At 68.0% G+C, this 52497-nt stretch carries 65 protein-coding genes, 1 tRNA gene and 2 pseudogenes (2 of these 68 only partly in view); 37 read left to right on the top strand and 31 right to left on the bottom strand.

What is annotated here, in order from left to right; all coding sequences use genetic code 11:
• Both ABD727_RS06655 and ABD727_RS06650 read right to left on the bottom strand, forming a co-directional pair.
• Positions 1-45, bottom strand: the 5' portion of a protein-coding gene (locus tag ABD727_RS06655) for an HlyD family secretion protein (protein ID WP_344706607.1). The gene continues 999 nt to the left of window position 1, outside the view; 45 of the gene's 1044 nt are visible here — the first part of the coding sequence; it begins with the start codon at positions 43-45; its stop codon lies off the left edge, out of view.
• Positions 42-482 (bottom strand): MarR family winged helix-turn-helix transcriptional regulator, encoded by a 441-nt coding sequence (locus tag ABD727_RS06650; protein ID WP_344706606.1) that lies wholly within the window; start codon positions 480-482, stop codon positions 42-44. Before ABD727_RS06650 ends, ABD727_RS06655 begins: the two co-directional genes overlap by 4 nt.
• A gap of 112 nt (positions 483-594) precedes the next feature.
• Here ABD727_RS06650 and ABD727_RS06645 point away from each other — a divergent pair, with 112 nt between their 5' ends.
• Together ABD727_RS06645 and ABD727_RS06640 are read left to right on the top strand one after the other, a co-directional pair.
• Positions 595-960, top strand: a complete 366-nt coding sequence (locus ABD727_RS06645; protein ID WP_344706605.1) for a DUF4440 domain-containing protein — start codon at positions 595-597, stop codon at positions 958-960.
• A gap of 116 nt (positions 961-1076) precedes the next feature.
• Positions 1077-1253 (top strand): hypothetical protein, encoded by a 177-nt coding sequence (locus tag ABD727_RS06640; protein WP_344706604.1) that lies wholly within the window; start codon positions 1077-1079, stop codon positions 1251-1253.
• Here ABD727_RS06640 and ABD727_RS06635 read toward each other — a convergent pair.
• Both ABD727_RS06635 and ABD727_RS06630 read right to left on the bottom strand, forming a co-directional pair.
• Positions 1224-1964: a hypothetical protein gene (locus ABD727_RS06635; RefSeq protein WP_344706603.1), complete on the bottom strand. Its 741-nt coding sequence runs from the start codon at positions 1962-1964 to the stop codon at positions 1224-1226. The two genes, ABD727_RS06640 and ABD727_RS06635, sit on opposite strands and share 30 nt — an antisense overlap.
• Positions 1964-2722, bottom strand: coding sequence for a competence/damage-inducible protein A (locus ABD727_RS06630; protein WP_344706602.1), 759 nt, complete (start codon positions 2720-2722; stop codon positions 1964-1966). Before ABD727_RS06630 ends, ABD727_RS06635 begins: the two co-directional genes overlap by 1 nt.
• A gap of 144 nt (positions 2723-2866) precedes the next feature.
• On the opposite strand from ABD727_RS06630, the gene ABD727_RS06625 reads away from it, so the two are divergent.
• A complete protein-coding gene (locus ABD727_RS06625) occupies positions 2867-3943 on the top strand; it encodes a DUF5694 domain-containing protein (RefSeq protein WP_344706601.1) in 1077 nt (358 codons plus the stop codon).
• Between the two features lie 35 nt (positions 3944-3978).
• Positions 3979-4806, top strand: a complete 828-nt coding sequence (map, locus tag ABD727_RS06620) for a type I methionyl aminopeptidase (protein ID WP_344706600.1) — start codon at positions 3979-3981, stop codon at positions 4804-4806.
• Between the two features lie 31 nt (positions 4807-4837).
• Here map and ABD727_RS06615 read toward each other — a convergent pair whose 3' ends face one another.
• Positions 4838-5578 carry a phosphocholine cytidylyltransferase family protein gene (locus ABD727_RS06615; protein ID WP_344706599.1) on the bottom strand — a complete coding sequence of 247 codons (741 nt, stop codon included), beginning with the start codon at positions 5576-5578 and terminating at the stop codon, positions 4838-4840.
• A gap of 78 nt (positions 5579-5656) precedes the next feature.
• Here ABD727_RS06615 and ABD727_RS06610 point away from each other — a divergent pair, with 78 nt between their 5' ends.
• Both ABD727_RS06610 and ABD727_RS06605 read left to right on the top strand, forming a co-directional pair.
• Positions 5657-5995 carry a P-II family nitrogen regulator gene (locus ABD727_RS06610; RefSeq protein WP_344706598.1) on the top strand — a complete coding sequence of 113 codons (339 nt, stop codon included), beginning with the start codon at positions 5657-5659 and terminating at the stop codon, positions 5993-5995.
• A gap of 4 nt (positions 5996-5999) precedes the next feature.
• On the top strand, positions 6000-6212 hold the full coding sequence (locus tag ABD727_RS06605) for a helix-turn-helix domain-containing protein (protein ID WP_344706596.1): 213 nt from the start codon (positions 6000-6002) through the stop codon (positions 6210-6212).
• On the opposite strand, the gene ABD727_RS06600 is transcribed toward ABD727_RS06605, so the two are convergent.
• The gene (locus ABD727_RS06600; RefSeq protein ID WP_344706595.1) at positions 6209-6637 is read right to left on the bottom strand and encodes a nuclear transport factor 2 family protein; all 429 of its coding nucleotides are present in this window, start codon (positions 6635-6637) and stop codon (positions 6209-6211) included. The genes ABD727_RS06605 and ABD727_RS06600 overlap by 4 nt on opposite strands.
• 118 nt (positions 6638-6755) lie before the next feature.
• Here ABD727_RS06600 and ABD727_RS06595 point away from each other — a divergent pair, with 118 nt between their 5' ends.
• The 3 genes from ABD727_RS06595 (at position 6756) to ABD727_RS06585 (ending at position 9872) form a co-directional block, all read left to right on the top strand.
• Positions 6756-7241, top strand: a complete 486-nt coding sequence (locus tag ABD727_RS06595) for a VTT domain-containing protein (RefSeq protein ID WP_344706594.1) — start codon at positions 6756-6758, stop codon at positions 7239-7241.
• A 140-nt stretch (positions 7242-7381) separates the two neighbouring features.
• Entirely contained in the window at positions 7382-8800 is a 1419-nt protein-coding gene (gene glnA, locus ABD727_RS06590; RefSeq protein ID WP_344706593.1) for a type I glutamate--ammonia ligase, read from the top strand.
• Positions 8801-8909: 109 nt separating this feature from the next.
• Positions 8910-9872, top strand: coding sequence for a PilZ domain-containing protein (locus ABD727_RS06585; protein WP_344706592.1), 963 nt, complete (start codon positions 8910-8912; stop codon positions 9870-9872).
• 92 nt (positions 9873-9964) lie between these two features.
• On the opposite strand, the gene ABD727_RS06580 is transcribed toward ABD727_RS06585, so the two are convergent.
• From ABD727_RS06580 to ABD727_RS06570, 3 genes are all read right to left on the bottom strand, one after another.
• The gene (locus ABD727_RS06580) at positions 9965-11332 is read right to left on the bottom strand and encodes an amino acid permease (protein WP_344708034.1); all 1368 of its coding nucleotides are present in this window, start codon (positions 11330-11332) and stop codon (positions 9965-9967) included.
• A gap of 90 nt (positions 11333-11422) precedes the next feature.
• Positions 11423-11983, bottom strand: a complete 561-nt coding sequence (locus tag ABD727_RS06575) for a hypothetical protein (RefSeq protein WP_344706591.1) — start codon at positions 11981-11983, stop codon at positions 11423-11425.
• 43 nt (positions 11984-12026) lie between these two features.
• The gene (locus tag ABD727_RS06570) at positions 12027-12236 is read right to left on the bottom strand and encodes a hypothetical protein (protein WP_344706590.1); all 210 of its coding nucleotides are present in this window, start codon (positions 12234-12236) and stop codon (positions 12027-12029) included.
• 106 nt (positions 12237-12342) lie between these two features.
• Here ABD727_RS06570 and ABD727_RS06565 point away from each other — a divergent pair, with 106 nt between their 5' ends.
• Entirely contained in the window at positions 12343-12522 is a 180-nt protein-coding gene (locus tag ABD727_RS06565) for a hypothetical protein (protein ID WP_344706589.1), read from the top strand.
• On the opposite strand, the gene ABD727_RS06560 is transcribed toward ABD727_RS06565, so the two are convergent.
• Positions 12519-13181, bottom strand: coding sequence for a S24 family peptidase (locus ABD727_RS06560; protein ID WP_344706588.1), 663 nt, complete (start codon positions 13179-13181; stop codon positions 12519-12521). The two genes, ABD727_RS06565 and ABD727_RS06560, sit on opposite strands and share 4 nt — an antisense overlap.
• Before the next feature lie 262 nt (positions 13182-13443).
• Between ABD727_RS06560 and ABD727_RS06555 the strand changes: the two genes are divergently transcribed.
• Positions 13444-13761 carry a hypothetical protein gene (locus ABD727_RS06555; protein ID WP_344706587.1) on the top strand — a complete coding sequence of 106 codons (318 nt, stop codon included), beginning with the start codon at positions 13444-13446 and terminating at the stop codon, positions 13759-13761.
• On the opposite strand, the gene ABD727_RS06550 is transcribed toward ABD727_RS06555, so the two are convergent.
• Both ABD727_RS06550 and ABD727_RS06545 read right to left on the bottom strand, forming a co-directional pair.
• Positions 13758-14264 carry a hypothetical protein gene (locus ABD727_RS06550; RefSeq protein WP_344706586.1) on the bottom strand — a complete coding sequence of 169 codons (507 nt, stop codon included), beginning with the start codon at positions 14262-14264 and terminating at the stop codon, positions 13758-13760. The two genes, ABD727_RS06555 and ABD727_RS06550, sit on opposite strands and share 4 nt — an antisense overlap.
• A gap of 36 nt (positions 14265-14300) precedes the next feature.
• Positions 14301-14825, bottom strand: a complete 525-nt coding sequence (locus ABD727_RS06545; RefSeq protein WP_344706585.1) for a DJ-1/PfpI/YhbO family deglycase/protease — start codon at positions 14823-14825, stop codon at positions 14301-14303.
• Positions 14826-14860: 35 nt separating this feature from the next.
• Between ABD727_RS06545 and ABD727_RS06540 the strand changes: the two genes are divergently transcribed.
• The 3 genes from ABD727_RS06540 to ABD727_RS06530 all read left to right on the top strand — a co-directional run bounded on the left by ABD727_RS06540 (position 14861) and on the right by ABD727_RS06530 (position 18369).
• Complete coding sequence (locus tag ABD727_RS06540; RefSeq protein ID WP_344706584.1) at positions 14861-15955, top strand: DNA topoisomerase IB; 1095 nt, start codon at positions 14861-14863, stop codon at positions 15953-15955.
• An 84-nt stretch (positions 15956-16039) separates the two neighbouring features.
• Positions 16040-17131, top strand: coding sequence for a mechanosensitive ion channel family protein (locus ABD727_RS06535; protein WP_344706583.1), 1092 nt, complete (start codon positions 16040-16042; stop codon positions 17129-17131).
• Between the two features lie 119 nt (positions 17132-17250).
• Entirely contained in the window at positions 17251-18369 is a 1119-nt protein-coding gene (locus ABD727_RS06530) for an AI-2E family transporter (RefSeq protein WP_344706582.1), read from the top strand.
• On the opposite strand, the pseudogene ABD727_RS06525 reads toward ABD727_RS06530, so the two are convergent.
• Positions 18285-18608: pseudogene (locus ABD727_RS06525) on the bottom strand (endonuclease domain-containing protein); the annotation flags it as partial. The gene ABD727_RS06530 and the pseudogene ABD727_RS06525 sit on opposite strands and share 85 nt — an antisense overlap.
• A gap of 529 nt (positions 18609-19137) precedes the next feature.
• Here ABD727_RS06525 and ABD727_RS06520 point away from each other — a divergent pair.
• Genes ABD727_RS06520 through ABD727_RS06495 form a run of 6 tightly spaced genes read left to right on the top strand, consistent with a single transcriptional unit; the run spans position 19138 to position 23673 of the window.
• The gene (locus ABD727_RS06520) at positions 19138-19593 is read left to right on the top strand and encodes a MaoC family dehydratase (protein WP_344706581.1); all 456 of its coding nucleotides are present in this window, start codon (positions 19138-19140) and stop codon (positions 19591-19593) included.
• Positions 19594-19643: 50 nt separating this feature from the next.
• The gene (locus ABD727_RS06515) at positions 19644-20831 is read left to right on the top strand and encodes an acetyl-CoA C-acyltransferase (RefSeq protein WP_344706580.1); all 1188 of its coding nucleotides are present in this window, start codon (positions 19644-19646) and stop codon (positions 20829-20831) included.
• The gene (locus ABD727_RS06510; RefSeq protein ID WP_344706578.1) at positions 20831-21361 is read left to right on the top strand and encodes a hypothetical protein; all 531 of its coding nucleotides are present in this window, start codon (positions 20831-20833) and stop codon (positions 21359-21361) included. The genes ABD727_RS06515 and ABD727_RS06510 overlap by 1 nt, the downstream gene beginning before the upstream one ends.
• Positions 21358-21948 (top strand): DUF4126 domain-containing protein, encoded by a 591-nt coding sequence (locus ABD727_RS06505; RefSeq protein ID WP_344706576.1) that lies wholly within the window; start codon positions 21358-21360, stop codon positions 21946-21948. Before ABD727_RS06510 ends, ABD727_RS06505 begins: the two co-directional genes overlap by 4 nt.
• A gap of 35 nt (positions 21949-21983) precedes the next feature.
• Positions 21984-22250, top strand: a complete 267-nt coding sequence (locus ABD727_RS06500; RefSeq protein WP_344706575.1) for a hypothetical protein — start codon at positions 21984-21986, stop codon at positions 22248-22250.
• Positions 22231-23673: an MFS transporter gene (locus ABD727_RS06495; RefSeq protein WP_344706574.1), complete on the top strand. Its 1443-nt coding sequence runs from the start codon at positions 22231-22233 to the stop codon at positions 23671-23673. The genes ABD727_RS06500 and ABD727_RS06495 overlap by 20 nt, the downstream gene beginning before the upstream one ends.
• A gap of 118 nt (positions 23674-23791) precedes the next feature.
• Here ABD727_RS06495 and ABD727_RS06490 read toward each other — a convergent pair whose 3' ends face one another.
• A complete protein-coding gene (locus tag ABD727_RS06490; protein ID WP_344706573.1) occupies positions 23792-25012 on the bottom strand; it encodes a polyhydroxyalkanoate depolymerase in 1221 nt (406 codons plus the stop codon).
• A 119-nt stretch (positions 25013-25131) separates the two neighbouring features.
• Here ABD727_RS06490 and ABD727_RS06485 point away from each other — a divergent pair, with 119 nt between their 5' ends.
• From ABD727_RS06485 to paaG, 3 genes are all read left to right on the top strand, one after another.
• Positions 25132-26916: an ABC transporter transmembrane domain-containing protein gene (locus ABD727_RS06485; RefSeq protein ID WP_344706572.1), complete on the top strand. Its 1785-nt coding sequence runs from the start codon at positions 25132-25134 to the stop codon at positions 26914-26916.
• Positions 26917-27045: 129 nt separating this feature from the next.
• Positions 27046-27312 carry a PqqD family protein gene (locus ABD727_RS06480; protein WP_344706571.1) on the top strand — a complete coding sequence of 89 codons (267 nt, stop codon included), beginning with the start codon at positions 27046-27048 and terminating at the stop codon, positions 27310-27312.
• Entirely contained in the window at positions 27312-28094 is a 783-nt protein-coding gene (paaG, locus tag ABD727_RS06475; RefSeq protein WP_344706570.1) for a 2-(1,2-epoxy-1,2-dihydrophenyl)acetyl-CoA isomerase PaaG, read from the top strand. Before ABD727_RS06480 ends, paaG begins: the two co-directional genes overlap by 1 nt.
• Here the strand turns inward: paaG and ABD727_RS06470 are convergent.
• Positions 28091-28597 carry a CAP domain-containing protein gene (locus ABD727_RS06470; RefSeq protein ID WP_344706569.1) on the bottom strand — a complete coding sequence of 169 codons (507 nt, stop codon included), beginning with the start codon at positions 28595-28597 and terminating at the stop codon, positions 28091-28093. The two genes, paaG and ABD727_RS06470, sit on opposite strands and share 4 nt — an antisense overlap.
• A 102-nt stretch (positions 28598-28699) precedes the next feature.
• On the opposite strand from ABD727_RS06470, the gene paaZ reads away from it, so the two are divergent.
• Both paaZ and ABD727_RS06460 read left to right on the top strand, forming a co-directional pair.
• Entirely contained in the window at positions 28700-30724 is a 2025-nt protein-coding gene (gene paaZ / locus ABD727_RS06465) for a phenylacetic acid degradation bifunctional protein PaaZ (RefSeq protein WP_344706568.1), read from the top strand.
• Positions 30724-31143, top strand: a complete 420-nt coding sequence (locus ABD727_RS06460; protein ID WP_344706567.1) for a VOC family protein — start codon at positions 30724-30726, stop codon at positions 31141-31143. Before paaZ ends, ABD727_RS06460 begins: the two co-directional genes overlap by 1 nt.
• A 66-nt stretch (positions 31144-31209) precedes the next feature.
• On the opposite strand, the gene ABD727_RS06455 is transcribed toward ABD727_RS06460, so the two are convergent.
• The 6 genes from ABD727_RS06455 to ABD727_RS06430 form a co-directional block, all read right to left on the bottom strand.
• Complete coding sequence (locus ABD727_RS06455; protein ID WP_344706566.1) at positions 31210-31554, bottom strand: hypothetical protein; 345 nt, start codon at positions 31552-31554, stop codon at positions 31210-31212.
• A gap of 182 nt (positions 31555-31736) precedes the next feature.
• On the bottom strand, positions 31737-32285 hold the full coding sequence (locus tag ABD727_RS06450; protein ID WP_344706565.1) for a F0F1 ATP synthase subunit B: 549 nt from the start codon (positions 32283-32285) through the stop codon (positions 31737-31739).
• On the bottom strand, positions 32278-32772 hold the full coding sequence (locus ABD727_RS06445; RefSeq protein WP_344706563.1) for a F0F1 ATP synthase subunit B family protein: 495 nt from the start codon (positions 32770-32772) through the stop codon (positions 32278-32280). Before ABD727_RS06445 ends, ABD727_RS06450 begins: the two co-directional genes overlap by 8 nt.
• Positions 32773-32808: 36 nt before the next feature.
• Complete coding sequence (locus ABD727_RS06440) at positions 32809-33036, bottom strand: F0F1 ATP synthase subunit C (RefSeq protein ID WP_129383163.1); 228 nt, start codon at positions 33034-33036, stop codon at positions 32809-32811.
• A 33-nt stretch (positions 33037-33069) separates the two neighbouring features.
• A complete protein-coding gene (locus ABD727_RS06435) occupies positions 33070-33861 on the bottom strand; it encodes a F0F1 ATP synthase subunit A (RefSeq protein WP_344706562.1) in 792 nt (263 codons plus the stop codon).
• Positions 33861-34187, bottom strand: coding sequence for an AtpZ/AtpI family protein (locus tag ABD727_RS06430; RefSeq protein WP_344706561.1), 327 nt, complete (start codon positions 34185-34187; stop codon positions 33861-33863). Before ABD727_RS06430 ends, ABD727_RS06435 begins: the two co-directional genes overlap by 1 nt.
• A 180-nt stretch (positions 34188-34367) precedes the next feature.
• Between ABD727_RS06430 and ABD727_RS06425 the strand changes: the two genes are divergently transcribed.
• A complete protein-coding gene (locus ABD727_RS06425; protein WP_344706559.1) occupies positions 34368-35081 on the top strand; it encodes a hypothetical protein in 714 nt (237 codons plus the stop codon).
• Here ABD727_RS06425 and ABD727_RS06420 read toward each other — a convergent pair.
• The 3 genes from ABD727_RS06420 to ABD727_RS06410 are packed head-to-tail and all read right to left on the bottom strand — an operon-like array spanning position 35063 to position 38820.
• A complete protein-coding gene (locus ABD727_RS06420) occupies positions 35063-35431 on the bottom strand; it encodes a YdbL family probable chaperone protein (protein WP_344706558.1) in 369 nt (122 codons plus the stop codon). The genes ABD727_RS06425 and ABD727_RS06420 overlap by 19 nt on opposite strands.
• A complete protein-coding gene (locus tag ABD727_RS06415; protein ID WP_344706557.1) occupies positions 35428-35649 on the bottom strand; it encodes a YnbE family lipoprotein in 222 nt (73 codons plus the stop codon). The genes ABD727_RS06420 and ABD727_RS06415 overlap by 4 nt, the downstream gene beginning before the upstream one ends.
• A gap of 6 nt (positions 35650-35655) precedes the next feature.
• On the bottom strand, positions 35656-38820 hold the full coding sequence (locus tag ABD727_RS06410) for an intermembrane phospholipid transport protein YdbH family protein (protein ID WP_344706556.1): 3165 nt from the start codon (positions 38818-38820) through the stop codon (positions 35656-35658).
• 156 nt (positions 38821-38976) lie between these two features.
• Here ABD727_RS06410 and radC point away from each other — a divergent pair, with 156 nt between their 5' ends.
• The 6 genes and pseudogenes from radC to purB all read left to right on the top strand — a co-directional run bounded on the left by radC (position 38977) and on the right by purB (position 45096).
• Positions 38977-39657, top strand: a complete 681-nt coding sequence (gene radC / locus ABD727_RS06405) for a RadC family protein (RefSeq protein WP_344706555.1) — start codon at positions 38977-38979, stop codon at positions 39655-39657.
• Positions 39658-39684: 27 nt separating this feature from the next.
• Positions 39685-40215, top strand: coding sequence for a P-loop NTPase family protein (locus ABD727_RS06400; protein ID WP_344706554.1), 531 nt, complete (start codon positions 39685-39687; stop codon positions 40213-40215).
• Positions 40216-40225: 10 nt separating this feature from the next.
• Complete coding sequence (locus ABD727_RS06395; protein ID WP_344706553.1) at positions 40226-42073, top strand: ABC-F family ATP-binding cassette domain-containing protein; 1848 nt, start codon at positions 40226-40228, stop codon at positions 42071-42073.
• A 49-nt stretch (positions 42074-42122) separates the two neighbouring features.
• A pseudogene (locus tag ABD727_RS06390) lies at positions 42123-42536 on the top strand (cation:proton antiporter domain-containing protein); the annotation flags it as partial.
• Positions 42505-43722: a cation:proton antiporter gene (locus tag ABD727_RS06385; RefSeq protein ID WP_344706552.1), complete on the top strand. Its 1218-nt coding sequence runs from the start codon at positions 42505-42507 to the stop codon at positions 43720-43722. The pseudogene ABD727_RS06390 and the gene ABD727_RS06385, both read left to right, overlap by 32 nt.
• A gap of 51 nt (positions 43723-43773) precedes the next feature.
• Positions 43774-45096 carry an adenylosuccinate lyase gene (purB, locus tag ABD727_RS06380; protein WP_344706551.1) on the top strand — a complete coding sequence of 441 codons (1323 nt, stop codon included), beginning with the start codon at positions 43774-43776 and terminating at the stop codon, positions 45094-45096.
• 274 nt (positions 45097-45370) lie between these two features.
• Here the strand turns inward: purB and ABD727_RS06375 are convergent, their stop codons facing one another.
• The 5 genes from ABD727_RS06375 to phaR form a co-directional block, all read right to left on the bottom strand.
• The gene (locus ABD727_RS06375) at positions 45371-45736 is read right to left on the bottom strand and encodes a DUF7668 domain-containing protein (protein WP_344706550.1); all 366 of its coding nucleotides are present in this window, start codon (positions 45734-45736) and stop codon (positions 45371-45373) included.
• An 80-nt stretch (positions 45737-45816) separates the two neighbouring features.
• Positions 45817-47166: a bifunctional UDP-N-acetylglucosamine diphosphorylase/glucosamine-1-phosphate N-acetyltransferase GlmU gene (glmU, locus tag ABD727_RS06370; RefSeq protein ID WP_344706549.1), complete on the bottom strand. Its 1350-nt coding sequence runs from the start codon at positions 47164-47166 to the stop codon at positions 45817-45819.
• Positions 47167-47260: 94 nt separating this feature from the next.
• Complete coding sequence (locus tag ABD727_RS06365; RefSeq protein ID WP_344706548.1) at positions 47261-48019, bottom strand: hypothetical protein; 759 nt, start codon at positions 48017-48019, stop codon at positions 47261-47263.
• A gap of 319 nt (positions 48020-48338) precedes the next feature.
• The gene (locus ABD727_RS06360) at positions 48339-48761 is read right to left on the bottom strand and encodes a hypothetical protein (protein WP_344706547.1); all 423 of its coding nucleotides are present in this window, start codon (positions 48759-48761) and stop codon (positions 48339-48341) included.
• Between the two features lie 2 nt (positions 48762-48763).
• On the bottom strand, positions 48764-49294 hold the full coding sequence (gene phaR / locus ABD727_RS06355; protein ID WP_344706546.1) for a polyhydroxyalkanoate synthesis repressor PhaR: 531 nt from the start codon (positions 49292-49294) through the stop codon (positions 48764-48766).
• 17 nt (positions 49295-49311) lie between these two features.
• Between phaR and ABD727_RS06350 the strand changes: the two genes are divergently transcribed.
• The 5 genes from ABD727_RS06350 (at position 49312) to ABD727_RS06330 (ending at position 51729) form a co-directional block, all read left to right on the top strand.
• Positions 49312-50358 (top strand): alpha/beta hydrolase, encoded by a 1047-nt coding sequence (locus ABD727_RS06350; protein ID WP_344706545.1) that lies wholly within the window; start codon positions 49312-49314, stop codon positions 50356-50358.
• 12 nt (positions 50359-50370) lie between these two features.
• A tRNA-Arg gene (locus tag ABD727_RS06345) sits at positions 50371-50447 on the top strand.
• 91 nt (positions 50448-50538) lie between these two features.
• Positions 50539-51027 carry a hypothetical protein gene (locus tag ABD727_RS06340; RefSeq protein WP_344706544.1) on the top strand — a complete coding sequence of 163 codons (489 nt, stop codon included), beginning with the start codon at positions 50539-50541 and terminating at the stop codon, positions 51025-51027.
• Positions 51024-51212, top strand: a complete 189-nt coding sequence (locus ABD727_RS06335) for a hypothetical protein (protein ID WP_344706543.1) — start codon at positions 51024-51026, stop codon at positions 51210-51212. The genes ABD727_RS06340 and ABD727_RS06335 overlap by 4 nt, the downstream gene beginning before the upstream one ends.
• A 337-nt stretch (positions 51213-51549) precedes the next feature.
• A complete protein-coding gene (locus ABD727_RS06330) occupies positions 51550-51729 on the top strand; it encodes a hypothetical protein (protein WP_344706542.1) in 180 nt (59 codons plus the stop codon).
• Positions 51730-51860: 131 nt separating this feature from the next.
• Here ABD727_RS06330 and ABD727_RS06325 read toward each other — a convergent pair whose 3' ends face one another.
• Both ABD727_RS06325 and ABD727_RS06320 read right to left on the bottom strand, forming a co-directional pair.
• On the bottom strand, positions 51861-52184 hold the full coding sequence (locus ABD727_RS06325; protein ID WP_344706541.1) for a hypothetical protein: 324 nt from the start codon (positions 52182-52184) through the stop codon (positions 51861-51863).
• Positions 52181-52497, bottom strand: partial view of a hypothetical protein gene (locus tag ABD727_RS06320; RefSeq protein ID WP_344706540.1) — the 3' portion only. The gene runs 7 nt beyond the window's last position; the window shows 317 of its 324 coding nt (coding positions 8-324); its start codon lies beyond the right edge, outside the window; it ends in the stop codon at positions 52181-52183. The genes ABD727_RS06325 and ABD727_RS06320 overlap by 4 nt, the downstream gene beginning before the upstream one ends.

Genomic DNA, 52497 nt, shown 5'->3' with positions numbered 1-52497 from the left:
CTCCTCGACGAGGGGGGTGCCGGTGAGCTTGGTTTCCTGGTTCATGCGGAGGCCTTGGTCCGGGGCGCGAGGCCCGAAAGGTTGTGACGGATCGCTGCGAGCAGGTCCTTGCCCTGCTGAACTGCGGCGGGATCGAGGTTGCCGAACACGTCGGCGGAGAATTCGTCGGCAAGCGCGTGCAGCTTGGTCAGCAGCGGCGCGGCCGATTCACAAAGATAGAGGCGCCAGGCCCGCCGGTCGTCGGGATCGCGGCGGCGCTCCACGAGCCCCGCTTCCTCGAGCTTGTCGACGATCCGGCACAGCGTGATCGGCTCGACGTCCATCCGGTCGGCAAGCTCGACCTGCTTGCGCCCCGGCTGATGGTCGAGATGGGCGAGCACGCGCCATTGCGCACGCGTGATCCCGAGCATCGCCGCCTTGCGGTCGAACGCACGACGAATCGCGAGCGATGTCTCGCCAATATCCCAGGCCAGCTGTTCCATGTCCGCGCATATAGTAAGGTTGCTTATTAAATCAACGATGCGGTCTTTCGTTCCCCTGTTGAACCCTCCTGCGCCTTGCCCGTTGGCCGGACGAGACACAGGAGAAGATACGATGGAAGACGAGCGGATCTGGGCAATGGAAGAGAAGCTCTGGCACGGCGGCGACGAGGTCTACGAGACGCTGGTCGACGAGAATGTGGTAATGGCGCTCCCCGCCGAACCCTTCATCTTCTCACGCGACCAGGCCAAGGAAGCGGTCAAGAATACCCCGCGCTGGGACGAGGTCCGCTTCTCCGACCAGAAGGTCAACCGACCCGAGGAAGGGCTGATCGTGATCGGCTACCAGGTCGAGGCCAAGCGCGGCGACGAAACCTACCGCTGCTATGCGAGCTCGACCATGATGCGCCGCGGGCACGAGGACTGGACCGTCGTCAGCCACAGCCAGGTGGTCCCGCCCAAGGCGATGGTGGACGCCTGACGACCGACTACCCCCACACGCCCGACGGACGCTACTTCGTCGTCCGCGGGCGCCTGTGGCGGCTCAGCAATCCCGCGCTCTCCACGGAAGAGCGCGAGCCGCTGGTCCGCGAACTGATGGACGCTCGCCGCAAGCGCGACCGCGCCCGGGTCGACGCCGCCAAGCGCGCGCTCGGCGAACGCGGGCCGCCATGGTGGACCGACGGCGCGCCCGACTGGAACCGGCATCTGGCGAAGAACACCCCCTACGCCGACTGGTACGCCTCAGTGATAAATGACGGTGCTGCGGCGTAGCTCGACCGCGACCACCCGCCCCGCCTCCATCCTGAGGCTGACGAAGGTCGTTCGCGCGTCACCCATCCCGGGCGAGAAGGGGATGACCGCCACCACCGGCTCGCCAGCCTGCGGCGGGAGCGCGGTCCTGATGTTGGGCGCATCCTGCCGATAGGCCTGCGGCTCGATCCTCGGCGTTCCCATCCGCCCCGGCGCCAGCATCGCCAGCGTTTCGCGCGGCCGATCGCAGATCGAGGGCTTCGCTACCTCGTCCTGGCAGGCGATGGCGAAGGGCAATTTGTCGCCTCCCGCCGCCAGCCGTCGCACTTCGGCGAAAGCCTGCATCGCCGACAGGCTCACCGCGATCTGACCGGGAAGCGGGCTCGCCCACCCGGCCGTATCGGTGCATTCGCCCTCGCCGGCGAGCGCGAACTGAACCCGATTGGGCTGATCCTCCACCGCGTAGCTCCGCGGCTTCTCCTCATTCCCCCCATTGAGCTGGCGGCCGAACAATTGCCGCTCGCAAAAGGCCCCGCTCAGCCGCGGCTTCGTCCACCAGCTGACCTGATAGACCTTCCCGGGAAGGAATTGCTGCCGCATCGCTCCGCCGACCACCTGCAACCGTTCGGTCTCGGACAGCAGAGTCGTCAGCCCCATCGCGCTTCCGCGTTCGACCGCGCCCGCATCCATCGTCTGCGGCTGAGCCAACACCAACGCAAGCGCGAGAAACATCAGATCCCTCCAGGCACCACCACGTAACCGGCGCTTTCGATGCTCGCCTGCAAGAGGTCGGCGACTGCCTGGGCCTGCGCCATCTCCTCCGAGCGAACGACGAAATTGGCGCCGACCCGGCCTTCGCGGAAGAAGGGATAGGAGCCGATCGCGATGCCCTCGTGCGCGCGCTCGGTCTCGCGAAGGAGATCGGCGACCTCGCTTTCGGGAACCATCCCGCCGATCGTCACGCTGACCACCGGCCGCCCGCCCTCGAGCGTCCCGGTCAGCGCGTCGAGCATTCCCGCGGTGATGTGCGGCACACCGGCAAGGATGAAGATGTTGCCGTGGCGGATGCCGGGCGCACCCGACACCTTGTTGACGATGAGCTCCGCCCCGTCAGGCACCCGCGCCATCCGAAGCCGGGCGTCGGTCAGCCCGCCGCGGCTCTCGTAATAGCGCTCGAGCGTCGCCCGCGCCTGCGGGTGGACCACCACTCCGACCCCGAGCGCCGCCGCGATCGCGTCAACCGTGATGTCGTCATGGGTCGGCCCGATCCCGCCGGTGGTGAACAGATAGTCGTTCTCGGCCCGGAGCGCGTTGACCGCCGCGACGATCTTCTCCTCGACGTCGGGGACCACCCGGACCTCGGCAAGGCGGATGCCCTGCACGTTGAGCCAGGTCGCGATCTGCGCGACATTCTTGTCCTGAGTCCGGCCGGACAGGATCTCGTCCCCGATGACGAGGAGGGCGGCGGTCCATGTTCGCGCGTTCGGCATGGCCCGGAGCTAGGCTCCTCCCCAACCTATCGCAAGCTTACCCTCGGACGAGGTCGAGCGCGGCGGTGCCTTGGCATTTGCCCTGTTGTGCAGCCGGACGAGCTGTATTAGCGGACTAGGTCACCAACGACTTCGGGAAGAGACATGCGCCTGCATACGACCGCTGCCATCTGCGTTCTGCTCATTGCCGCTCCGGCGGCCGCAGCGCCGTCGCACCAGCCCCCGCTCGGGTTCAATCCGCCGGTTGCCGGGACCCGGACCGCGGTTCTCAACGTCGGCAGCGCCCATCTTTCCGAACTGCCCTCGATCAAGGCCGAGCAGCTCGAGCCGCTGATCGCCAACCTCGCGCGGTTCCGGCCGACCATCATCACCGTCGAGAACGTCTCGGGCGAGCAATGCGACATGATGCGGCGCTCGCCCCGGCACAAGGACGCCTGGGAGAGCTACTGCGCCGACCCTTCGGCCGCCCAGAAGGCGGTTGGCCTGACCCAGCAGGAAGCCGAAGCGCAAAGCGAGGCGACCTTCGACCGCTTCGCAGCGCCCGGCGCGAAGCCGACCCCCGCCGATCGCCGCAGGCTGGCCCTGCTTCTCCTTGCCGCCAACGAGCGCGCCTCGGCCTGGGTGCAGTGGCTCCGCCTCCCACCGGCCGAGCGGATCGCCGCCGACGGCCTCGATGCCGAGATGGTCAGGGCGCTGGGCCGCGAGGGGCGCAAGCTCAACGAGAGCTACAATGTCGCGGCGCAGCTCGCCGCCCGGCTCGGGCTCGAGCGCATTGCCATGGTCGACGATCACAGCAGCGACGCCGCGCTCGGTCATGCCGGCAAGGCCTATGAAGCCGCGATGGGCGCGCGTTTCGCGGGCTTTCGCGACGATCCCTTGTTCAAGGATTATGAGGCGCAGTCGCGAAGCGTGGTCGACGGAAGGAGCCTGCTCGCTTTCTACCGCTATCTCAACGACCCCGCACGGCTGAGCCGCCAGGTCCGGGCCGACTTCGGCGGCGCGGCGGCGGACCGGAAGGCCTACCCCTACGGACGCATGTATGCGGCCTGGTGGGACGTCCGCAATCTTCGAATGGCGGCCAACATCCGCGTCGCCATGGCCGAGCAACCCGGCGCCCGCGTCCTCAACATCGTCGGCGCCTCGCACAAGCCGTGGTACGATGCGTGGATGCGGCAGATGTCCGACGTCGAGGTCGTCGGCCCCGATCCCTATCTGCGCTGATTGTGAATCGGGGTGCGCGCGACTAGATCGGCGGCATGACCCAATATGTGACCGTCGCCGCCGAGGACCGCAGCGAAGCGCGCAGCGGCGTGATCAAGCTGCACGGCCCCGACGGCTTCGCCGGGATGCGCGCCGCGGGCCGGCTCGCGGCCGAGATCCTCGACGCGCTTGTGCCGATGGTCGCGCCGGGCGTCACCACCGCCGAGATCGACGACTTCGTCTTCCGCCGGATGCGCGAGGCCGGGGCGGTTCCGGCGACCCTCGGCTACCGGGGCTACACCCACAGCTGCTGCACCTCGATCAACCATGTCGTCTGCCACGGCATCCCCGCCGACAAGGGGCTGAAGGAAGGCGACATCGTCAACATCGACGTCACCCCGATCCTCGATGGCTGGCACGGCGATTCGAGCCGGATGTATCTCGTCGGCGACGTTGGGGTGAAGGCTCGGCGGCTGGTCGACATCACCTACGAATGCCTGATGCTCGGGCTCGAGCAGGCAAGGCCCGGCAATCATCTCGGCGACATCAGCGCCGCGATCCAGCAGCACGCCGAGAAGAACCGCTATTCGGTGGTCCGCGACTTCTGCGGCCACGGCCTCGGCCGGCTGTTCCACGACAGTCCCGAGGTCGTCCACGCCGGACGCCGCGGGACCGGCCCCGAGCTCAGGCCCGGCATGTTCTTCACCGTCGAGCCGATGATCAACATCGGCCGCGCCGACTGCAAGATGCTCGACGACGGCTGGACCGCGGTCACCCGCGACCGCTCGCTCTCGGCGCAGTTCGAACATTCGATCGGCATCACCGAGGACGGCTGCGAAATCTTCACGACCAGCCCCAGGGGCCTCGACAAGCCGCCTTACTAAGTCGCTCCCCGGAGGGTGCGCGACGTGGCTGTCACCAGCCCTTCACCAGCTCCTCGGCCGCCGCCACGTCTTCGGGGAAGTCGACCTCGCCCCACTGCTCGCCCTCGATCGACAGCGTGACGACTTCGCTTTCCTGAGCGAGGTGGTGGATCACCCTGAGGTACCAGATCTGCGTGCCCTCGGGGCTCCGCATCGCCTGCTCGATCGCCGAGCGGAAGCGCTCGGCGCCATCGCCGCGAAAGGCGAGCAGGCCAATGCTCTCGGCATTGACGCCGTCGCTGTCGGCCAGCCGCTTGCCGATCGCGCGCAGCCGCCCGTCCTCCTCGACCACCTTCATGTCGTCGGCATCATAGCCCTCGGCCTTGCGGTCGATGGTGACGCAGATCCCCGGCCGGTCGTTCGCCACGACCCTCGCCATTAGGGCCGGGCTGACCATCGTGTCCCCGTTCCAAACCAGTGTGTCGCCCGACAGCGCCTCGCGCGCCATGAACAAGGAGCCGGTGTTGTCCGCGACCTTGTAGAAGGGGTTGAAGATCGTCCGGGTTGCCGGTCCCTCCCCCGCCTGCCGCCGCCGCTCGAGCGCCGCCTCGATCTGGTCGTCGCGAAAACCGGTGACGACGATCGCCTCGGTGATCCCGTTGGCGGCGAGCACGTCGAGCTGCCGGTCGAGCAGGGTCCGCCCGCCGAACTCGATCAGGCATTTCGGCCGATCGGTGGTGAGATGGCCGAGCCGCGAGCCCTGGCCGGCGGAAAGAATGATTGCCTGGCGCATGGCCGGGGCGATTGCCGAGCAATTGCGGCAAAGCCAAGACGGCGACTAAGGTGCCTTCAGCAGCGGGAGTGAAGTGACGTGAAGAAGGTCGAGGCGATCATCAAGCCATTCAAGCTCGACGACGTGAAGGATGCCCTCCACGACGTCGGGGTCAGCGGGATGACGGTCAGCGAGGTCAAGGGGTTCGGTCGCCAGAAGGGCCATACCGAGCTCTACCGCGGTGCCGAATATGTCATCGACTTCCTGCCCAAGGTGAAGATCGAGGTGGTGGTCGAGGACAGCCTCGTCGCCAACACCGTCGAGGCGATCGCCAACGCCGCGCGCACCGGTCGCATCGGCGACGGCAAGATCTTCGTCTCGGCGGTCGAGCAGGCGATCCGCATCCGCACCGGCGACGAGGGTCCGGACGCCATCTGAGGTCATGACCACCGACCCACGCCTCGCTTCCATGTCGCCGGACGAGCTGCGCACCCACATGCGCGCGCTCGGCTATCGCACGCAGAACGACCTTGCCGGCGCGATCGGGGTCAGCCGCTCGGCCGTCTCGCTGTGGCTCGAAGGCAAGGTCGGCGTGCCGCGCCCGGTGGCGATGCTGCTACGGATGCTCGTCGCCGCGCAGCGCCGGTCCTTCTAGCGCCAGAGCTGCAGTCCCTTGAGCGCCGCCGGGATGGCGTGCCCGCTCTCCGGGCGGGCGACCTGGCGGTCGACGAGCTGCCAGCGCCGGCGGATCTTCGACTTGGTCCACAGATCGGTCATCCACCACCGCCCCGACGCGTCGACCCCGTCGATCCTGGACTCGAGCTCGATCTCCGCGGCGAAGATCCCGACCCCGTCGGTCATTCGCGTGTAGACCGGGCCGAAGCGGAACGCGCCGATTGTCCAGCGGTCGCCGATCGCATCGACCATGCTCTTGCGGTCGAGCAGCACCGGGGTCGCGCTGCCCGCGACCAGCCGGAAGCGGCTCGACAGCATCTGCGCCACCGCCTTGCGCTCGCCGCCGAGCCAGGCCCGCATCAGCCGGTGCTCCAGCGCTTCGATCATCCCGTTTGAATCCGCCATGCGCCCTCTTAGCGGGCCCGCTCCCGGCCGCAACTTGTGGCGCGCGAGCGACAGCCCGCCGAGGATCGTCCCTGCCCTTGGAACGCGGCGCATCCTCGGTCATTGCAGACTTGCAAGCATGGAATGGATTGTCTCCCTTCAAGGCGAGATCGCGCCGCTGCTGCCGATGATCGGCGGCCTCGTCGGCGGCGCGCTCCTCATGTTCCTTCTCACCACCATGCTGACCGCCTGCTCGATTCCCGGCGTGCTGATCCCGATGAGCCTGACCGGTGGGATATTGCTCGGGCCGTGGCTGGCCGTCCTGACCGTCGCCGGCGGAGCACTGACCGGAAGCCTCTTCCTGTTCGCCCTTACCCGCCGCTTCGGTGCCGACCGGCTCCGCCGCCGCTTCGGGAGCCGCCTTGCACCGCTCGAGGAACGACTGACCCGCTTCGGCCCCTATGCCGTGGTCGCGCTTCGCGTCGCCGGTGCGCCCGGGCCGCTGATTACCGCCGGCGCCGCGCTGACGGCCATGCGGGTTCCCGCCTTCGCCCTTGCAACTCTCGCCGGGCTGCTTCCGAGCGTGGTCCTCGCCGCCGCCGGGGCCGGAGCCATCATCGGCTAGGGCGCGGCTGTGGCTTTCGCGCCAGTGCGCCTCGGCCACGCCTCGCCCGAGCGCGAAATCTTCACCCCGCCCTTGGCCTCGCGACGGGCGGCTGGAATCGGTGCGGGGCACATTTTCCCACGCAAGGATCTGATTCTGCCATGGCCGACAAGGTGACTGCTTCCGACATCATGAAGCGCCTCGAGAATGAGGAGATCGAGTGGGTCGATCTTCGATTTACCGACCCCAAGGGCAAGTGGCAGCACCTGACCATGGCCGCCGGCGCGATCGACGAGGACATGCTCGAGGACGGCTTCATGTTCGACGGCTCGTCGATCGCCGGCTGGAAGGCGATCAACGAGAGCGACATGATCCTCATGCCCGATCTTGGCGCGGTCTATGTCGATCCCTTCTCGGCGACGCCGATGATGATCCTCTTCTGCAACGTGGTCGAGCCGGCCACCGGCGAGCTCTACGCTCGCGATCCGCGCTCCTGCGCTACCCGCGCCGAGGCCTATCTCAAGCAGACCGGCCTCGCCGACACCGTCTACGTCGGGCCCGAGGCCGAGTTCTTCATGTTCGACGACGTCCGCTTCGGCGACGACTATAACGGCAGCTACTACCACCTCGACGACATCGAGCTTCCGACCAACACCGGCCGCACCTACGAGGGTGGCAACATGGCGCACCGCCCGCGCGCCAAGGGCGGCTACTTCCCCGTCGCTCCGGTCGACAGCGCGGTCGACATCCGTGGCGAGATGGTCTCGACCATGCTCGAGATGGGCCTGCCCTGCGACAAGCACCACCACGAAGTCGCCGCCGCCCAGCACGAGCTCGGCCTGACCTACGGCACGCTGGTCGAGACCGCCGACCGCATGCAGGTCTACAAGTATGTCGTCCACCAGGTCGCCCACGCCTACGGCAAGACCGCGACCTTCATGCCCAAGCCGATCGCGCAGGATAACGGCTCGGGCATGCACACCCACTTCTCGCTGTGGAGCGGCGGCAAGCCGCTGTTCGCGGGCAACGGCTATGCCGGCCTCAGCGAGACCGCGCTCTACTTCATAGGCGGAGTCATCAAGCACGCCCGCGCGTTGAACGCCTTCACCAACCCGACCACCAACAGCTACAAGCGGCTGGTCCCGGGCTTCGAGGCGCCGGTGCTGCTCGCTTACTCGAGCCGCAACCGCTCGGCCTCCTGCCGCATCCCCTACGGCACCGGCGAGAAGTCGAAGCGGGTCGAGTTCCGCTTCCCCGACGCGATGGCCAACCCGTATCTCGCCTACGCCGCGATCCTGATGGCCGGCCTCGACGGCGTCCAGAACCGGATCCACCCGGGCGAGGCGATGGACAAGAACCTCTACGACCTGCCGCCGGCCGAGCTGGTCGCGGTCCCGACCGTCTGCGGCTCGCTCCGCGAGGCCCTCACCAGCCTGACCGCCGACAAGGACTTCCTCCTCAAGGGCGACGTCTTCTCGTCCGACCAGATCGACGCCTACATCGAACTGAAGTGGGAAGAGGTCATGCGCTGGGAGACGACCCCCAGCCCGGTCGAGTTCGACATGTACTATTCGAACTGATTGGCTCCCCGTCCCGGCCTCGGCCGGGACGCTTGCCTCTTATCCCTTTGGTAACCTCGCGCGCCTAAGCTTCCACCCAAGTGCACGGTGCGCGGGGACCATTGGGATCATGAACGAATTTCGGGAAAAGATGTTCGGCGGCAAGCCGGCGCCCGGCCCCTTGCTCCGTTCCAAGGAGCCCAAGGCCGCGGTCAGCCGCAGCGCCGAGGACGAGAGCTTCTCCGACCTCTCCATCCCCCGCTCCTCCGGCCGAATCGCCAATCATCGCGACACCGACCGCCACCGCCTCGAGCAGGAGACCGCGCTGCTGGTCCGCAAGGGCGGCAACGTGCCGGTCACCCTCATCAACCTGTCGGGCGGCGGCGCGATGATCGAGGGCGGCGGCGACCTCAAGCTGTGGGACCGGATCGAGCTCGAACTCGGCGCATGCCGGGTCGAGGCCATCGTCCGCTGGATCCGCGGCGAGCGGGTCGGTCTCGAGTTCGCGCACGAGACCCGGATCGCCACCGACAGCAAGGACGTCGCCGAGACGCTGCGCGCGGTCATCCGCCGCTCCTTCCCCGACATCGCGCTCGAGGCCGAGATGGCGGTCCAGCACAGCGTGGACGAAGCGACCGAGGAGCTCGGCGACGAGGTCGGGGAACCTGCATTCGAAGAGCGCGCCGAGCGCGAGCTTCGCCACCCGCTCATCTGGTCGGGCCTCATCCACTTCAACCACGAGAGCACGCCCGTCCGGCTCCGCAACATCTCGAGCGGCGGTGCGCTGGTCGAGGGCGCCGGAGTCTTCCCGGTCGGAGCCGAGCTTCTGCTCGACCTCGGCGACGCCGGCGCGATCTTCTCGACGGTCAACTGGGCGCGCGGCGACCAGGCCGGCCTCGCCTTCCACGCGCCCTACGAGCTCAGCCGCCTTGCCGAGGCCCGGCCCGAGGTCGCAAGCGCGCGCTGGGTCGCCCCCGCCTACCTGCGCGACGACCGCACCGGAAGCAGTCCGTGGGCCGCGCAATGGGAGCGCCACGACCTCGCCAGCCTCCACCGCAAGCTCAGCGCGCCGAGCCCCATCCGCAAGCGCTGAGGCAGGCGACCGCCTTCCTGCGAAGTGCAGGAGGCCAGTGACCTTCCACCATTAAACGAAGACCGGTGGCTCCCGGCTTCCGCAGGGAGACGTCACGCCCGTGCGCGTGTCCGCGCCGCCCGGCCGTGCGCATATACGAGGTACACGACCAGCCCGAGCGCGTTCCAGATCAGGAAGTAGAGCTGTGTCTTCTGCGGCAGGCTCCAGAAGAGGTAGAGGCAGCCGAGGATCCCCGCCGGCCCGATCAGCATCGCCAGCGGCGCGCGGAACTTGCGCTCCGCGTCGGGCGAGCGCCGGCGCAGCACCAGCATCGCCGCGCACACCGCGACGAAGGCGGCGAGCGTGCCCGCATTGGCCAGCGCCGCAATCTCGTCGAGCGGGAACAGTCCCGCGATCACCGCCACCACCGCCGCGGTGAACAGGGTGATGCGGACCGGGCTTCCCCGGCTCGACACCTTGGCCAGCGGCTGCGGCAGGAGCCCGTCGCGGGCCATGGTGAAGAAGATCCGGCTCTGCCCGTAGAAGAAGGCGAGGATCACCGTCGGGAGCGCGATCACCGCGCTCGCGCCGAGCAGCCGCGCCGCCCAGCCCGACCCGATCTCGCGCAGGATCAGCGCAAGCGGTTCGGGGCTGTCGGCGAAGCGGGTGAAGGCCAGCGCGCCGATCGCCGCGGCGGCGACCGCCATGTAGATGGCGACGCACACCACCATCGACCCGACGATCCCGATCGACAGGTCGCGGCCCGGGTTCTTGGCTTCCTCGGCCGCGGTCGCGATCGCGTCAAAGCCGTAGAAGGCGAAGAAGATGATCGCCGCCGCGGCCATCACTCCGACCTCGCTTCCGCTGGGGCCCGAACGCGGGAAGCCGAACGGCATGAACGGCTCGAAATTGGCCTGGTCGAAGTGCGGCAGGGCGACCGCGATGAACAGCGCCAGCGCCGCCATCTTGACCAGCACCAGCACCGCGTTGAGCGTCGCGCTCTCGCGGGTGCCCGCGATCAGCATCGCCGCGACCAGCCCGATGATCACGATCGCCGGGAGGTTGAGCACCCCCCCGGCATGCGGTCCCGCGGTCCAGTCGAGCGGCAGTCCCCAGCCGAGGCTCGCGAGGAAGCCGGTGACATAGCCCGACCAGCCGACCGCAACCGCGCTCACCACCAGGCTGTATTCGAGGATCAGGCTCCAGCCGATGATCCAGGCGATCAGCTCGCCGAAGACGACATAGGAATAGGTGTAGGCCGAGCCCGAGGCCGGGATCATCGTCGCCACCTCGGCATAAGCGAGCGCCGCGCAGGCGCAGATCAGCCCGGCGATGGCGAAGGAGAGGATCACCGCCGGCCCGGCTTTGCCCGCGCCGACCCCGATCAGCGTGAGGATGCCGGTCCCGACGATCGCCCCGACGCCGAGCGCAACGAGGTGCGGCCACGACAGGGTCCGGGCGAGCCGGTGATGCTCGGGCATGTCGTCATGGGCGACGATGGTCTTGCGGACGTTCCAGTTCTTCAACGCGACTTCCCCCTCGTGCGCCGGCGATCGGCAAGGGGTCTAGCGTCAACCCAGTCCGCGCGACAACCACTGGATGGGACCGAGCGACAGCACGGCCAGCGTCACATAGTGCCAGCGCGGGGAGCGGACCCAGATGTTGCTGGCCATCAGCGCAAGCACGATCCCGTCGCCGATCGCGCGCTCCGCCATCGTCGAAAGCGATTCGCGATCGTGAAGCCGTTCGAGCGCGTTGCCGAGCAAGGCGAAACCGAGCGCGAAGACCAGCATCGCCCAGATGTAGCGTCGCTCCGAATCGTAGAAGCGCTCGAGGTCGCGGTCCTCGGCTCGTCCCTTGTCCGGCAGAGACGCGGCCGCCGCGAGGAACAGGAAGGTCAGGACCGCGAGGGTCGGAAGGAACTGGCCGATCGTCAGCCGCTCGGCCTTTCCGTCCGCCACTGCCCACCAGACCTGAACCTGGGTGAGGAAGATCAGGAGCGCGGTCCACAAGGCCCGGACCGACCAGCGCACAGCGGTCCGGTCCCGCAGCAAGCGATGCAGGCTCGACAGCTGGTCGGTCAGCGCGATGCCGACGATCAGCGATGCGAAGACGAGTGCCCCCTCGGTCATCGCGGCTCAGCCTAGCGATGCGTCGGGGACGCGCAAGCCGCGCCTAGTGGACGGTCCCGACCGGCTCGGCGCTGGCCAGGGTGACGATCACCCGCTCGATCTGCCGCCAGTGGCAGAAGCCCACGACATTGCCTCGGTCGCGTGCGCCCTCGGCGAGGCTCGCGGCCTCGAAGGCGGCATCGTCCCCGTGGACGTCGATCAGGCGGCAGGCGTCGGAAAGCGCGGTACGCGACGCGATGTACGGCAGGTCCATGCCCTGTGCGTTAGTCCCGCCACCGGTAAGGCCGCCCCAAGAAACAGCCTTTAGGCCTCGTTCACCATCTCTTTCCCGAGCGCCCGCGCTCTGCCATGGCGCGCCGATGCAGATCGATCCCAAGACCCCCGCCGGCGGCGGCTGCCTGATCTTCCTCGGCTTCCTCGCCGGGGCGACCATCGGCATCCTCAAGGACGAGCCGAGCCTCGGCGTGATCATCGGGGTCGCGGGCGGCGCGCTGGTGGCGCTCCTGCTCTACCTCGTCGGCCGTCTTCGTCGCGGCTAGGCGACCCGGCGCCCGGTCCAGATCACCCGTCCGACGAGGTTGATCTCCGCCAGCGACAGGTCGGGCCAGTCGGCATAGGAGGGGTTGTCCGACTGGACGGTGATCCGCCCACGAACCGGGTGCACCGTCACCCGCTTGACCATCAGCATGTCGTCGACCCTCAGCACGTAGAGCCCGTCGCGCAGCCGCTCGGCGAGATCGCTCCGGTCGACCAAGATGTCGTCGCCCGGAAGCAGCGTCGGGCTCATGCTGTCGCCCTCCACCTGGACCAGGCTCAGTTCCTCGGCTGCGGCCTGGGTCAGGCGGCGCAGCCAATGTTGGTCGAAGGCGATCCGCGCCTGCGGCCGCTCGTCCCCCGCCAGCGCGCCCTGTCCCGCCGAGACTCCCAGGTCGAGCAGCGCGACCGGGACCAGCCCGGCCAGCGCCGAGACCTGCTCCTCGCCGCCAAGCAGGCGCTCGGAGATGCCGAAATGGCGGGCGATCGTGCGCCGCTCCTGTTCGGGCAGCCGGCGCGGGGTGCCGCGGCGGATGAACTGCTGGATATAGGCCGGGTTGCGCCCGACCAGACGCGACAGGCTGGCGAAATCCTCGCCGCGCTCCCGGCAGAGCCGCTGCAGCACTTCGCGCGGTCCGGCGGCAGGCTGAAACTCATTGTTCATAGGAAAAACCCTAGACATGTAGGACGTCGGCTGGGACAAACGTCCTGCCGAGTCGTCATTGGTCGGGGGGCCAAGACGTGTATTTACTCCGAGACGTTGAAAGATTTCTTAACAGCTCCAACCTCAGCGCAGCCCGCTTCGGTCGCGATGTGATGGGAGATCCGAGGTTCGTGTTTGACTTGAGGCGGGGACGTGAACCGCGCCAGCAGACCGAGCGGCGGGTTCGGGCTTATCTGGAGCGGGTGCAGTGAACCGGCCGCGGATGACGGCCTATGCCACGGCACTGCTGCGTCTTCTTCTGCAACGCGCGGGTGAGGACCGCAACAGGATTTTTCTTAGCCGTTGGTCAACCGTCGACTGGCAGTCGCTGACCCTCGAGGGCGAGCGTCACGTGGCCGAATTCACCATCACCGGGGACAAGGCCATGGCCTTCGCCCATCTCTGGCTGGCGGGCCTGTCGGACTCCGAGTTCGACATGCCGCGGGGCTTCGTCGCCGACATCACGGTGGCGGCCGGACCGACCCCGCGCGAAGACGGCGCGATCGAGGTCAGGATCGAAGCGCTGACCCTCGACGACTAGGCGAGGCTTCGGCGGAGTTCCCCGAGCGCCTGACGGAGCGCGGCGGCGGCATCGACCTCGAGGTCGAGCACGTTGTCCGCTCCGCCCGGTCGCCGGTCTTCCTGCAGATGCGCCTCGATCCTTGCGCGCAATTCGCCCGGGGTGGGCAGCGCGCGCGGCGCGAACAACTGCACCACGCGGCTGTCGCCCGGAAGATCGTCGAGCGGGTCGTCGAGCAGCAGCGCCTCCTCGGCGCCGACGGCGTCGCACAGTTCGAGGATGTCGGCCGGGACCTGCTCGACGACGATGTCGGGCTGGTCGAATGCCGGAAGCCGGAAGCGCCGCGGCTCGGGCTTGACCTGGCGCAGCAGCATCAGTGCCGCGACCCCGCTCGCCGCCGCCGCGATCACCGCGCCGCCAGACCCGCCGAGCAGCAGCAGGCAGGTGCCCACCGCCGCGCCAAGCAGCCCTGCGGCCACGCCGTCGGCCATCCAGCCGATCCAGTCATCCCCTGCCCCGTCCATGCCGCGCACCCTAGGGCCGCAATGGTTAGGCAATCCTTAGCTTCGCGCCGCCTCGAGCAGCGCGTCGGCGAAGTCGGCGCTGTCGCTCGGCCCCACCGCGGTCACCAGCCGCCCGTCGCGCACCACCGCTTTCTCCTCCACCAGTCCGCCGGCGTTGCGCAGGTCGGTGCGGATCGAGCGCCAGCCCGTCACCCGCTTGCCGCGCACCCCGTCGGCCTCGATCAGCAGCCACGGTCCGTGGCAGATGGCTCCCACCGCCTTGCCCGCGTCGAGGAACGCCCGCACCAGCGCCACCGCCTTGGCGTCCGTGCGCAAATGATCGGGATTGATCAGCCCGCCCGGAAGCAGCAGCGCGTCCCACTCCTCCGCCCGGGCCTCGCCGATGGCCAGGTCGGGCGTGATCCACTCGCCCGGATCGTCGAGCACCGTCGCCCGGATCGGCGCCGTCGTCGGCGCGGCGAGCTTCACCTCGCAACCGTTGGAACGAAGCCGCTTGAGCGGAACGAACAGCTCGTCCTGCTCGAACCCGTTCGACGCCATGATCAGGACTTTGGTCTGCATCCGGAACAACCCTTCCCTTCCCGCGCTTGCCCCGCATGGAACGCTTGCGACATTGCTGCGACGATCAGCCCGGAATTACCCGCCAGCAGGTCAAGGGCAAATGGGCCTATTTCCAGCCCGACGGAAGCCGGGTCACCGCCCGCGAGGAGATCGACCGGCTTAACGCCATCGCGCTTCCCCCCGCCTATACCGACGCCTGGTTCTGCCCCTTTCCCAACGGCCACATCCAGGCCACCGGACGCGACGCCAAGGGCCGCAAGCAGTATCGCTACCACGAGGCCTTCCGCAGCCGTGCCGACAAGAAGAAATATCTCGGCACGATCGAGTTCGGCGCCGCGCTCCCCAAGCTCCGCCGCAAGGTCGAGGCCGACCTCAAGGGCAAGCCGACCAGCCGCGAGGCGGTGCTGGCCGCCGTCGTCCGCCTCCTCGATACCGAGCATATCCGCATCGGCAACGAGCAATATGCGAAGGAGAACAAGAGCTTCGGCGCAACCACCCTGCGCAGCCGCCATGTCCGCAAGACCGGCAGCAAGCTGGTCGTCCGCTTCAAGGGCAAGCATGGCATCGCCCACGAGCTTCCGATCGGCGACCGCCAGCTCAAGCGCATCGTCAGCAAGGTTGCCGACCTCCCCGGCCAGAACCTCTTCCAATATCTCACCGAGGACGGCGAGGCCTGTCCGATCACCAGCGCCGACGTGAACGATTATATCCGCGAGGCGACCGGGGGCGACTTCACCGCCAAGAACTTCCGCACCTGGGGCGCGTCGGTGATCGCCTTCGACCAGATGCTCACCGCGCAGGAAGAGGAAGTCCGCAAGATCAGCCTCAAGACCGTACTCGAGCCCGTCGCCGAGGCGCTCGGCAACACCCCCGCGATCAGCCGCAAGAGCTACGTCCATCCCAAGCTGATCGAGGCCGCGCGCGAGGATCCCAAATTGCCGCTCGGCACCTTCAAGCGCCCCCGCACCCGCAAGTTTCTCTCGAGCGAGGAAGTGGGGCTGCTCGACTGGTTGATGAAGGGCAAGCGCAAGCGGGCCACCAGGGTCAGCGAGAAGAAGGTCGACAAGGCCATCGCCGCCGCCGAAATCTCGATGGCCAAGGTCGACGAGGTCGCCGAAGCCGCGGCCTGAAGCCCCCTCCATTGCGATTCCACGGGAAGGTCCCTGTCCTCGAACCTTGACCCCTCCCGCACCCCCCGTCATCCCTCGCCACCGATGACCGACCACCTCTCTCCCACCCTCGACTGGCTCCTCCGCAACCGCGAGGCGCTCGGCCTCGGCACCCTCGTCGCCCTCGGCCTCGTCGCACTGATGCTCGTGGCCCGTGCCATCGGTCACCGGATCGTCGCCGCCGACCCCGCTTCGACCAGCTGGAAGGGGGTCGTCGGCCGGGTCCTGTCGCGCACCGGCGTCCTGTTCATGGTCGCCGCCGCGCTCGAGATCGTGGTCGGCTACGCCCAGCCGAGCCCGCGCATCGCGCGTGCGGTCGAGGTCGCCTTCACCATCGCCCTCGCGCTCCAGGCCGCGGTGTGGGCGCGCGAACTCGTCCTCGGGGTGATCGGTGCCCGCGTCGGCGAGAAGCCGGGCGAGACCACGCTCGGCAACGCGATGGGCGTCATTCGCGTGCTGGTCAGCGTTGCCGCCTTCGCCATCGCGCTCGTCGTCATCCTCGACAATCTCGGGGTCAACGTCACCGCGCTGGTTGCCGGCCTCGGCATCGGCGGAATCGCCATCGGCCTCGCCGCGCAGGGCATCTTCTCCGACCTCTTCGCCGCGCTCGCCATCCTGTTCGACAAGCCCTTCCGCCGCGGCGACACCATCCGCTTCGACACCACCACCGGCACGGTCGAGAAGATCGGGCTCAAAACCACTCGCCTGACCAGCCTGACCGGCGAGCAGGTCATTATGGCCAACACCAAGCTGCTCGAGCGCGAGGTCCGCAACCTCGCCGCAGGGACAGAGCGGCAGGAGACGCTCCGCTTCGGCCTCACCTACCAGACCCCGCCCGAAAAGCTTGAGCGGGTGCCCACCATCGCCCGCGAGGTGGTCGAGGCGCAGGAAGGCTGCACCCTCCACCGCTGCGTGCTGGTCGCCCTGGGCCCCTCCAGCCTCGATCACGAGCTTCTCTTCCGCCACAGCGGTCTCGACGCCGACGTCCTCTTCGCCAAGCGCTCGGCGATCATCATCGCCCTCCTCCGCCGCTTCGCCGCCGAGGGGCTCGACTTCGCCTATCCGACCCAGACCACCTTCACTGCCGCCCCCGACGGCACGCTGGTCATGCCCTACGCCGTGCCGGCCCCGCACTGACGCATCGCTCCTCCCCTTGGAGGAGGTGGCAGCGCAGAGCGCCGGCGGAGGGGTCAGCCTTCCACCCTTGTCCAATTCCTCTATGACACTCGGACCACCCAGGGGGACACGCCAGCCTTATGCCAGTCGACCAGCCACCCCGCTCCGACGAGCGCAACGGCTTCATCCTCTTCCTCGTCCTCATCACGCTCGCGCTTGGCTATGTCGCCTGGCCCTTCGCCTCGGCGCTGCTGTGGGCGGTGCTGGCCGCGATCATGTTCCAGCCGCTCTACGGCTGGATGCTCGCGCGGCTCGGCGGCCCCAACCGCGCGGCCATCGCGACCCTCCTCGTCATCTTCCTTGCGGTGGTTCTTCCCGCGATCGCGATCGGCAATGTCATCGTCGGCCAGGCGCTCCAGATCTACGAGGCGGTCAAGGCCGGCCAGTTCAACCCCGCGGTCTATTTCGAGCAGGTGCAGGGTCGCCTCCCCGTCCGCCTGCGGCAGATCCTCGACGGCTCGGGCTATGGCGACTTCGCGGTGCTCCAGGAGCGGGTCACCGCGGTGGTGCGCGACAGCCTGACCCTGATCGCCAGCCGGGCGCTGCAGATCGGCGGCAATGCCTTCACCTCGCTGCTGGTGTTCGCGGTCGGGCTCTACGTGACCTATTTCCTACTCCGCGACGGACGCCGCATCGGCGAACTCGTCAAGGACACGATGCCGCTGAGCACGCACTCGGCCGACCGCCTCGCCACCAGCTTCGTCGCCGCCATCCGGGCGACGATCAAGGGCTCGGTCGTGGTCGGCTTCGTCCAGGGCCTGCTCGGAACCATCACCTTCTGGATCGTCGGCTTCCCCTCGGCCGTCCTGCTCGGCGTGCTGATGGCGATCGTCTCGCTCCTTCCCGCGGTCGGCCCGGCGCTCGTCTGGGTTCCGATCGCCGCCTATCTCCTGCTGACCGGAAGCCTGTGGCAGGGGATCGTGGTGATCGTCTCGGGCGCGCTGGTCATCGGCATGGCAGACAATCTCCTCCGCCCGCTGCTGGTCGGCCGCGACACCGGCATCCCCGACTGGCTGGTGCTCGTCACCACGCTCGGCGGAATCGCCGCCTTCGGCCTCGGCGGGGTGGTCGTCGGCCCCGTCATCGGCGGCCTCTTCCTCGCCGGCTGGACCATCTACCGCGAGGAGCGGCGGGAAGCGGAAGGCGACGACCCAGCCCGCTCCTCCCCCTCGGGGGAGGTGGCAGCGCGCAAGCGCTGACGGAGGGGTCTCCGACGCGCCGTATCGGTAATCAACGCCACTGCGCCTTGCAGATCATCGAGCACGTCACCCGCAGCAACTCGTAAGGTGCAGATGTCCCATCGCGCCAGATATCGATCGCGGGCGGCGTCATGCTCCGACGTGAAATCATGCGACATTCCGTCGACCTCCACGCACAGCCGTGCCTCGTCGCAGTAGAAATCAAGTACATACGGCCCGGCCGCATGCTGTCGGCGAAAGTGGAAGCCTGTCTTTCCGCCCCTGAGCGCCCACTACAACAGGCGTTCGGGTTTCGTCATCCCGCGGCGAAACCTGCGCGCGCGCTGAAAGGCTTGCTGGCTCCCGCTGACTTCCATCTCACCCCTCCGTCAGCGCTGCGCGCTGCCACCTCCCCCAAGGGGGGAGGAGCGATGATCCGGCCGATCCAGTCTGCGACGAGCATCGGGCAAGAAGCAAGTGGCGCCTCCCCTTGCACAATAGGATTCCACCTGCTCAACTAACCGGAGCGGTTCTCCGCTCGGCTCTTTCTCCCCGTCGACCGCACGCCATGTCGGCCCGCCGGCTGTGACTTCCCCGCATCCTATCCGGAAGCCCGCGACCCGCGCACGACCCCCGCACCCTGTGAACTTCGGAAACTTCGCCGCGCCGCGAGACCCCCGCACCCTGGGAACTTCGAGAACTTCGGGTCGGAATCAGGCCCAGACGCTTGATCCCGCGCCACAGCGCGTCTCTATTCGGCCACAGCCACGCCCAGCCTAAGGAACGCCCATGCCCGTCGCCACTCTCGAGACCATCCGCAGCAAGGTCGGCCAGTCGCTGGGCACGTCCGACTGGATCGAGGTGAGCCAGGACCGGATCAACGTCTTCGCCGACGCGACCGAGGACCACCAGTTCATCCACGTCGACGAGGCGCTCGCCACCCAGACCCCGTTCGGCGGCACCATCGCCCACGGCTTCCTCTCGCTGTCACTGCTCAGCCGGATGGCCGCCGACGTCATGCTGGTGCCCGAGACGACCAGGATGGGCGTCAACTACGGCTTCGACCGGGTCCGCTTCCTTGCCCCGGTCCGCGCCGGAAAGAGGGTGCGCGGCCACTTCACCCTCGTCAGCTTCGAGGAGAAGCGCCCCGGCCAGTATCAGTTCGCCCACGACGTCAGCGTCGAGATCGAGGGCGAGGACAAGCCCGCCCTCTCCGCCACCTGGATCGGGCAGGTCTTCGCCTGAGCCTCGACCATCGCTACAGCAGCACAGAATCAGACACGTAAGGAGCCTTCATGACCACCGCCGCCCGTGACGCCGTCATCGTCTCCACCGCCCGCACGCCGATCGGCCGGGCCTATCGCGGCGCCTTCAACGCCACGCCGTCGCCGACCCTGACCGCGCATGCGATCCGAGCCGCGGTCGAGCGGGCCGGGGTTGCGCCTGAAGAGATCGAGGATTGCGTCATCGGCGCCGCGCTCCAGCAGGGCGTCCAGACCACCATCGGCCGCACCGCCGCGCTTCGCGCCGGATTGGGTGTCGGGGTCGCCGGGATGTCGATCGACCGCCAGTGCGCCTCGGGCCTGATGGCGATCGCCACCGCCGCCAAGCAGGTCATCGTCGACCGCATGGACATGTGCGTCGCCGGCGGCGTCGAGAGCATCAGCCTCGTCCAGACCCCCGAGATGCGCCTCGGCTCGGACCCCGAGCTGCTGAGCATGCACAATGCGGTCTACATGCCGATGATCCAGACCGCCGAAGTGGTCGGCAACCGCTACGGCATCAGCCGCGAGCGCTGTGACGAATATGCGCTCCGCTCGCAGCAGCGCACCGCCGCGGCGCAGGCCAATGGCATCTTCGCCGACGAGATCGTCGCGGTGACCGCCAACATGGCGGTCAAGAACAAGGAGACGGGCGAGACCTCGATGCAGGAGGTCACCCTCGCCAAGGACGAGGGCAACCGCCCGCAAACCACGCTCGAGGACCTCGCCAAGCTGCAGCCGGTGATGGGGCCGGAGCGGATCATCACCGCCGGCAACGCCAGCCAGCTTTCGGATGGCGCCTCGGCCTGCGTGGTGATGGACTCGACCCTCGCCGAGAAGAAGGGCCTCCAGCCGCTCGGCCGCTACGTCGGCATGGCGGTCGCCGGCACCGAGCCCGACGAGATGGGCATCGGCCCCGTCTATGCCGTGCCCAAGCTGCTCAACCGCTTCGGCCTCAAGGTCGAGGACATCGGCCTGTGGGAGCTGAACGAGGCCTTCGCGGTGCAGGTGCTCTACTGCCAGGACAAGCTCGGCATCCCCGACGAGCTCCTCAACGTCAACGGCGGCGCCATCTCGATCGGCCACCCCTACGGCATGAGCGGCGCTCGCCTCACCGGCCACGCACTGCTCGAGGGCAAGCGCCGCGGCGCCAAGTATGTCGTCGTCACCATGTGCGTCGGCGGCGGGATGGGCGCGGCGGGCCTGTTCGAGGTGTTCTGATGCGGCTTCGGGCGGGAGCCTTGCTGCTGGTCGGGCTGCTCCCGGCAATGGCAAGCCCCGCCCGCGCCTGCACTGCCCCGCCGCCTCCCGTCTACAATGGCGGGAGCCTCGCCGAGCATCGCGCGCTCGCCAAGCGACTGGCCAGTGAGTACCTCCAGCGGCAACTGTGGCGCAATCAGGTCGACCTCTTCGACAAGGCGAAACGGGTGAGCCTTGCCCGGGTGATTGCCTCGGAGAAGATCGCGCTCGGCAACGATCCACTCGGCGGGTACCGGCTCACGCTCGAACCGATCGAGGTCTACAAGGGTGCGGCGGTCGACGGCCAGCCGCGCACGGTCGAGGACAAGGGCGTCAGCAGCTGCGGCCTCTATGGTGGCGGCTCGGGCACTTCCCAGCGAAGCGGTGAATATCTCATCCTTTACGAGGACGTCCCGGCCCTTGGCGGCGGTCCGCACACCACCTTGCTGGTAAGCGAGCTTCGCGATCCCCGCATCCTAGACTTCTACGGCAAGGGGCTCGCTTCGAAGTGACAGGGGTTGAGCTGCTCGCCCTTGCGGCCTCGACCAGCCTGCTTGCGGGGTGGCGGCTCTACCTCGTCACCTTCGTCACCGGCTGGGCGATGCGGCTCGGCTGGATCAACCTTCCCGACAAGCTGGTCGCCCTCGACGTTCTCGCAAACCCATGGGTGCTGGTCATCTCGGGCGCGGCGGCGCTGTTCGAATTCTTCGCCGACAAGATCGCCTTCATCGACAGCCTGTGGGACGGGATCAACTCGGCGATCCGGCCACTGGGCGGCGCGCTTCTGGCGCTTGCCATCGTCGACCCGGGCGATCCCGTCTGGCAGGTCGCGGCCTTCCTGGCTGGCGGCGGCGCGGCGTTCGTGGCCCATGCCGGCAAGGCTGGCGCGCGGGCGATGGTCAACGCCAGCCCCGAGCCGTTCAGCAACATCGCGGTCTCGGCGGGCGAGGACGTCGCGACTGCGGGCCTGCTCGCGCTGGCCATCGCCAACCCGATCGCCGCGGCGCTGATCGCGCTGATCCTCGTGCTCCTCAGCCTGTGGCTGATCCTTGCCGCGCGAAGGATGGTCGGACGACTGCTGAACCGAACGCCTGCCTGAGGGTTGCCTCCTTTGAAACAAGGGAGCTTCTGATCATGCCCGAAGGCGGACACACCAGCCTCGTCGAACGCATCGCGCGCATCCTCTGCGCCGCCGAGCACAGCGCCAATGCCGCCGGCTCGGAGGAGCATGCCGCGGCGCATGTCGACCAGCACTGGCGCAAGCACCGCAACCAGGCGCTCGCCGTGCTGAAGGGCATTCGCGAAACCGATCAGGCCGGTGCGGCGGCGGGGGATCCGGTCTTGTGGCAGCGCATGGTCGACGCCTCCATCGCTGCCGCCGATGCCGACGCCAGCGCCTGACCAGCCCTCGCTGGGACAGGCCCGCGGCACCCTCCTCGCCTGCATCCTCGCCTCCAGCCTGAGCTTCGTCGAAGGCTCGGTTCTGAATGTCGCGCTGCCCGCCATCCGGGAAAGCTTCGGGGCCGGCGCGAGCGAGGTGCAGTGGGTGGTCAACGCCTACCTCCTGCCACTGTCCGCGCTGCTGCTGCTCGGCGGAGCCCTCGGCGACCAGTTCGGGCGCAAGCGGCTACTGCTCGCCGGCACCAGCCTGTTCGTCGCGGCCTCGCTGCTCTGCGCGCTGGCGCCAGGCTTCGCATGGCTGGTCGCGGGACGCGTTCTCCAGGGCCTCGGCGCTGCGCTGCTGCTTCCGAACAGCCTCGCTCTCCTCAACCATGCCTTCGAGGGCGAGAGACGCGGACGCGCGATCGGCATCTGGGCTGCCTCGGGCGCCGCCGCTGCCGCGGTCGCCCCGCTGATCGGCGGCTGGCTGATCGACCATGTCGGCTGGCCTTCGATCTTCTATATCAACCTGCCGATTGGCCTCGGCGCGATCCTTCTCGCCTGGCGCTTTGCCGCCGAGAGCCGCAACGAGGGCGCAGGCCGTACCGACTATGGCGGCGCGCTGCTCGCGACATTCGGCCTGTTCGGGCTGACCTGGGGCCTGACCCTGTGGTCGTCGAACCTCCGCTTCACCTCGCTCTCGATCGGCGCGATCGCCGGCGGAATCGCCGGCCTGCTCGCCTTCCTGTGGGTCGAGCGACGCCGGGGCGAGCAGGCGATGATGCCGCTCGACCTGTTCGGCGACCGCGCCTTCGTCGGCCTGAGCGCACTGACCTTCCTGCTCTACGGGGCGTTCGGCGCGGCGATGCTGCTGCTGCCCTACGTGCTGATCGAGGCCAAGAGCTTCTCTCCGCTCGATGCCGGCCTCGCCATGCTCCCGCTGGCGATCCTGATCGCGGTCGCCTCGCCGATCATGGGGCGGCTCGCCTCGCGGATCGGCGGCCGGTTGCCGCTCAGCATCGGACCGATGGTGGTGGCGGCGGGACTGCTGCTCGCCACCCGCGTCGGCAGCGGACCCGACTACTGGACCGAGGTGTTTCCGGCGGTGGTCGTGATGGCGCTCGGAATGGCGGTCGCGGTGGCGCCGCTGACCACCAGTGTCCTCGCCTCGGTCGACGAGCGGCACAGCGGAACCGCGAGCGGGCTTAATAGCGCGGTCGCCCGGACCGGCGGGCTGATCGCCACAGCCCTGCTTGGCGCGGTCCTCGCGGCCAAGGGGTCGGCGCTGATCGGGAGCTTCCATTCGGCCCTGTGGGCCGCGGCGGCGGTCAGCGTGCTGGCGGGACTCGCGGCATGGTTCACCGTTCCCGGAATCAAGAAGGCCGCCCGGGCAGAACCCGAACGGCCTTCTCCATTGTCTTGCTCGGCAAGCGCCGGCCGTTAAGCGAGAACCTCGCTGGAGGCAGTGCTCACCTGAATGGGACAATGAGACATCTGACCACCTCCTTTCGATCTGTTGACGATGCGAGGAAGATGGTCGCTTTCAGCGTCCGATCAAGAGCTTAGTCGTTCTCCGCGATGAACTCCTCGACGACCGGCGCAATCTTCTCGCGCCACTTGCGGCCATTGAAGATCCCGTAGTGCCCCGCTCCTTCGGCGAGATGATAGGTCTTCTTCTCGGCCGGGAGCCCGGTCGCGAGGTTCAGCGCGGCCTTCGTCTGGCCGACGCCCGAGATGTCGTCCCGCTCGCCCTCGATCGCGAGCAAGGCGGTACGGGTGATCGCCGTCGGATCGACCTTTCGGCCACGGTGCATCATCTCGCCCTTGGGCAGAAGATGGCGCTGGAAGACGGTGTCGACCGTCTGCAGGTAGAATTCGGCGGTCATGTCGCAGACCGAGCGATATTCATCGTAGAAGGCGCGGGTCGCCTCGGCGCTCTCCTCGTCGCCGTCGACGAGGTGGCGGAACATCTCCCAGTGGCTGACCATGTGGCTGCCAAGGTTCATGGTCATGAAGCCGGCCAGCTGGAGGAAGCCCGGATAGACCCGGCGACCCGAGCCCGGGTAGATGCCGGGCACGGTGGCGATGACGTTCTGCTGGAACCAGGCATGCGGCCGCTCGGTCGCCAGCGTGTTGACCGCGGTCGGGGCCTCGCGCGTGTCGATCGGACCGCCCATCATGGTCAGGCTGCGCGGGGTCGCTGGATGGTTGTCGGCGTTCATCAGCGCGGTCGCGGCATAGGCCGGGACGCTCGGCTGGCACACGGCCAGCATGTGTGCGCCCGGGCCGATCTTGCCGAGCCAGCCGATCAGCGTGTCGACATAGTCGTCGAGGTCGAAGCCGCCTTCCTTCAGCGGCACCATCTTGGCGTCGCGCCAGTCGGTGATGAACACCTCGTGGGTCGGGAGCAGCCGCTCGACCGTGCCGCGAAGAAGTGTCGCGAAGTGTCCCGACATCGGTGCGACGATCAGCAACCGGGGCTGACCCTCGGGACCACCGACCTTCACGAAGTGCTTGAGCTGGCCGAACGGCAGACGGTCGACGATCTCCTCACGGACCGCCACGCGCTCGCCATCCACCTCGACGTCGAAGATGTCGAAAGCCGGCTTGCCGCGCGGGGCTGAGGCATGAGCGAAGACGTCGAGGCTGGCTGCGACCAGCCCGCTCATCCCCAGGTAGCGCATCGGATTGGCGCTGCTGTTCAGCCAGTTGGCCGAGTTGCGCGCAAGCTGGCTCGCTCCCGCAAACCAGGAGCGCTGCACTTCATAGGCGTCGTAAAGCATTCAATCTCTTCTATGACCTTTTGCCCGTCAACCGGTGTGGAACCGAAAGGGTCCGCTTGGCAAGGTCGCCCCTCTGACGGGGATGACGGTCAGTTGCTGTCCTGCTAACCGCTGCCGCCATGGCGAGCGCACCCGACGACAAGGACAAACAGGGCCGGAGCATCGGCAACCTCAAGCTCGTGTTCCAGGCGGCCGCGCGCTACCCGGCACGGATCGCGGGCGCGCTGTTCTTCCTTGCGGTGAGCTCGGCGGCGACGCTGGCCATCCCCTACGGATTCAAGCAGGTGATCGACCGCGGCTTTGCGAGCGGATCGGTCAGCGGCGACGCGGTGAGCAGCGCCTTCCATTATCTGCTGGTGATCGTGCTGGTGCTGGCGCTGGCGACCGGCATGCGCTTCTACTTCGTCTCCTGGCTCGGAGAGCGGACGGTCGCCGACCTCCGCCGGCAGGTGCAGCGCAACCTGCTGACCCTCCCCCCGCGCTTCTTCGAGGAGAACCGTCCGAGCGAGATCGCCTCGCGGCTGACCGCCGACACCGCCATCCTCGAGCAGGTGGTCGGAAGCTCGGTCTCCTTCGCACTTCGCAACGTCGTGACCGGCATCGGCGGCGTCATCTACCTGTTCGCGCTGTCGCCGAAGCTCGCCGGGCTGCTGCTGATCGCCATCCCCTTGCTGTTCGGTCCGATCATCCTGTTCGGCCGCAAGGTCCGCAAGCTGTCGCGCGACAGCCAGGACCGGATCGCCGACGTCGGCTCGAACGTCAGCGAAGTGCTGGGCGCGATGCGGATCGTCCAGGCCTTCGGGCAGGAGCGCCGCGAGGAGCAGCGCTTCGCCGACACGGTCGAGCGCGCCTTCGCCACGGCAAAGACCCGGATGCGGCTGCGCGCAATCATGACCGTGGTGCTGATCGCCTTAATGTTCGGCGCGATCGTGATGGTCATCTGGGAAGGCGCGATCGACGTCGCCGCGGGGCGGATGACGGGGGGTGAGATCGCCGCCTTCGTCTTCACCGGCGTGCTCGTCGGGGGTGCCTTCGCGGCGCTGAGCGAAGTCTATGGCGACCTCCTTCGCGGGTCGGGCGCGGCCGGGCGGATCGCCGAGCTGATCGCCGCACGGGCCGAGATCGCCGCACCGGCCCATCCCGTTCCGCTGCCGAAGCCGTCCAAGGGCGCGCTCGCCTTCGACAATGTCGAGTTCCGCTATCCGACCCGGCCCGAGGAAAAGGCGGTGCACGGCCTCACCCTGGCGGTGGCACCGGGTGAGACCGTCGCGGTGGTCGGCCCGTCGGGTGCGGGCAAGTCGACTCTCTTCCAGCTCGCGCTGCGCTTCTACGACCCGCAGTCGGGACGGGTCACCTTCGACGGGGTCGACCTGCGCGACTGCGATCCTGCCGAATTCCGGCGGCAGATCGCGCTGGTGCCGCAGGAGACGGTGATCTTCGCCGCTTCGGCCCGCGACAACCTCCGCTACGGGCGGTGGGATGCGAGCGACGCCGAGATCGAGGCCGCCGCGCGCGCCGCCAATGCCCACGACTTCCTCGCCTCGCTGCCGCAAGGATATGACACCTTCCTCGGCGAGAGCGGCGCGCGTCTGTCGGGCGGGCAGCGGCAGCGGATCGCCATTGCCCGGGCGCTGCTCCGCGATTCTCCGCTGCTGCTGCTCGACGAGGCGACCAGCGCGCTCGACGCCGAAAGCGAGGCCTCGGTCCAGCAGGCGCTCGAGCGGCTGATGACGACGCGGACGACCATCGTCATCGCCCACCGGCTCGCGACAGTCCGCGCCGCCGACCGGATCATCGTCATGGACGAAGGACGGATCGTCGAGGAAGGCACCCATACCAGCCTCTCGGCGCGCGGCGGCCTCTATGCCCGGCTCGCCCGGCTCCAGTTCGACGCCGCCGCCTGAGCATCGGGGATCGTTTCAGGGGGTGCAACTTTGGCACATCGCATTGAACAGCGATGGTTATCCCGGCAACTTGCGATAAGGCCCGGGGACAAGAACGGACGTCTCGTCCAGCAAAGGATCCAAGACAGAATGACCCGTTACCAGCGATCCGCCGACGCGCTTTCCGCCGATGTCGGCGACGACGTCGTTGCGCTGCAGGCGGTGCGCGGCTTCGCTTACGGGATGGAAGGGGTGACCGCCGCCGTCTGGCAGGGACTGGAGCAGCCGGCCACCCTGGCCGAGCTGGTGGCCTTGCTGCGCGAAAGCTACGACGTCGACGAGGAGCTCTGCCGGACCGAGGTGGCAGAGCTGCTGGCCCAATTCATCGCCGAAGGGCTGGTCGAGGAAGTCGCCTGATGGCTTACGACACGCTGCTGGTCGACGAAGCGGACGGGATCGCCCGTATCACGCTCAACCGGCCCGAGCGGCTGAACAGCTTTACCGCCGCGATGCATGCCGAGTTGCGCGATGCGCTCGATGCGGTCGCGAACAGCGCCCGAGTGATCGTGCTCACCGGGGCGGGCCGCGGCTTCTGTGCCGGGCAGGACCTCAACGATCGGGCGGTCGCGCCAGGGCAGGCCGTGGATCTGGGGGAGACGGTCGAGCAGAGCTGGAACCCGCTGATCACCCGGCTCTCGACCATGGCGCAGCCGGTGATCGCGCGGGTGAACGGAGTCGCGGCGGGAGCCGGGGCCAACGTCGCGCTGGCCTGCGACCTGGTGGTCGCCGCGCGCTCGGCCAAGTTCATCCAGAGCTTCGCGACACTGGGGCTCATTCCCGACAGCGGCGGAAGCTGGCACTTGCCGCGGATGGTCGGCCAGGCCCGCGCGCTCGGGCTCGCGCTGACCGCCGAGCCGCTGCCGGCGGAAAAGGCAGCCGAGTGGGGCCTCATCTGGAAGTGCGTCGACGACGAGGCGCTCGACGCCGAGGTGGACGCCCTGGCCCGCAAGCTCGCCGCCCTGCCCCCGCTCGGCCTTGCCGCGATCAAGCAGATCATCCGCACCACGAGCGAGCGGACGCTGCCGCAGGAGCTCGCAGTTCAGGCAAGCGAGATGCGCCGACTCGGCTTCACCGACGATTATCGCGAAGGCGTTGCCGCCTTTCTCGAAAAAAGGCCGGCGACCTACCACGGTCGCTAGGGGACGATCTTCCCGTCGGCATTGCCCTTGGGCGAATAGCGGCAGATCAGATAGCGCCAGCCATTCTCGTCGTGGAGCCCGCAGCCGACCCGGGTCGTGCCGCGCCAGATCACCTGGGTATAATGCGCGACATCTTCCCAGCGTCCGGTCGTCGTGACCGCCGGAAACGTGCCGGGCACGAACAGTTTCTTCTCATCGACCCACATGCCGGCGAGGCTTTCGGGGGTGCCGCGCCAGACGGGGTCCATCGAAAGGTTTTCGCTCTGCCCGGGCCGGTCGGCACGGTTGCTGTGCTCGAGCCGGCCAAGCCCGGCAAGGCGCGGACCGTAGCTCGCGGCGCTTTCGGCGAGCGCCTCGTCCCACACCATCGGTGGTGCCCCGACCTCGGCGCGCGCGCGATTGTGGACCGCGAGCAAGCGGGCGGCGAGCTCGCCCTGCCGCGGCGGGCGGACCGGGGTCATGCTTGCGGCGCTGCCCGCGGCGAAGAGCAACATCAGGCTCATGCGCGGAAGCTTGGCTCCGCCATGCTGAAGAAGCCCCGAGCATACATGGTGAACGGCGCGTCAACGGTTGGCCTCGTCCCCCGCCCTGCCTAGGGTGCGCCGATGAAGACCAACCAGCTCCTCAATTTCGCCCGCGGCGAGTGGATCCCCGGCGACGCCGCCAGCCTGACCGAACTTCCGAGCGCGATCGACGGCTCTCCCGTGGCGCTCACTGGTTCCGGCGGGCTCGACTTCGGCGGCATGGCCCGTTTCGCCCGCGAGGTCGGCGGCCCGGCATTGCGCGCGATGACCTTCCACCAGCGGGCCCGCATGCTGAAGGCGCTCGGCCTCGCGATCATGGCGCGCAAGGAAGAGCTGTACGAGCTCAACTATGCCACCGGCGCGACCCGCAAGGACGGCTGGATCGACATCGAGGGCGGCGCGGGCACCCTCCTCTCCTTCTCCTCCAAGGGGCGGCGCGAACTGCCCGATTCGCACGTCCTGCTCGACGGGCAGCTCGAGCCGCTGAGCAAGTCAGGCCTGTTCCAGGGCCAGCACGTCTTTACGTCGCTGCAGGGTGTCGCGCTGCACATCAACGCCTTCAACTTCCCGGTCTGGGGCATGCTTGAAAAGCTCGCTCCCACGCTGCTCGCGGGCGTTCCGGCCATCGTCAAGCCGGCCAGCGCCACGGCCTGGCTTGCCGAGGCGGCCTTCCGGGTGATGATCGAAGCGGGGGTGCTTCCGCCCGGCGCGGTGCAGCTGGTGGTCGGCGGGGTCGGCGACCTGTTCGATCACCTTGGCGGCCAGGACGTGGTCAGCTTCACCGGTTCGGCCCAAACCGCGCTCAAGCTCCGCACCCACCCGGTCATCCAGCGCGAAAGCGTCAAGTTCATCGCCGAGCAGGACAGCCTCAACGCCTCGGTTCTCGGCCCCGATGCGACACCCGGCTCGCCCGAGTTCGACCTGTTCGTCGCCGAGGTCGTCAACGAGATGACGGTCAAGGCGGGGCAGAAGTGCACCGCCATCCGCCGGGCACTGGTCCCGGCAGCGCTGCTCGGCGCGGCCGAGCAGGCGATCTCGGAGCGTCTCGCCGCGATGACGGTCGGCGACCCGCGCGAGCAAGGGACGCGGATGGGCGCACTCGTCAGTCGGACGCAGCGCGAGAGCGTGCGCGAGGCGGTCGCCGCGATCACCGCCGACGGGGCACGGATCGCGTCGGGCGATCCCGCCGCCGCGACCGGCCCGGAGGGCGGGGCCTTCATGGTGCCCGTGCTGCTCTGCGCCGACGATCCCTGGGCGTGCGCCGCGGCGCACGACGTCGAGCCGTTCGGTCCGGTCGCGACGCTCATGCCTTATGCGGACCTGGCCGACGCGATCCGCCTCGCCAATCGCGGCAAGGGCAGCCTTGCGCTGTCGCTCTTCACCCACTCGGGCGAGGTCGCGCGCGACTTCGTGCTCGGTGCGGGTGCCTTCCACGGGCGGCTGCTGATCATCGATCGCGACAACGCCAAGGATTCGACCGGACACGGAAGTCCCCTCCCCGTCCTCGTCCACGGCGGTCCCGGTCGGGCCGGCGGCGGCGAGGAGATGGGCGGCGTGCGCGGAGTCACCCATTACATGCAGCGGACCGCGTTGCAGGGCTCGCCCGCGATGTTCGCGGCGATCACCTCGCAATATATCCCGGGCGGCCCCAAGAACGTCATCGACGCCCACCCTTTCCGGAAGCGGATGAGCGAGCTCCACATCGGGGATACGCTCAGGACCGCGAGCCGGATGGTCAGCGTCGAGGACATCGAGCATTTCGCCCACTTCACCGGCGACACCTTCTACGCCCACATGGACGAGGAAGCGGCCAAGGCTTCGCCGATCTTCGAGGGCCGTGTCGCTCACGGCTACCTCATCCTCAGCTTCGCGGCCGGCCTGTTCGTCGATCCCGCGCCGGGCCCGGTGCTGGCCAACACGGGTCTCGAGAACCTTCGCTTCCTCACCCCGCTCTATCCGGGCGACGCGATGCGGGTCGAACTGACGGTGCGCTCCAAGAGCCTCAAGAGCGAGGAGACCGGCGTCGTCCGCTGGGCTGTCGAGATCTTCAACCAGAAGGACGAACTGGTCGCGACCTATGATCTGCTGACCGAGAACGTGCCCTGATGCAGCAGCTGTCGGTCATCACGCTCGGCACGGACGACCTGGCCCGCTCGCAGGCTTTCTATCGCGACGGCTTCGGCTGGACGCCGGTGTTCGAGAATGAGGAAATCGCCTTTTACCAGATGAACGGCTTCGTTCTCGGAACCTGGCTGACCAGCGAGCTGGCCAGGGATAGTCGGCGGGCGGACTTGCATCGCCCCGGTGCCTTCGCGCTCGCCCACAATGTCGGCAGCGAAGAAGAAGTGGATGAGTTGATCGGGCGGCTGGTGGAAGCCGGCGGCCGGCTCCTGCGCGCCGCCGATGCATCGCCGCACGGCGGCTATCGCGGCTATGTCGCCAATCCCGACGACCATGCGTGGGAGATTGCGTACAATCCGGCGTGGTCGATCGACGCGGACGGGCATGTGACCTTCGGGATCTAGGAGCCACAAACGACGAGGCCCGGACGATTGCTCGCCCGGGCCCCTTCATTGGCAATGTACCGAAGCTTACTTCTTCTGCGAGAGCAGCTGACGGTTGGTCAGGTCTGCCAGCGCGCGCGATCCGCTGGTCGCGGTGCAGACGGCATCGCCGGTCTTGCGGGCTGCCGACAGCACGGCGACCGTGGTGCCGCAGACGTTCGCCGCGACGCTGATCGGTGCCTGCACCGTGATCGGCACATTGAGGTTGTTGAGCGCGGCGACCTGCGCCCCGTTCAGGAAATTGTTGAGGATCGAGACGTCCTGCACTGTCACAGTCACGAGACCGGGAGCGGCGGTGTTCTGGGCGATTGCAGGAGTGGCGGCCGAAAGGGTCGCGACGGCCACGGCGGCCGCCATCATGAGATTACGCATTACACTCTCCTTGGCCAGCAAGTCGCCACCGACCCGTGCATCGACGATGCAGGGGTGGTTCGGATCTTGAGGACTGCGGCTAAGCTCGCCGGCGACAGAGACGGGTCCGGCGAATCGCCCATCCGTGCGATTCGCCGGTCAGTCTCATCGCTTGCCGGCAGTGCTTGGCCTGCGCGAGGTGCTTAACGGATGTTGGCGATCGCCTGGTCGACCAGCGCCTTGTCGCTGCCCGCATCGTGGCGATCGGCGATGATCCGGCTGGCGGCCTTGGCGGCGGCATCGGCGGCGGTCGCGCGAAGCTGCTGCAGTGCGGCGCGCTCCTCGGCCGCGATCTTGTCCTCGGCCATGCGAGTCCGACGCTCGACCAGCGCGGCCGCGTCGGCCTCGGCCTTGGCGCGGATGGCATCAGCCTCGTTGCGGGCACGATCGAGCATGGCCGCGGCTTCACCCTCGGACGCGGCCGAGCGGGCCTCATACTCGGCCTTGATCTTCTCGGCCTCGGCGCGAAGCGCGGCGGCTTCGTCGAGCTGGGCACGAATGCCGGCGATCTTGCCGTCGAGCGCCTTGCCGATCGCGGCGGGGACCTTCTTCCACAGCATCAGCGCGACGACCACCGCCATGGCGAGGCCGACGAGCATGGTGGCATCAAAGCCGAGCGCCGACGGGTCGACATGATGTTCGACGTTGGCCTGGACTTCGGTGTTGGTCTTTTCCTGCAGATTCTCAGCCACGGACGAGCTCCTGCTGGACGGCGGCGCGGGCGGTGCCCTCGTCGACGGTGAGGCCAGCGACACGGCTGACCATGGCGGCGGCGGCCTCGGCGGCGACCGCCTCGATCTCGGCCTGCGCCGAGGAACGCGCCTCGGCGATGCGCCGCGATGCGTCCTCGAGCTTGACCTGCGCCGAGGCATCGGCGGCCTTGACCCGGGCTTCGGTCGCCTGGGCGGCCGTCGCCTTGGCCTCAGCCGCAACACGGGCCGCCTCGGCCCGGCTGCGGTCGAGCGCCGCACGATAATCCGCCTCGAGACGATTCGCGGTCTCGCGGGCGCTCGCGGCAGTCTGGAGGTCGGCCGCGATGCGGCTGTCACGCAGATCGACCGTGCCCTGGATCTTGGGAACCATGCCCAATCCAACGACCAGGAAGAGCAGCCCGAAGGTGATCACCAGCCAGAACAGCTGGGAGGCGAAGATCTCCGGAATTTGCGCGATTTGCGGCACTGGCCGACCTCGATTGTTGCTGTGCTGAACGGTCGCTTAGGCGACGAACAGCAGGATCATGGCAACGACGAACGCCAGCAGGCCGAGAAGCTCGGCAGCGGCGAAGCCGATGAACAGACGGCCTTGCTGGCTGTCGGCGGCGGCCGGGTTGCGAAGCGCGCTCTCGAGGAACGAGCCGAAGACGTTACCCACGCCAAGCGCGGCCATGCCGACGCCGATGGCGGCGAGACCAGCACCGAGCAGCTTTGCGGCTTCTGCGTCCATGTTCAAACTCCCTTTGGTATCTTGTTGTGAAGGTTAGTGAAGGTTGATCGCGTCGTTGAGATAGAGGCTCGTCAGCAGCGCGAAGACATAGGCCTGGATGGCAGCGACCAGCAGCTCGAGCGCGCTGATGCCGATCATCAGGATTAGGCTCGGGATGCTCACCACGGGAGCGACCCAGAGCGCCTCGGCATTGGCGCCGTTGATCACGAAACCTGCCAGCACCTTCAGGAGGATGTGGCCGGCGGTCATCGCGACGAACAGTCGCAGCGCCAGGCTGAAGGGGCGGACCAGGAAGCTGAAAAGCTCGACCAGGAAGATGAAGGGGATCATCGGGCCGGGCGTGCCGTGGGGCACGAACAGGCTGAAGAAGTGCAGGCCGTGGCGAGCGAAGCCGACCACCAGGACAATCGCGAAGGAGACGATCGCGAGCACGCCGGTGACGGTCAGGTGGCTCGTCACCGTGAAGGGATGGACGCCCGGGATGAGGCCCAGCGGCAGCATGCCGAGGATGTTGGCGACCAGGATGAACATGAAGAGCGAGAATACGTAGGGGACGTACTTGCGTCCCTGCGGCCCGACGTTGGCTTCCATCATGTTGGTGATGAAACCGGTGACGCCTTCGACCGCGACCTGCCAGCGGCCGGGCACCAGTTCGCGCTTCATGCCGCCAAGCATGAACAGCCAGATGGCGGCGAGCGTGAACAGCATCCACAGTGAGCTGTTAGTGAAGGCGATCGAGTGGCCCGCAATGCTCCAGTCATGGCCGAACAGGGGTTCGACCTGGAACTGGTGCATCGGATCGATCTTGCCCGATTCGGCGGCCACTATTGGTCCCTCTTGGTCTTAGCGTTCGACATCTTGATGATGCTCCAAAACCCGCTGACGGTGCCGAGCACCATCAACGTGATAAAGAGCATCGGCCACGTACCGAGCAGCTGGTCGAGTGCCCAGCCGACGATCGTTCCGCCCAGCAGTCCGCCGATCAGGGTGGCGAGAACCCGATTGCCCAGCTGCTCATTGGCATCCTGGGCCGGTCCCTTGCCGGTCCTGACCGCTTCCTTCTTCTGCGCTTCGGCCAGCCTCTGTTCGAGACTGTCGAGCCGCGCATCGGCGGGAAGCCTGTCGTCCTGCCCGGGGCCTTCTTCCGCCATGCTCTTACTCCATCATGTGCGCGGCGGCGCTCGGGAATGAGCATCGCGCGCGGTCAGGCAAGGAACATGGCGGCGTCACGGCCCGCCAAGGCGCCGCCCCTTTAGCAGGGCGGGCCGCGAGGTCAACCGTGCCGCTCACGCGCCTTGCCGTTCGAGACGGGGCCACTTAGCTTGCCGGGCATGGCTGTTGCACTTCTGCCGCTGCTCCTGGTCGCCGCACCGGTGAGCATCGCCGAGACCTCCCGCGACCTCGCCTTCAGCTATCGCTGGTCGAGCGAAGCGGAGGCGATCCCCGCGCTATCCAGACGCTTCCGCGCCGATGCCGCGAGCGAGCGCAAGCGGATGCTTGGACTTGCCAAGGCGGAGAAGGCATTTCGTGCCGAGGCCAAGCTTGACTGGAACGGGCTCGACTTCCGGCGCGAGTGGAAGACCATGGGCCAGAGCGCGCGGCTGCTGTCGCTGCTGGGCTCGGTCAGCGCCTACACGGGCGGCGCGCACTCCAACAGCGGGACCAAGGCCTTGCTGTGGGACCGCCGCCTTGGAAAGGAGCTGACCATCGCGGCGCTGCTCCGGCCCGGGATGAGCTGGGATGGTGCCATTCGCCAGCCCTACTGCGTGCTGCTCGACCGCGAACGGACGCGGCGGCGGCAGCAGCCGGTGGTGCGGGGCGACTGGGCCGGCGCCTGCCCTGCGCTGAAGGAGCTCAGCCTGGCCCTGTCGGACAAGGATCGCGACGGACTGCTCGACCATGTGCTGGTGACCGCCGATCCCTATGTGGCGGGATCCTATGCCGAGGGCGCCTATGCGATCGAGCTGCCGCTCACCGCGACCATGCTGGGGCGCCTCAAGACCGAGTATCGCTCCGGCTTCGAGCCTCAGCCGCCGGTGCAATAGTCCGGCACGGGCGCGGGCTGCCCGGGCCCGCGCCGCCGCCACTGCCCGTCGCCCAGAAGATAGCTTTCGCCGACCTCGACCCGGCCGAGCAGCGTACAGCCGGCGGTGATCCCAATCTCCTGCGGACTGACGCCCTTGCGCTGCCCAAGGCTGGTGTAGAGAGCCCGGCGACGGATGTTGATCGCCTCGGTCTGTTGGCGCGCCTGCGGTCCCGGCGGCGATGCCGAATAACCGAGATAGCCGTCGTAGCGCTCGCCCACCTGCCCTGCCGATCGTGCACCGAAATAGGCGCTCTGCGCCGCCGCCGCGCCGGCGACGGCGACCAGCGCGAGGCCCAGCCAGCGAATCATCGCTGTCCCTGCGGGTTCGCCGGCACTGCGGGCCGCTGCGGGAAGGCCTCGGGGTTCTGATTGATCAGCGTGTCGACGTCGCGCTGCATCCGCACCAGAACCTCCTGGCGGATGGCGACATTGAGGTTGATCTCGATTGGCTTCTCGGGGGTGCGCACGTTGACGCAGCCGGCAAGCGCCGCAGCGAGCGGCAGGCTCAGGATCAGGGTTCGTCTCATTGTCATCTACCTCGCGGGCTCGGTCTTCTCGACGACGGGCGTCTGGGTCTGGTCGGTTTCTTCCTCGCGTCGCCGGACTTCGGTGACGATCCCCGGGATGTTGCCCAGAGGACGATCGAGGGTGGTGTCGATCAGCGTGCGCGGATCGCGCAGCGACTTGGCGGTGCCGATCAGCGCTCGGAATGGGCCGCGGATCGAGACGTTGAATTTCAAAGGCAGCCGGCCGACGAAGCGGCTGATCAGGCGCTGGGTTCCGTTGGTCCCGGCGAGCCCGACCCCGTCGATGGTCAGGCGGGTCCCGAATTCGCCCGCGAGGTCGCCGTCGAGGCGAATGATCATCGAGCGGAAGCGGAGGTCGCGAAGCGCGTTGAAGGCGAGGTTGCCGGCGGTGCCGAGGTTGGCCTTGTTGACCGCGCCATCATAGGACAACCGCCCGCCCGGATCACGGCTGTCGAGCCGACCGCCGACGATCCGGCCGCCCTGGTCGTCGAAGATCATTGGCAGCACCCCGTCGAAGGTGCCCTCGGCGCGGATGTCGTTGAAGCCGAAGCTGTTGACGAACATGTTGGCGTCGAGCCCGCGCACCTCGAAGGTCAGCCGCTTCGGGCTCGGCCGGCCAAGGTTGAGGACGGTTTCGCGAAGGATCAGCTCGCCGCCCATGAAGGGCCAGCGCCCCGACTGGATGCGGACCAATTGGCCGGGAAGCAGCTGGTAGGTGAGGACGCCGTTCTCGACCAGGATGCCGGGATTTACCGTGGCGACCCTGAGGGTCTGGCCGGACGCGGTCTCGAGCCCGAGCAGATCGGTGAAGCGGATCGTGCCCTGCAGCCCGGTGACCGGACCGAAGGCGGCCGCAAGGTCCATGCCGTTGGTCGAGAACTCACCCGTCGAGGTGACCTGCCCCTGCCCGTTCCAGGCGATCCGTCCCTGCCCGGTCACCGTTCCGTTGACGAGCGCGATCACGCCCTCGGTCAGGCGGGTGATCATCTCGGGCTGGAGGCCGTTCTGGCGGAAGGCGAGCCCCGGCACGTCGAGGGTCGCGCCCCCGACACCCCGGCCAAGGTCGTGGCGGATGGCGACGTTTGTGACCAGCGCCCCGGTGCCCGGATGGCGCAGCGAACCCGCGGCGCGGATGTCGCTGCCGGCCAGCGAGAAGGTGAAGTCATTGGTCCGCAGTGGATAGAAGCGCGGCGGCTCGGCGCCGATGTCATTGGCGGTAGCGGCACCGTTCACTGTCAGTCGGTTTCGATAGTAGAGCCAGCGGCCGTCGGCCTCGGTCAGCTTGACCGGCACCCGGCCGATGGTCGCGTCGGCACCGTCGAAGCGACCCGAGATGCCGCTTCCCGAGAAGGTGCCGGCAAGGCTCGCCGCGTTGAGCAGGATCGGCGCCTCAAAATTGCCCATCCGCGCCGTCACCTGGTCAAGGTCGAAGCCGCGCGAACCGACCATTGCCGCACGCGCCGCACGCGCCGCGAACGGCGAGGAGCCGAGCCGACCGTTGAGCGCGAGGTCGCGGGTGAAGGCCCGCACCGCGACGTCGCCGTCGGCCTGGCGGAAGACGATCGCCTGCCCCGTCGCGCAGACCGGCAGGCTGGTGCGGCCGAGTTGCAGCGCTCCCAGGCGCAGCGCCGAGAAGGCCAGGGGCACGCAGCCGCGCCCGAAGGCGAGCGCGCTTCCCGGACCGAATGTGCCGTTGACCGGAACGCGCAGCCCGCTGACGCTGCCGCCCGATAGCGGCCCGTCGACCAGCGCGACTGTGTCCACACGGGTGCCGCCATTGCCGAGCGCGGCGAAGCGGACCGGGGCGAGCGCCAGCCGGGCATTGCCGGCCTGGTAGGGCTGCATGACCAGCGTTCCGCTCATCGCGCCGCCACCGCGCGGCATCGACAGGGCGAGGTCCGCGGTCGGCAATCCGCCGCCGCGCGTGCGGACCCGGCCGTCGACGCGCAGCCGATTGGAAGGCCAATAGTAAGTGATTCCGTCGCCCTGCCCGCCGACGAGCACTCGGGCGCCCGACGCACTGGTCACATCGGCGGTCTCGATTCGAACGCCGCCTCCGCCGGCGACGTTGACGAGGCGGAGCGAACCTTTCGCGGCCATCGCCCGGGTCGCCTGGTCGATGCTCCGCCGAAGCTGCACGGCGACCGGCTCGAGCGGTGTTCCACCAGCGCCGCCGAGCGCCGCGGTGAGGTTGCGGGTGAGCGATGGGTCGAGATCGACGCCGTTGGCGCCATAGTCGGCGACGAGACTGATCTGCCCTCGCGCCGCATTGAGGAAGTAGCGGCCGTCGAGCCGGGTCCGGGCCGCAGTCAGCTGCGCCATTCGAGCTCCCGCCGCGGCCAGCCGCACCCGCCCGAGGATCTTGGTCGGATCCCCTGCGAACGTCAGGTCGGCATTGAAGCGGTCGAGCCGGTTGACCCCGGCCGCGAGTGCCGCCGCGCTCATCCGGCCCTTGCCGTCGAAGCGGCCGAAGCCCTCCGAGAAGCTGCTGTCGATGTCGAAGCGCGGCTGGGCGACGGCGATGTTGCTGGCGGGGCAGGCGAAGGAGCTGGCGCTGAGCGGCCCGGCGACCTGCGGCCGGCGGGCACGGACCGATACGTCGAAGGCGGCACGCATGCCGCTCAGCGTGCAGCGTCCCGCGTCGAGCGCCGGGCTGGCTGCCGCAAGCCGTCCCTTGAAGCCGCCGGTGAGGTTGCCCGAGCCTTCGACCGCGATCCCGATCGGCCCCATCGGGGTCGCCATGGCGATGGAGGTATCGGCGAGATCGACACTGATGTCCGGAAGGGTGAAGGGCTTGCCCGAGGGCGGCGGAAGGAGGCGATCGACCTGGCCCCAGCTCACCCTGTTGCCGACCACCCGGCCATTGAGCCGCACACCGCGCGCGACGACCCGGTAGAATTCGACCTGGCCGGTCCACTTGATGCGCATCTGGATCTGCGCGAGCCGGGCGGTGAGATCGGGATTGCGCGGATCGCCAAGCACGAGGTTCGACACCTGCTGCGTGCGAAGCCCGACCCGATCCACGGTGAAGGTCGCCTGGACTCCCCGCTTCTCCAGTTCCTTGCGGAGGATATCGGTGGCCAGCGGGCGGCGCTGGGTCCACAGGACGAGCGCGACCGCCACCAGCAGCAGGAGCAGTCCAACGAGGATGAGGCCGAGTAGGCGGGGCACGCGACGACGGCGACGAACGACCACGGTCGCTGACCCATCTGCCTCCGTCCCGACCGTCGTTACTTCCGTCACTAACCTCGCCTAACCGTTCGGCCGGAGGACCGTTCCGCTGCCGACATGTTGCACCCGGCACCGAAGCGGCATAGCCTCCCTCTCATGGGCGACAAGCCGAATGGCGCCGACGGGCATCGCGCGCGCCTTCGGCATCGGCTGCTGGACGGCGGCGGCGACGCATTGCTCGACCACGAGCTGGTTGAATATCTGCTGACTCTCGCAATCCCGCGCCGCGATACCAAACCATTGGCAAAGCAGCTGATTTCCTCGTTCGGCGGACTTGGGCCATTGCTCGAGGCCCCACCCGAGGTGCTCCGCCGCGAGGGGCTGAGCGAGGGCGTCATCGGCGCCCTCGCGATCGCCCGAGCGGCTGCGCTGCGCCTGCTAGAGACCCGTACCGAGGCCCGCCCGATCCTCTCGAGCTGGGATGCGCTCGGCGACTATCTCCAGGCCGCCATGGCGCACGCCCATGTCGAGGAAGTTCGGATCCTCTTCCTCAACGCCAAGAATGTGCTCATCGCGAACGAAGCGATGTGGCGAGGGTCGGTCGACGAGGCCGCGGTCCATGTACGCGAGGTGATCGCCCGCGCCATCGCGCTCGGCGCAACCGCGATCATCCTCGTCCACAATCATCCGAGCGGCGACCCGACGCCGAGCCAGCAGGACATCCGCCTCACCCGCGACATCGTCGAGGCCGGCCGCCACATGAAGATCACCGTCCACGATCATGTCATCGTCGGTGCGCAGGGCCGCTCCAGCCTGCGCGCCATGGGGCTGATGTAGCGCTCTCAAGGCTGTTATGGCCTTCGCATGCAGCGGATCATGATCGTCGGTCAGCCGGGCTCGGGGAAGAGCCACCTCGCCGCCGCACTCGGCGAGGCGACCGGGCTGCCCGTCATCCACATCGACCGGATCCACTGGCAACCGGGCTGGGTCGAGCGCAGTCCGGCAGAGAAGACCCGCCTCTGCGGCGAGGCCGAAGCGGGCGAGCGCTGGATCTTCGAGGGGGGCCACAGCACGACCTGGCCAAGCCGCCTCGCCCGCGCCGATCTGCTCGTCTGGCTCGACCGGCCCGCCTTGTTGCGCGGGTGGCGCGTGGTGAGGCGCGCGGCGACCCAGCTCGGCCGGACCCGCCCCGACATGGCCGAGGGCTGTCCCGAACGGCTCCGCTCATTGCCCGGGTTTATCCACTACATCGTGACTACCCGTCATTCGCAGCGCCGCAAGATCGCACGACTTGCCGAGACCGCGACCTGCCCGGTGGTGCTTTTGCGTTCCGATGCCGACGCCGCCGCTTTGTGCGAGCGGCTTCGCCTTCAGTTCGCCACGAAAGCCGTGTAGGCGCGCGCAAATGCTGACCATCAATCGAATCACGATGCGCCTTGGCGGGCGGACGATCCTCGACCGCGCGACCGCGACCATCCGCCCGAAGAGCCGCGTCGGGCTGATCGGCCGCAACGGGGCGGGCAAGTCGACCCTGATGAAGGTGATGATCGGCCAACTCGAGGCCGACGACGGCGAGATCGAGATGCCAAAGCGCACCCGCCTTGGCTATATCGCGCAGGAAGCGCCGAGTGGCGATGCGACCCCGTTCGAGACCGTCCTCGCGGCCGACACCGAACGCGCCGAACTGATGATCGCCGCCGAGGACTACAGCGACATGGATCGCCTCGGCGACGTCCACGAGCGCCTGCTCGCGATCGACGCTTATGGCGCGCCCTCGCGGGCCTCGAAGATCCTGCTCGGCCTCGGCTTCGACGAGGAGATGCAGGCGCGCCCGCTCGACAGCTATTCGGGCGGCTGGAAGATGCGCGTCGCGCTTGCCGCCCTGCTTTTCTCCGAGCCCGACATCCTGCTGCTCGACGAGCCCTCGAACCACCTCGATCTCGAAGCGACCCTGTGGCTCGAGAACTTCCTCAAGGACTATGCGGGAACGCTGGTGGTCATCAGCCACGAGCGCGACCTTCTCAACAACGTCGTCGACACCATCCTTCACGTCGAGGGTGGACGCCTCGCGCAATATGCCGGCGGCTATGACGATTTCGAGCGACAGCGGGCCGAGCGCGCCGCTCAGCTCGCCGCGGCCAAGGCCAGCCAGGACGCACAGCGCGCGCGGCTCCAGGACTATATCGCGCGCAACTCGGCCCGGGCCTCGACCGCCAAGCAGGCACAAAGCCGGGCCAAGATGCTGGCCAAGATGCAGCCGATTGCGGCGATGGCCGACGATCCCTCGCTCAGCTTTGCCTTCCCCTCGCCCAGCGAGCTCAAGCCGCCGCTGATCACGCTCGAGATGGCGGCGGTCGGCTACAGCGAGACGCCGATCCTGCGGAAGCTCAACCTCCGCATCGATCCCGACGACCGGATCGCGCTGCTTGGCCGCAACGGCAACGGCAAGACCACGCTCGCCCGGCTGCTCGCCGCGCAGCTCGCTCCGATGGAAGGCGGGATGGTTGCGACCGGCAAGATGCGGGTGGGTTATTTCACCCAGTATCAGGTCGAGGAATTGCACGGCGACGAGACCCCGCTGATGCACATGAGCCGGGCGATGGAGGGGCAGTCACCCGCCGCCGTCCGCGCGCAGCTCGGCCGCTTCGGCTTCTCCGGTGACAAGGCGACGACCGTCACCAACAAGCTGTCGGGCGGCGAGCGGGCGCGGTTGGCGCTGGCGCTCATCACCCGCGAGGCTCCGCACCTCCTGATCCTCGACGAGCCGACCAACCACCTCGACGTCGACGCCCGCGAAGCACTCGTCCAGGCCTTGAACGACTATGACGGCGCGGTCATCCTGATCAGCCACGACCGTCACATGGTCGAGCTCACCGCCGACCGCTTGGTGCTGGTCGATGACGGCCGCGCGGTCGATTATGCCGGCAGCATCGAGGATTACATCGACTTCGTGCTCGGCCGGAACCAGCCCAAGGCCGAGACCAAGCCCAAGGCGGCCAACGGCAAGTCGCGCGAGGACGCCAAGGCCCTCCGAAAGGCCGCGAGCGAAGCCGAGCAGGAAAGCCTCAAGCTTGCCGAGCAGCGTTCGGCGCTTGACCGCGCGATGTTCGATCCGACCGGCGCCGACCCGCAGCTTGCCAAGCTCTCGATGGGCGAATTGTCCAAGCGCCGTGCGAAAGTGGCCGAAGCGCTCGAGCGGGCCGAGGCGAAGTGGCTGGAGCTCAGCGAGCAACTGGAGAAGGAAGCCGCCTGAGCGACGCGCGATTGACGCTGGCTCGTCGCCGCGCCGATAAGTGCCCGCGATGAGTGCGGTCGCGACCTTCGAGCTGGTGCTCCTGCTCCTCGCGGCGGTGATCGCGCTGCACGCTTTGGCGCTGAAGCTGCGTTTTCCGCCCTCGGCGGCACTCCTCGTCGGCGGCGGGCTTCTCGCCTTCATCCCCGGCCTGCCGCAGGTCACCCTCGATCCCGAGCTGGCGCTGGTCCTGTTCCTTCCCCCGCTGCTGTTCGACGGAGCCTATTACACCGCCTTCGGCCGTTTCCGCCGGCACCTGCCGGGTATCCTCTCGCTGGCGATCGGCGCGGTGCTCTTCACCACGCTCGCCGTCGCAATGGTCGCCAAGTGGCTGCTTCCGGCGCTGCCATGGGCGGCCTGCTTCGCGCTCGGTGCCATCCTCTCCCCGCCCGATGCCGTCTCGGCGCGCGCCATTCTCCAGCGGGTGCGGCTTCCGCGCCGACTGCAGGCGCTGCTGGAGGGCGAAAGCCTGCTCAACGACGCAAACGGGGCTGACGCTGTTCCGTTTCGCCGTCGCCGCGACGCTGAGTGGCACCTTCGCACTGGACGCGGCGGTCGGAAGCTTCGTCATGCTCGCAGTCGGCGGAGTGTTGGTCGGCTCGGCCATCGGCAGCGCCTGGGTGCTGCTGATCCGCCGGATCGAGGATCAGACGCTGATCGTCACCAGCGCGACCCTGTTGTGCTGGGCCGCCTATCTGGCGGGCGAGGCGATCCACGTTTCGGGCGTCATCGCCACCGTCACTGCCGGACTGATCTTCGGCTGGTACCAGCATGTCACCATGAGCGCGCGGGTCCGCCTGCAGGGCAGCGCCTTCTGGCGAACGATGATCTTCAGCCTGGAGGCGCTGGTCTTCATCCTGATCGGCTTCTCGCTCCGCAGCATCGTCGAGCGCGCGGGCGGGATCGAGGCGGTGACGACCACCATGGCGGCGCCCCTCGTCGGGATCATCCTCGCCGTCATTGGCGCGCGTTTCGTCTACGTCTTCGCAAGCGACGGGCTTCTCCGCCTGCTTCGTCGCCTGGGGGTGAAGCGGGCGAGGCCTCTCGGCGGCGCACAGGCCACCGTGCTCGCCTGGACCGGGATGCGCGGCGTGGTCACGCTGGCGGTGGCGCTGACCCTGCCCGAGCAGATGCCCGGCCGCGACCTGATGCTGATCGCCGGCTTCGCCGTCATCCTGGTGACCGTGCTGGTACAGGGCGGCAGCCTTGGCCGGCTGATCAAGGGCGTCGGGCTTGAGGATCGCGACTCACTGCCGCCGATGAGCCTCGCCGAGGCCGAGGCGGCGATCGCCCGTGCCAAGCTGCAGGCGGCGGAGGCCCGGGCCTATGACAGCGACGGCCAGCTCATCCATCCGCAATTGCTCGACATGTACCAGAGCCGGGCCCGGGCGACCGAGCGCTATGCGCGCGAGCCGGACGGCTTCATGAAGGGCATCCAGACCCACTTCGAGGTCATGCTCGCCGCCATTGCGACCGGTCGCGCGGAGCTCATCCGGCTGCACCGCGAAGGCCAGATCGAGGACGAGGTGCTGCACGACCTCGAGCGCGACCTCGACCTCGAGGAACTCGGCATCCTGTTCCAGCGCGGCGAGCAGCTCGACCTTCGCTGAGCGGGTCACCCGCGTTGCGGCAAGGCCCCGCCCCTGCTAGCGGGCGCGGCCATGATCGCGCGCTATTCCCGCCCCGCCATGACCGCCATCTGGGCGGCCGAGAACCGCTTCAGGATCTGGTGGGACATCGAGGTGTTCGCCGCCGAGGCGATGGGCGAGATCGGGATGATCCCCTCCGAGGACGCCGCCAAGATCGTGGAGGCGCATGGCCGCGGGGTGATCGATCCGGTCGACGTGCCGGCGATCGACGCGATCGAGGCGGTCACCAAGCATGACGTCATCGCCTTCCTGACCTGGGCCGGCGAGAAGCTCGGGCCCGAGCGGCGTTGGCTCCACCAGGGCATGACCAGCTCGGACGTGCTCGACACCGCGCTGGCGGTGCAGCTGGCGCAGGCCTCGGACATCCTCATCGAGGACCATAAGCAACTGCTCGCGGTGCTCGAGCGGCGCGCCTTTGAGCACAAGCTGACCCCGACCATCGGCCGAAGCCACGGCATCCACGCCGAGCCGGTCACCTTCGGCCTCAAGCTCGCCCAGGCCCATGCCGAGTTCGCCCGCAACCTCGTCCGGCTCGAGGCGGCGCGGGCGGAGATCGCGACCTGCGCCATCTCGGGCGCGGTCGGCACCTTCGCCAACATCGATCCGAGGGTCGAGGCGCATGTCGCGAAGCGCCTCGGCCTGACCCCCGAGCCGACCTCGACCCAGGTCATCCCGCGCGACCGGCATGCGATGTTCTTCGCGACGCTCGGTGTCATCGCCTCCTCGATCGAGCGGCTGGCGACCGAGATCCGCCACCTTCAGCGCACCGAGGTGCTCGAAGCCGAGGAATATTTCTCGCCCGGGCAGAAGGGCTCGAGCGCGATGCCGCACAAGCGCAATCCGGTGCTGACCGAAAATCTCACCGGCCTTGCCCGGATGGTCCGCAGCGCGGTCACTCCTGCGCTCGAGAATGTCGCTCTGTGGCACGAGCGGGACATCAGCCACTCCTCGGTCGAGCGTTACATCGGCCCCGACGCGACGATCACCCTCGACTTCGCGCTGGCGCGGCTGACCGGGGTGATCGACAAGCTGCTGGTCTATCCCGAGCGGATGCAGAAGAACCTCGACCGGATGGGCGGGCTGGTCCACTCGCAGCGGGTGCTGCTGGCGCTGACCCAGGCAGGCCTGAGCCGCGAGGACGCCTATGCCAAGGTCCAGCGCAATGCGATGAAGGTGTGGGAGTCGGACGGGGCGCTGAGCCTGCTCGACCTGCTCAAGGCCGATCCCGAGGTCACCGCCTTGCTGCCGCCGGAAAAGCTCGAGGAAAGCTTCGACCTCGGCTACCACTTCCGCCAGGTCGACACGATCTTCGAGCGGGTGTTCGGCCGCCGCTAAGGCCGTCCGTAGCGCGGCGAAGTTCTCGAAGTTCACAGGGTGCGGGGGTCGCGCGCGGCTCTCTCTTCCCGAATGGGAAGCGTCTACGCAACAGGTGGTGGCCGACGAGCCACAACCGCACCGACGAAGAGAAAGAGCCCAGCAGCGAACCGCTCCGGTTCGTAGAGCAAGCGAGGTCCTACATTGCAAGTAGGGTGGATATGTCCGTTATTGAGTGGCGAGCAGACGTTTCGGCCTATGTCCGCAAGCGTGGAAAGCGGACACTCGCCAGCGCTCACGGGACGTGAACGGATTCAATCGTCAAATAGCAACCATCAGGCTCATCGAGCCTCGCATGAAGCGTGAGGTCGCTCACGGGCTCTCCCTCGGTAGTAAGGTCGACGAGCACCTGCCAATAACCATTCATCCACCGATAAACTGAACGCTCCCAAGTGGCGTCATTGAGCGGTGCCAGCGGCTCACCGTAGGCAGCCACGTTCGAAGCGATGTGGTCGGCTATGCCTCGTTCGACAGGCTCAACCCCTTCGACGCACGCATTCCGCAGTTGGAAATCGTCAGTCGCGAAGGCACAGGCAATCTCCTTGAACTTCGAGCGCCACGGCTCGGGCACCGGGTGCTCGTAGTCGTCCCTCTGCAACATCGGCCAGCCTCCACCAGCGAGCAAAGCATGACAACGCTAGTGTCCGCAATGTGTCGTAAGCAGACGTTCGCGACAGCCTGTTATTGCCCGCTCTTCTTGGCCGACTGGCGTTCGCGGAAGCGGGCTGCCCAGCCGGAGAGCTGCTTCTGGTCGGCCCGGGTGACTCCAAGCGCGTCGCCTTCGACGTCGCGGGTGACGACCGAGCCGGCACCGACGATCGCGCCCTTGCCGACGCTGACCGGCGCGACCAGCGAGGAGTTGGAGCCGATGAAGGCGCCGTCGCCGATCACAGTGCGGTATTTGAAGAAGCCGTCGTAGTTGCAGGTAATGGTGCCCGCGCCGATGTTGGCCTTCGCGCCCACGTCGGCATCGCCGATGTAGCTGAGGTGATTGACCTTGGCCCCCGCGCCGAGCCGCGCCTTCTTCATCTCGACGAAATTGCCGACCTTGGACCTGTCGCCGAGCTCGGCGCCGGGACGGAGCCGGGCGAAGGGGCCGACCTCGGCGCCGCTCCCGATACTGCAGCCCTGGAGGTGCGAGAAGCCGCGGACGATCGCGCCGTCGGCGATCCGGACTCCGGGACCGAAGAAGACGTTGGGCTCGATCAGCACGTCACGGCCAAGCTCGGTGTCGGCGCTGAACCAGACGGTCTCGGGATCGATCAGGGTCGCCCCGCCGGCGAGCGCCTCGGCCCGGCGCCGGCCCTGCCATTCGCGCTCGACCAGGGCGAGCTCGGCACGGCTATTGATCCCGGCGGTCTGCCACGGCGCGCACTCGACCGCGACGCTGTGGCGGCCCTCGGCGGCGGCGACCATGACGACGTCGGGAAGGTAATATTCGCCCGCGGCATTGTCGTTGCCGACCTGGCCGAGCCAGCGGAACAGGTCGGCCGAGCGGACCGCCATCATCCCGCTGTTGCACAGCCGCACGGCGCGCTCGTCCGGGCTGGCGTCCTTATATTCGACCATGCGCGCGATCCGGTCGCCCTCGCCGAGGATCACCCGGCCATAGGCGGCGGGATCCTCGGGACTGGAGGCGAGAACCACGACTCCGGGCTGGTCCGCCGCCTCGAGCCGCTGGCGCATCGCGGTGAGCGTGTCGGCGGCGATGCAGGGGGTGTCTCCGTAGAGGATGAGGACGGTGCCGTCGAAGCCGTCGAGCGCCGCCCGCGCCTGCTGGACGGCGTGGCCGGTGCCCTTCTGCTCGGCCTGGACCGCGAGCGTCAGCTCGTGTCCGGCAAGCGCCGCCTCGAGCTGCTCGCGGCCCGTGCCGACGACCACCACGACGCGCTCGGCGCCGAGCCCGTCGACGGTGCCGAGCAGGTGCTGGAGCATCGGCCGACCGGCGAGCGGATGAAGGACCTTGTGCAGGTCGGAGCGCATGCGGGTGCCCTGACCGGCAGCGAGGATGACGACGGCAAGCGGATTCATGGGAGCGCCTCTGGCACGGGCCTGTTCAAAGCGCAAAGGGCCGCCGCTCCGGTGGGAACGGCGGCCCCTTGCCGATGGGGGTCAAGCGAAGAGGCTAGCTGTTGCCGCCCTCGCCGCCCGAGTTGCCGCCGCCCGAGGGCTTGCGGGTCGAGCTTGCGCGGCGCGTCGCGGCGGTCCCGCTGCGCGCACGGCTGGCGGTCGAGCGAGCAGTGGTCGCACGCTTCGCGGCGGGCTTGGCCGCGCTGTCGGTCGAAGCGGAGGTGCTGCTCTTCTTGGCGCGCGAGGAGGGCGAGGAGCGGCCGGTGCCGGTCGCCTTCTCGGCGGCGGCCGAGGCGCGCTGGCTGGCACTGCGCTTGGCGCTGCTGGCGGCCGACGAGCGACTTGCGGTCGAGCCCGACTTGCTGCTGCTGCTGCGCTTGGCGCCACCCGACGAGGAGCTGCTGCTGCTGCCCGAGCTCCCGCCGAGCACCTTCTGCGCCGCGTCGGCGACCGCTTCGGCGATCAGCGAGCCGAGGCGCGAGACGCTCGCGGCCATCGAGCTTGCGGCATTGCTGGCGCTGTCGGCGGCGTCGGCGCCGGCGTCGCGGATCTTGCGGCGAACCGACGGGCTGGCGCTGATCGCGGCGGCGGCGGCGGCGAGACCGGCGGCGAGCATCTCCTTGCTCATCGCCGCCTTGGCGAGCTTGTCGAGGGTCTCGTTCATCGACGAGTTGTCGTCGTCTCCCCCGGACTGCGACGCACCGGAGGTCGACGAGCCACCCTGCGACGGACCGCCAGAATGGCTGCTGTCCTGGCTGGTGAAGCTGCTGTTGCCGCCAGCGTTGTTCGACTTGGACGTCCTGCCCTTGGCCACCTGTTCTTCTCCCTGTGGTCGCGTTCCAAGCAAAGACGATGCACGGGCGGAACGGTTCCGAATCGATCAAGCAACGGGCAAGTCGCCGGACAAGTAAAAGGGACCGTCGCTTGGCTGCGACGGCCCCTTCGACATGGTCAGCGGCCGGAGAGCTCCAGCCCGGGAGACCATCAGCGGGGGGTTTAGGCCCGCATCTCCCGAACGAACTTCACCGACCTCTCTGCTGAACCATGAGACATCGGATCACCTCCTTTCGCTGCGTTGTTGGCAAGGACGAGAATGCCCGCAGTTGAGGATCGTTCAAGTCTTGTAATGATCGTCAGCTTCGGCAATCCTCGATGGCTCGTGCCGGCTCCGGCGCGGCTCTCACCACCAGCGGCATCGTGGCGGCGGCATCGACCAGCAGGCGACCGCGGCTGAAGGCAATCGCGTCGAGGAGGGGATCGCTCGAAAGCACCGTCTGGCCGGGCGGAAGCTGGCGCTGGCTGCTGGTCGTGGCGATTCGAATCGCGGCGGTCGGGGCTGCCCCGGGACGTGAAAAACTCACCTGACGAGTCGCGCGGGTGCAGCGGACGATCAGCTGGACCCCGAGCGAATCGGAGAAGAGTGCCTCGCTGGACTGGGCCGAGCTGCGCCAGGTCCAGGCACCGGCGGTCAGCGGGCGGGTGCGCCAGTCTGCCGGGGTCGGGGTGGCGGCGGGCGCGGTGCCCTGCAGGGCGAGCGCGGCGAACAGGAGGATCATGGTCAGCGCGCCAGCCGGTCGACCTTGGCGCGGAGCGCCTCGAGCTCGGCCTTGAGGCTGGCGACGTCCTCGTCCTTGGCCGGCGCGGGCTCGGGTCGCGGGGGCACGACCCCGCTGAACGCCTTGGCACTCTGCTCGAACAAGGCAAGCTGGCGCTTGGCGAGGTCGGCGAACAGATTGCTCCCGAAGGCTTCCTTGAAGGAGGCCTGATTCTTGGAGAAATTTGCCATCGCGGCGTCGAGATATTGCGGGACCATGGTCTGCATCGAATTGCCGTAGAGGCCGATGACCTGGCGAAGGAAGCTTGCCGGAAGCATGGTTGCGCCGCCCCGTGCCTCTTCCTCGACGATGATCTGGGTCAGCACCTGGTGGGTGATGTCCTCGCCCGACCTCGCGTCGAGCACGACGAAGTCGCGGCCCTCGCGGATCATCTGCGCCAGCCGGTCGAGCGTCACATAGGTCGAGCTTTCGGTGTCGTAGAGCCGGCGATTGGCATATTTCTTGATCGTGATCTTGGCACGGGCCTCAGTCATCGGGCAGTCCTCATGGCGTGGCCGACGACCTAGCACCGCCTCTTGCCGCACCGCAACAAAGGCGGGCGCCCCGCCCCCTGCCGCTGTTCCTCGAGCTGGTGCGCGAGGTGGCGGCGGGCGATCCCGCGCTGGCGAAGGCGGCGCTGACGGGGCTCCGCCGCTACGAGGAGGCCGAGGAGCCACCGCCAGGGCGCGAACGCCCGGTGGTGGCGAGTGTCGACGGGACCTGCCTTCGCGACTGCGGCGGCGATGGGCCGGTGCTGGTGCTGGTGCCCTCGCTGATTAACCCGCCTACCATCCTCGACCTTGACCCCGATTGCTCGCTGGCCGAGGCGCTGGCGCGGGATCGCCGGGTGCTGCTGCTCGACTGGGGACCCGCGGCAGAGCGGGCGACGCTGACCTTAAGCGAGCATGTCACCCGGCGGCTTCTGCCGCTCCTTGCCGAGATCGGTCCCGCAATCCTCGCCGGCTACTGCCTCGGCGGGACGCTCTCACTGGCGGCGGCGCGGCTCCGGCCCGAGGTGACGGCGGTGGTGACCCTCGCCTCGCCATGGCATTTCTCCGCTTACCCCGAGAGCGCCCGAGCCTCGCTCCGGCAGATGCTGGCGGGCAGCGCGCCGGTCGCCCGCCATCTCGGCGTGCTTCCGATGGAGCTTCTCCAATCCTCCTTCTGGATGCTCGATCCCGAACGCACCGTCGCCAAGTTCGCGCGCTTCGCGATGCTCGAGCCGGGCTCGGCCGAGTCCCGCCGCTTCGTCGCGCTCGAACTATGGGCCAACGCCGGCGAGGCGCTCCCCCTCCCCGCCGCGACAGAGCTGGTCGAGACGCTGTTCGGTGCCGATGCGCCCGGACGCGACTGCTGGCTCGGAGGCGGGTTGCCGGACTGCCCGACCCTCCATGTCACTGCCTCGGGCGACCGCATCGTGCCCGCGGCGAGCGCCGCGTCGGGGCCGCGGCTCGACAGCCCGTCGGGCCATGTCGGGATGATCGTCGGCCGCCACGCGCCCGAGACCCTTCACGCGCCGCTTCGACAATGGCTTGAAGGCTTGGGCCGGCGCCGCTAGACGACCCGCGACGCACCCGTAGCTCAGCTGGATAGAGCGCTGCCCTCCGAAGGCAGAGGCCACAGGTTCGAATCCTGTCGGGTGCGCCAGTCTCCACTAGAGAAAAGTGCCAATCCTCGCTTCGGCGTGGGCGGCATCCGTGCAGGTTCTTGCGCCCAAAAGCGTGAACAAGCAGGGAACGTGCGTACAACTCCCGTACAAGGCTGGAGCAAGCAGATGCCATATGCGCCGGATTACCGAGGCACCAAGTCCGCTCAGGACACCCGCCACGAGGCAGCCATTAAGCGCCTAGTCGAGAGCGACAGCCGCATGTGCCGCAACGGGTTCAAGCGCGTCGTCAGGGATCTGTGGGACGAGCTTGGCGGCGACCCCGACGAGATGGAAACGCTGAGCTTCCTGCCCGACGCCTTCCTGGTCGATCGGGAAAGGCGCGAGCTGCTGCTGTACGAGGTCGAGGACACCTCTGCGCTCAAGCCGGCCAAGAAGGCCCTGTACGGAGCCTTTTGGTTCGCGTGGGACAGCGAGGACTTGCACGACTGGCTGCCTCGCCTGTTCGTTTGCAGCACGACCGGGCGGGTTTCCTATGAAGTCCCCCTGTCGGCCCTGTACTATGACTGGATCGACGAGATTGTTCGCGCCGACAACGCGAAGCAGGAGGCATCAGTATGACAGAGCTACGGGATCGCATCGGCGCAGACCTTTACGCCAAGATGGTCGAAGCCGTGTGGCGGGCGACGGGCGACCGCTACGGTGCCGAGATGGCCGTGGACTTCCTGCTAGAGGACGTGCCCGAGGTCACTTACGCCATCACCCTCGCAAGGGCAGCCGACAAGTTCACGGAAGACCATGCCTAGCCCCATCCTCAAGGCAGAAGGACCAAGCATTCTTCGCATAGGGTTTGACCCGGCGGAGTTTGCCAAGCTGCTTCCCGACCAGCGGCAGGAGTTGGTCCGGTGGCACGTTGCTCGTGTCCTGTCGGGAGAGGAAAGTGCGTCAGAAGAGTGGACGAGATTGGGGCTTAGGGTCGAGCTGAGACCTTGGGAAGAAAGGAAAGCGTGATGGACAAAAAGCGCGCAGCCAAGTGCCCGCATCCCCATGTTATCAGCCTCGGGGGCGGCCTCGTCGGTTGTGGTTTCCGCGACTATGTGGTCTCAGAGGAAACCCTGACCCGGCTTAGAGGCGCAGCGAGCCATGCCGAAACACGACACGTCGGACAAGCGCCAGAGCGATGTCATTCGCTGGCTGATGGAGCGCCTCACCCCTGAGGAGATTGCGGCCTTTGAGAAGGTCGATGGAGACGAAGCGCGCTTGGCCGAGGCTTTCCGCCTGTGGCAGGTTGTGCAACAGCGCAAAGGAAAGAGTAGTGCTTGAGAACCTTGCCATTCACGCAATCAAACAAGTCACGGGCGACCAACTGTCTGTGCAGGATCGCCGCAGGATAGCTAAAGCAAGTTTAGCCGTCCCGGAGATTGCCGTCCCTCTCCATATAGGGAGGCTGGTGGCTAATCCTGCCTTGCCGCGCATCCCTCGATAACGTGCATCAGACCGTCACCCCACGCCTCGACCCGGACCAATCTACCGGAGACTAGGCGAATGTCAGAGTCCGCCTTGCCGGTAAGTTGGCTGCCGACCTTGCCGGGCTTCGCATTCTTGAGGGCCTTGGCCTGCTCGGGCGTGACGCAGGAGACAGTCACGTAGCGGGTGTGTGCGCAGCCGGCAGCAAGAAAAGCCAGCGATGCCGCGAAGGTTGCCGCGATACGCTTCCTTAGGGCTCTGCGATCAATCTCAGCCTGCGGGCGGGCAGTAATGGCTGGACGGCTCATCATATATCCGCCCCCATCACTGCTTCCGGCGTCGCGCATTGCCCCAGCAACGGAGCGGCCTCGATCCTCTTGGCCCTAACGTCCGCATCCTTGGCGCGGACCTCGACTTCGACGATGCGCTCCTTGGTGATGACCTTCTGCTCGTTCTTGCCCGAACTGATGCGGCCAAAGGCGGTCTGCCACTTCACAACCTGAGCTTGCAGCTTGTCAGCGCGGCGCTCCTCGATCTTCCACGCGGCAGCCAGGAACGTCACCGCAAGGATGCTGGCGGCAATGCCCACCCGCCCCCACGGGATCAGCGGCATGGCGAAGCGCG

The sequence above is a fragment of the Sphingomonas swuensis genome (assembly GCF_039538045.1).
Taxonomy (GTDB): Bacteria; Pseudomonadota; Alphaproteobacteria; order Sphingomonadales; family Sphingomonadaceae; genus Sphingomicrobium; species Sphingomicrobium swuense.
This window is presented reverse-complemented; position numbering and strand designations above follow the sequence as displayed.

Coding starts and splice junctions, on each gene's coding strand:
- ABD727_RS06330 (WP_344706542.1), top strand. CDS start 51,550: ATGCCGAAACACGACACGTCGGACAAGCGCCAGAGCGATGTCATTCGC.
- ABD727_RS06515 (WP_344706580.1), top strand. CDS start 19,644: ATGACCACCGCCGCCCGTGACGCCGTCATCGTCTCCACCGCCCGCACG.
- ABD727_RS06635 (WP_344706603.1), bottom strand. CDS start 1,964: ATGTTTCTCGCGCTTGCGTTGGTGTTGGCTCAGCCGCAGACGATGGAT.
- glnA (WP_344706593.1), top strand. CDS start 7,382: ATGGCCGACAAGGTGACTGCTTCCGACATCATGAAGCGCCTCGAGAAT.
- ABD727_RS06510 (WP_344706578.1), top strand. CDS start 20,831: ATGCGGCTTCGGGCGGGAGCCTTGCTGCTGGTCGGGCTGCTCCCGGCA.
- ABD727_RS06540 (WP_344706584.1), top strand. CDS start 14,861: ATGGAACGCTTGCGACATTGCTGCGACGATCAGCCCGGAATTACCCGC.
- paaZ (WP_344706568.1), top strand. CDS start 28,700: ATGAAGACCAACCAGCTCCTCAATTTCGCCCGCGGCGAGTGGATCCCC.
- ABD727_RS06420 (WP_344706558.1), bottom strand. CDS start 35,431: ATGATTCGCTGGCTGGGCCTCGCGCTGGTCGCCGTCGCCGGCGCGGCG.
- ABD727_RS06575 (WP_344706591.1), bottom strand. CDS start 11,983: ATGACCGAGGGGGCACTCGTCTTCGCATCGCTGATCGTCGGCATCGCG.
- ABD727_RS06375 (WP_344706550.1), bottom strand. CDS start 45,736: ATGTTGCAGAGGGACGACTACGAGCACCCGGTGCCCGAGCCGTGGCGC.
- ABD727_RS06565 (WP_344706589.1), top strand. CDS start 12,343: ATGCAGATCGATCCCAAGACCCCCGCCGGCGGCGGCTGCCTGATCTTC.
- phaR (WP_344706546.1), bottom strand. CDS start 49,294: ATGACTGAGGCCCGTGCCAAGATCACGATCAAGAAATATGCCAATCGC.
- ABD727_RS06580 (WP_344708034.1), bottom strand. CDS start 11,332: ATGCCCGAGCATCACCGGCTCGCCCGGACCCTGTCGTGGCCGCACCTC.
- ABD727_RS06400 (WP_344706554.1), top strand. CDS start 39,685: ATGCAGCGGATCATGATCGTCGGTCAGCCGGGCTCGGGGAAGAGCCAC.
- ABD727_RS06605 (WP_344706596.1), top strand. CDS start 6,000: ATGACCACCGACCCACGCCTCGCTTCCATGTCGCCGGACGAGCTGCGC.
- ABD727_RS06640 (WP_344706604.1), top strand. CDS start 1,077: ATGGACGCTCGCCGCAAGCGCGACCGCGCCCGGGTCGACGCCGCCAAG.
- ABD727_RS06615 (WP_344706599.1), bottom strand. CDS start 5,578: ATGCGCCAGGCAATCATTCTTTCCGCCGGCCAGGGCTCGCGGCTCGGC.
- map (WP_344706600.1), top strand. CDS start 3,979: ATGACCCAATATGTGACCGTCGCCGCCGAGGACCGCAGCGAAGCGCGC.
- ABD727_RS06495 (WP_344706574.1), top strand. CDS start 22,231: ATGCCGACGCCAGCGCCTGACCAGCCCTCGCTGGGACAGGCCCGCGGC.
- ABD727_RS06625 (WP_344706601.1), top strand. CDS start 2,867: ATGCGCCTGCATACGACCGCTGCCATCTGCGTTCTGCTCATTGCCGCT.
- ABD727_RS06325 (WP_344706541.1), bottom strand. CDS start 52,184: ATGATGAGCCGTCCAGCCATTACTGCCCGCCCGCAGGCTGAGATTGAT.
- ABD727_RS06595 (WP_344706594.1), top strand. CDS start 6,756: ATGGAATGGATTGTCTCCCTTCAAGGCGAGATCGCGCCGCTGCTGCCG.
- ABD727_RS06425 (WP_344706559.1), top strand. CDS start 34,368: ATGGCTGTTGCACTTCTGCCGCTGCTCCTGGTCGCCGCACCGGTGAGC.
- ABD727_RS06440 (WP_129383163.1), bottom strand. CDS start 33,036: ATGGACGCAGAAGCCGCAAAGCTGCTCGGTGCTGGTCTCGCCGCCATC.
- ABD727_RS06630 (WP_344706602.1), bottom strand. CDS start 2,722: ATGCCGAACGCGCGAACATGGACCGCCGCCCTCCTCGTCATCGGGGAC.
- ABD727_RS06560 (WP_344706588.1), bottom strand. CDS start 13,181: ATGAACAATGAGTTTCAGCCTGCCGCCGGACCGCGCGAAGTGCTGCAG.
- ABD727_RS06585 (WP_344706592.1), top strand. CDS start 8,910: ATGAACGAATTTCGGGAAAAGATGTTCGGCGGCAAGCCGGCGCCCGGC.
- ABD727_RS06600 (WP_344706595.1), bottom strand. CDS start 6,637: ATGGCGGATTCAAACGGGATGATCGAAGCGCTGGAGCACCGGCTGATG.
- ABD727_RS06430 (WP_344706561.1), bottom strand. CDS start 34,187: ATGGCGGAAGAAGGCCCCGGGCAGGACGACAGGCTTCCCGCCGATGCG.
- purB (WP_344706551.1), top strand. CDS start 43,774: ATGATCGCGCGCTATTCCCGCCCCGCCATGACCGCCATCTGGGCGGCC.
- radC (WP_344706555.1), top strand. CDS start 38,977: ATGGGCGACAAGCCGAATGGCGCCGACGGGCATCGCGCGCGCCTTCGG.
- paaG (WP_344706570.1), top strand. CDS start 27,312: ATGGCTTACGACACGCTGCTGGTCGACGAAGCGGACGGGATCGCCCGT.
- ABD727_RS06535 (WP_344706583.1), top strand. CDS start 16,040: ATGACCGACCACCTCTCTCCCACCCTCGACTGGCTCCTCCGCAACCGC.
- ABD727_RS06385 (WP_344706552.1), top strand. CDS start 42,505: ATGCCGTCTCGGCGCGCGCCATTCTCCAGCGGGTGCGGCTTCCGCGCC.
- ABD727_RS06500 (WP_344706575.1), top strand. CDS start 21,984: ATGCCCGAAGGCGGACACACCAGCCTCGTCGAACGCATCGCGCGCATC.
- ABD727_RS06530 (WP_344706582.1), top strand. CDS start 17,251: ATGCCAGTCGACCAGCCACCCCGCTCCGACGAGCGCAACGGCTTCATC.
- glmU (WP_344706549.1), bottom strand. CDS start 47,166: ATGAATCCGCTTGCCGTCGTCATCCTCGCTGCCGGTCAGGGCACCCGC.
- ABD727_RS06545 (WP_344706585.1), bottom strand. CDS start 14,825: ATGCAGACCAAAGTCCTGATCATGGCGTCGAACGGGTTCGAGCAGGAC.
- ABD727_RS06480 (WP_344706571.1), top strand. CDS start 27,046: ATGACCCGTTACCAGCGATCCGCCGACGCGCTTTCCGCCGATGTCGGC.
- ABD727_RS06415 (WP_344706557.1), bottom strand. CDS start 35,649: ATGAGACGAACCCTGATCCTGAGCCTGCCGCTCGCTGCGGCGCTTGCC.
- ABD727_RS06555 (WP_344706587.1), top strand. CDS start 13,444: ATGACGGCCTATGCCACGGCACTGCTGCGTCTTCTTCTGCAACGCGCG.
- ABD727_RS06395 (WP_344706553.1), top strand. CDS start 40,226: ATGCTGACCATCAATCGAATCACGATGCGCCTTGGCGGGCGGACGATC.
- ABD727_RS06645 (WP_344706605.1), top strand. CDS start 595: ATGGAAGACGAGCGGATCTGGGCAATGGAAGAGAAGCTCTGGCACGGC.
- ABD727_RS06490 (WP_344706573.1), bottom strand. CDS start 25,012: ATGCTTTACGACGCCTATGAAGTGCAGCGCTCCTGGTTTGCGGGAGCG.
- ABD727_RS06470 (WP_344706569.1), bottom strand. CDS start 28,597: ATGAGCCTGATGTTGCTCTTCGCCGCGGGCAGCGCCGCAAGCATGACC.
- ABD727_RS06570 (WP_344706590.1), bottom strand. CDS start 12,236: ATGGACCTGCCGTACATCGCGTCGCGTACCGCGCTTTCCGACGCCTGC.
- ABD727_RS06650 (WP_344706606.1), bottom strand. CDS start 482: ATGGAACAGCTGGCCTGGGATATTGGCGAGACATCGCTCGCGATTCGT.
- ABD727_RS06335 (WP_344706543.1), top strand. CDS start 51,024: ATGACAGAGCTACGGGATCGCATCGGCGCAGACCTTTACGCCAAGATG.
- ABD727_RS06550 (WP_344706586.1), bottom strand. CDS start 14,264: ATGGACGGGGCAGGGGATGACTGGATCGGCTGGATGGCCGACGGCGTG.
- ABD727_RS06485 (WP_344706572.1), top strand. CDS start 25,132: ATGGCGAGCGCACCCGACGACAAGGACAAACAGGGCCGGAGCATCGGC.
- ABD727_RS06455 (WP_344706566.1), bottom strand. CDS start 31,554: ATGCGTAATCTCATGATGGCGGCCGCCGTGGCCGTCGCGACCCTTTCG.
- ABD727_RS06520 (WP_344706581.1), top strand. CDS start 19,138: ATGCCCGTCGCCACTCTCGAGACCATCCGCAGCAAGGTCGGCCAGTCG.
- ABD727_RS06360 (WP_344706547.1), bottom strand. CDS start 48,761: ATGATCCTCCTGTTCGCCGCGCTCGCCCTGCAGGGCACCGCGCCCGCC.
- ABD727_RS06460 (WP_344706567.1), top strand. CDS start 30,724: ATGCAGCAGCTGTCGGTCATCACGCTCGGCACGGACGACCTGGCCCGC.